The sequence below is a fragment of the Thiobaca trueperi genome (assembly GCF_004342175.1).
Classification (GTDB): domain Bacteria; phylum Pseudomonadota; class Gammaproteobacteria; order Chromatiales; family Chromatiaceae; genus Thiobaca; species Thiobaca trueperi.
Window position 1 is genome coordinate 573,834 of the sequence record NZ_SMAO01000002.1, and the last position, 41,471, is coordinate 615,304.

At 62.5% G+C, this 41,471-nt stretch carries 34 protein-coding genes (1 of these 34 only partly in view); 28 read left to right on the top strand and 6 right to left on the bottom strand.

Annotated elements, in window-relative coordinates:
* From EDC35_RS05705 to EDC35_RS05730, 6 genes are all read left to right on the top strand, one after another.
* On the top strand, positions 1–723 hold the 3' end of the coding sequence (locus EDC35_RS05705; protein WP_207896122.1) for a CTP synthase. The gene continues 921 nt to the left of window position 1, outside the view; the window shows 723 of its 1,644 coding nt (coding positions 922–1,644); its start codon lies beyond the left edge, outside the window; it ends in the stop codon at positions 721–723.
* Positions 723–1,550, top strand: coding sequence for a 3-deoxy-8-phosphooctulonate synthase (gene kdsA / locus EDC35_RS05710; RefSeq protein ID WP_132976322.1), 828 nt, complete (start codon positions 723–725; stop codon positions 1,548–1,550). Before EDC35_RS05705 ends, kdsA begins: the two co-directional genes overlap by 1 nt.
* Positions 1,551–1,803: 253 nt before the next feature.
* Positions 1,804–3,909, top strand: coding sequence for a methyl-accepting chemotaxis protein (locus EDC35_RS05715; RefSeq protein WP_132976252.1), 2,106 nt, complete (start codon positions 1,804–1,806; stop codon positions 3,907–3,909).
* A gap of 4 nt (positions 3,910–3,913) precedes the next feature.
* Complete coding sequence (locus tag EDC35_RS05720; protein ID WP_132976253.1) at positions 3,914–4,597, top strand: TorF family putative porin; 684 nt, start codon at positions 3,914–3,916, stop codon at positions 4,595–4,597.
* Between the two features lie 75 nt (positions 4,598–4,672).
* Positions 4,673–7,462 (top strand): transporter substrate-binding domain-containing protein, encoded by a 2,790-nt coding sequence (locus tag EDC35_RS05725; RefSeq protein ID WP_243651458.1) that lies wholly within the window; start codon positions 4,673–4,675, stop codon positions 7,460–7,462.
* 3 nt (positions 7,463–7,465) lie between these two features.
* Positions 7,466–9,682, top strand: coding sequence for a GGDEF/EAL domain-containing response regulator (locus tag EDC35_RS05730; protein WP_132976254.1), 2,217 nt, complete (start codon positions 7,466–7,468; stop codon positions 9,680–9,682).
* A gap of 80 nt (positions 9,683–9,762) precedes the next feature.
* Here EDC35_RS05730 and mfd read toward each other — a convergent pair whose 3' ends face one another.
* Both mfd and EDC35_RS05740 read right to left on the bottom strand, forming a co-directional pair.
* On the bottom strand, positions 9,763–13,239 hold the full coding sequence (gene mfd / locus EDC35_RS05735) for a transcription-repair coupling factor (protein WP_132976255.1): 3,477 nt from the start codon (positions 13,237–13,239) through the stop codon (positions 9,763–9,765).
* A gap of 17 nt (positions 13,240–13,256) precedes the next feature.
* Positions 13,257–14,201, bottom strand: a complete 945-nt coding sequence (locus EDC35_RS05740) for a diguanylate cyclase (RefSeq protein WP_132976256.1) — start codon at positions 14,199–14,201, stop codon at positions 13,257–13,259.
* A 648-nt stretch (positions 14,202–14,849) separates the two neighbouring features.
* Here EDC35_RS05740 and EDC35_RS05745 point away from each other — a divergent pair.
* From EDC35_RS05745 to EDC35_RS05795, 11 genes are all read left to right on the top strand, one after another.
* The gene (locus EDC35_RS05745; RefSeq protein WP_132976257.1) at positions 14,850–15,215 is read left to right on the top strand and encodes a response regulator; all 366 of its coding nucleotides are present in this window, start codon (positions 14,850–14,852) and stop codon (positions 15,213–15,215) included.
* A gap of 34 nt (positions 15,216–15,249) precedes the next feature.
* A complete protein-coding gene (locus EDC35_RS05750) occupies positions 15,250–17,502 on the top strand; it encodes a chemotaxis protein CheW (RefSeq protein ID WP_132976258.1) in 2,253 nt (750 codons plus the stop codon).
* A gap of 134 nt (positions 17,503–17,636) precedes the next feature.
* Positions 17,637–18,140, top strand: coding sequence for a chemotaxis protein CheW (locus EDC35_RS05755; RefSeq protein WP_132976259.1), 504 nt, complete (start codon positions 17,637–17,639; stop codon positions 18,138–18,140).
* Between the two features lie 70 nt (positions 18,141–18,210).
* The gene (locus EDC35_RS05760; protein ID WP_132976260.1) at positions 18,211–20,466 is read left to right on the top strand and encodes a methyl-accepting chemotaxis protein; all 2,256 of its coding nucleotides are present in this window, start codon (positions 18,211–18,213) and stop codon (positions 20,464–20,466) included.
* Positions 20,467–20,785: 319 nt separating this feature from the next.
* Entirely contained in the window at positions 20,786–23,131 is a 2,346-nt protein-coding gene (locus tag EDC35_RS18990) for a methyl-accepting chemotaxis protein (RefSeq protein WP_341539425.1), read from the top strand.
* Between the two features lie 7 nt (positions 23,132–23,138).
* Positions 23,139–24,005, top strand: coding sequence for a CheR family methyltransferase (locus tag EDC35_RS05770; RefSeq protein WP_207896130.1), 867 nt, complete (start codon positions 23,139–23,141; stop codon positions 24,003–24,005).
* A 12-nt stretch (positions 24,006–24,017) separates the two neighbouring features.
* On the top strand, positions 24,018–24,629 hold the full coding sequence (gene cheD / locus EDC35_RS05775) for a chemoreceptor glutamine deamidase CheD (protein WP_132976262.1): 612 nt from the start codon (positions 24,018–24,020) through the stop codon (positions 24,627–24,629).
* Positions 24,630–24,660: 31 nt separating this feature from the next.
* Positions 24,661–25,887, top strand: a complete 1,227-nt coding sequence (locus EDC35_RS19090; RefSeq protein WP_132976263.1) for a methyl-accepting chemotaxis protein — start codon at positions 24,661–24,663, stop codon at positions 25,885–25,887.
* 7 nt (positions 25,888–25,894) lie between these two features.
* Positions 25,895–26,962, top strand: coding sequence for a protein-glutamate methylesterase/protein-glutamine glutaminase (locus EDC35_RS05785; protein ID WP_132976264.1), 1,068 nt, complete (start codon positions 25,895–25,897; stop codon positions 26,960–26,962).
* Between the two features lie 235 nt (positions 26,963–27,197).
* Positions 27,198–27,503, top strand: coding sequence for an STAS domain-containing protein (locus EDC35_RS05790; RefSeq protein WP_132976265.1), 306 nt, complete (start codon positions 27,198–27,200; stop codon positions 27,501–27,503).
* A gap of 11 nt (positions 27,504–27,514) precedes the next feature.
* Positions 27,515–28,750, top strand: coding sequence for a fused response regulator/phosphatase (locus EDC35_RS05795; protein ID WP_132976266.1), 1,236 nt, complete (start codon positions 27,515–27,517; stop codon positions 28,748–28,750).
* A gap of 35 nt (positions 28,751–28,785) precedes the next feature.
* On the opposite strand, the gene EDC35_RS05800 is transcribed toward EDC35_RS05795, so the two are convergent.
* Positions 28,786–29,211: a flagellar basal body-associated FliL family protein gene (locus EDC35_RS05800; RefSeq protein ID WP_132976267.1), complete on the bottom strand. Its 426-nt coding sequence runs from the start codon at positions 29,209–29,211 to the stop codon at positions 28,786–28,788.
* Between the two features lie 85 nt (positions 29,212–29,296).
* Positions 29,297–29,656, bottom strand: coding sequence for an Hpt domain-containing protein (locus EDC35_RS05805; protein WP_132976268.1), 360 nt, complete (start codon positions 29,654–29,656; stop codon positions 29,297–29,299).
* A 199-nt stretch (positions 29,657–29,855) separates the two neighbouring features.
* Between EDC35_RS05805 and EDC35_RS05810 the strand changes: the two genes are divergently transcribed.
* The 11 genes from EDC35_RS05810 to kdpC all read left to right on the top strand — a co-directional run bounded on the left by EDC35_RS05810 (position 29,856) and on the right by kdpC (position 40,728).
* Positions 29,856–31,052 carry a GGDEF domain-containing protein gene (locus EDC35_RS05810; RefSeq protein WP_165903359.1) on the top strand — a complete coding sequence of 399 codons (1,197 nt, stop codon included), beginning with the start codon at positions 29,856–29,858 and terminating at the stop codon, positions 31,050–31,052.
* A gap of 131 nt (positions 31,053–31,183) precedes the next feature.
* The gene (gene eno, locus EDC35_RS05815) at positions 31,184–32,461 is read left to right on the top strand and encodes a phosphopyruvate hydratase (RefSeq protein ID WP_132976270.1); all 1,278 of its coding nucleotides are present in this window, start codon (positions 31,184–31,186) and stop codon (positions 32,459–32,461) included.
* A 61-nt stretch (positions 32,462–32,522) separates the two neighbouring features.
* A complete protein-coding gene (gene ftsB / locus EDC35_RS05820; RefSeq protein ID WP_132976324.1) occupies positions 32,523–32,816 on the top strand; it encodes a cell division protein FtsB in 294 nt (97 codons plus the stop codon).
* The gene (gene ispD, locus EDC35_RS05825) at positions 32,813–33,526 is read left to right on the top strand and encodes a 2-C-methyl-D-erythritol 4-phosphate cytidylyltransferase (protein ID WP_132976271.1); all 714 of its coding nucleotides are present in this window, start codon (positions 32,813–32,815) and stop codon (positions 33,524–33,526) included. Before ftsB ends, ispD begins: the two co-directional genes overlap by 4 nt.
* A gap of 23 nt (positions 33,527–33,549) precedes the next feature.
* On the top strand, positions 33,550–34,029 hold the full coding sequence (gene ispF / locus EDC35_RS05830) for a 2-C-methyl-D-erythritol 2,4-cyclodiphosphate synthase (protein WP_132976272.1): 480 nt from the start codon (positions 33,550–33,552) through the stop codon (positions 34,027–34,029).
* A gap of 20 nt (positions 34,030–34,049) precedes the next feature.
* Positions 34,050–35,093 (top strand): tRNA pseudouridine(13) synthase TruD, encoded by a 1,044-nt coding sequence (gene truD / locus EDC35_RS05835; protein ID WP_132976273.1) that lies wholly within the window; start codon positions 34,050–34,052, stop codon positions 35,091–35,093.
* A 36-nt stretch (positions 35,094–35,129) separates the two neighbouring features.
* Entirely contained in the window at positions 35,130–36,032 is a 903-nt protein-coding gene (locus tag EDC35_RS05840; protein ID WP_132976274.1) for a response regulator, read from the top strand.
* A 191-nt stretch (positions 36,033–36,223) separates the two neighbouring features.
* Positions 36,224–36,316, top strand: coding sequence for a K(+)-transporting ATPase subunit F (gene kdpF, locus EDC35_RS05845; RefSeq protein ID WP_132976275.1), 93 nt, complete (start codon positions 36,224–36,226; stop codon positions 36,314–36,316).
* Positions 36,313–38,037, top strand: coding sequence for a potassium-transporting ATPase subunit KdpA (kdpA, locus tag EDC35_RS05850; protein ID WP_132976276.1), 1,725 nt, complete (start codon positions 36,313–36,315; stop codon positions 38,035–38,037). Before kdpF ends, kdpA begins: the two co-directional genes overlap by 4 nt.
* Before the next feature lie 15 nt (positions 38,038–38,052).
* Positions 38,053–40,119 (top strand): potassium-transporting ATPase subunit KdpB, encoded by a 2,067-nt coding sequence (kdpB, locus tag EDC35_RS05855; protein WP_132976277.1) that lies wholly within the window; start codon positions 38,053–38,055, stop codon positions 40,117–40,119.
* 12 nt (positions 40,120–40,131) lie between these two features.
* Positions 40,132–40,728 carry a potassium-transporting ATPase subunit KdpC gene (gene kdpC / locus EDC35_RS05860; protein WP_132976278.1) on the top strand — a complete coding sequence of 199 codons (597 nt, stop codon included), beginning with the start codon at positions 40,132–40,134 and terminating at the stop codon, positions 40,726–40,728.
* 47 nt (positions 40,729–40,775) lie between these two features.
* Here the strand turns inward: kdpC and EDC35_RS05865 are convergent, their stop codons facing one another.
* Entirely contained in the window at positions 40,776–41,054 is a 279-nt protein-coding gene (locus EDC35_RS05865; protein WP_132976279.1) for a type II toxin-antitoxin system RelE family toxin, read from the bottom strand.
* Entirely contained in the window at positions 41,054–41,266 is a 213-nt protein-coding gene (locus EDC35_RS05870; RefSeq protein WP_132976280.1) for a hypothetical protein, read from the bottom strand. The genes EDC35_RS05865 and EDC35_RS05870 overlap by 1 nt, the downstream gene beginning before the upstream one ends.
* Positions 41,267–41,471: the final 205 nt, after the last annotated feature.

Here is a 41,471-nt window from a genome sequence, read left to right on the forward strand (position 1 = left end):
TCCGAGGCGTTGGCCCACGCGGGGGTTCACACCAAGACGCAGGTCGATATTCTCTATGTGGATTCGGAGGAGATCGAGCAGTCGGGTACGGCCTGTCTCGACGGTCTGGATGCCATTCTGGTGCCAGGTGGCTTCGGTGAGCGGGGAATCGAGGGCAAGATCGCGACTGTCCAGTATGCGCGCGAGAAGCGGGTACCCTATCTCGGAATCTGTCTCGGCATGCAGGTGGCCGTGATCGAATATGCCCGTCACATGGCCGGCCTAGAGGGGGCGCACAGCACCGAATTCGACAGTCAGACCCCGCATCCGGTCATTGCACTCATCACCGAATGGCGCGACGAGCAGGGCCGGGTCGAGACCCGCTCCGAGGGCGACGACCTCGGCGGCTCGATGCGGCTCGGCGGACAGAACTGCCGGCTGGAGCCCGGCAGTCTGGCGCGCGCGGTCTACGGTCAGCCACAGGTGCGCGAACGTCATCGGCATCGTTACGAGTTCAACAATGCGTATCTCGACGCCATGAAGGATGCCGGCATGCGTTTCTCCGGCTGGTCGCTCGACAACCGGCTGGTCGAGATCATCGAGATCCCGGATCACCCCTGGTTCATCGCCTGCCAGTTCCATCCCGAATTCACCTCCACCCCGCGCGACGGTCATCCGCTGTTTGAAGGCTTCGTGCGCGCCGCGCTGGCACAGCATGAACTGACTGGAGACGACCCGGCATGATGCCCCTGGCCGGTTTCGATGTCGGTCTCGACCGGTCACTCTTCCTCATCGCCGGACCCTGTGTCATCGAGAGCGAGACTCTGGCGCAGGAGACGGCCGGCGCCTTGAAGGAGATGACCGAGGCGCTCGGCATCCACTTCATCTACAAGTCTTCGTTCGACAAGGCCAATCGTTCGTCCGGCGCGAGCTTTCGCGGGCCAGGTTTGGAGGAAGGGCTGCGCATCCTGGGGTCGGTGCGCGCAACCATCGGCGTGCCGGTCCTGACCGACGTGCACGAGGACACCCCGCTCGGCGAGGTCGCCGATGTGGTCGATGTGCTCCAGACGCCGGCCTTTCTCTGCCGTCAGACCAATTTCATCCAGTCGGTCGCCAGTCAGGGCAAACCGGTCAACATCAAAAAGGGCCAGTTCCTTGCCCCCTGGGACATGAAGCATGTGGTCGCGAAGGCGCGCGCGACCGGCAATGATCGCATCATGGTCTGTGAGCGCGGCGCCTCATTCGGTTACAACAATCTGGTCTCCGACATGCGCTCGCTCGCGGTCATGCGCGAGACCGGCTGTCCGGTGGTCTTCGATGCCACCCATTCGGTGCAGTTGCCGGGCGGTCAGGGGACATGCTCGGGCGGTCAGCGCGAATTCGTCCCCGTACTGGCGCGTGCAGCCGTTGCGGCTGGCATCGCCGGGCTCTTCATGGAGACCCACCCCGACCCCGACCGCGCCCTGAGCGACGGACCCAATGCCTGGCCCCTGGACCGGATGCGCGATTTGCTCGCGACCCTGATTGAGATCGATCGGGTGGTCAAGGCGGCGGGGTTTGCTGAAGGGTAAGCATGGTGAGGATGCGTCCGCTCGCAGGATCCGCCTCGGTCTTGCGTGCAGACCGGCGTACTGAGCCATTGGCGGTTCGTAAGGCTTCTGTGGGGACAGCATCGTGCGGTGCCGTGTCTTAACGTCCCCTTCATGATCGGCGGGTATGCTTCCGCATCCCGATTAGGAAGGGCCGCTTGATCGGATATGACTGACTGATTTTCCAGCACGCCGCTGTGTCGTGATGGAGATTCTTGAACGAGATCAATCCGACATGCAAACCCTCAGCCTGCGTCTCAAACTGTTGCTGGTCACCGGGATGATCCTGGTGCTCACGGCGGTCGTGATCATCGTGCTCGCGACCCTGATCTTTCGCACCTCGGTCCAGACCGCGACCGACTCCATGACGCTCAACCTCTCGCAGCAGGCCGAAGAGATCATGAGCGAGACGGCGCTGGGCACCAGCCAGGAAATCCAGCGGCTGCTGGCTTCGACCATCGCAAGCGTCTCGGTCCTGCAACAGCAGATCGCGCGCTCGGCGCTCGGTGCGGACGGTACGACACCCTATGATCGGGATCAGTTGAAACGGATGGTGCTCAATACCCTGGAGAGCAACCCCTTTGTCAGTTCGGTCTACGCGCAGTTCGAGCCGAATGGCTATGACGGCAGGGACAGCGAATACGCGGGGAATCTGTCCCACAGCTCGAATACCGGCACCATCGAGATCTATTTCACGCGCGAGGGCGATTCGCTCGTCTTTCATGAAACCGAAGATCCGGGCGTGAAATATATCGAAACGCTCAATGAATACGGTCAGCGCGAGGCCGAGTGGTATCTCTGCCCGAAGGAGCGTCAGCAGACCTGTATCACCAACCCCTACCTCTATGAAATCAAACCCGGCTACGAAGAGTTGATGACCAGCCTGACCCTGCCGCTTGTCCTCGGTCAGCGATTCATCGGCGTGGTCGGCATGGACATCAATCTCTCGGCCCTTCAGACCGCCGCCGAGGCGATTGCCAAACGGCTGTTTCGTGATAAGGGCGATCTGATCCTGGTCAGTCATCAGGGGCTGATCGCCGCCTCGACACGTTTTCCGGGTCAGCTCGGCAAGCGTCTGAGCGATGTCGCGCCGGAACTGGCGACCGCCATCATGACCCCCGGTCAGAGCAAAAGTGGCGACCGCTGGCTCCACAGTCTGACGATTCCCATCGCGAACGCCTCCTGGACGCTGTCCATCTCGGTGGCGGAGGCCGACATTCTTGCTGCCGCGCATGCACTGGAGCAGGAGCTGCGCGCCGACACCCGCACGGCGATCCTTGAACTGGCGGCCGGGGCCGCCGTCATGACTGTCCTGGGGCTGATCGTCATCGTGATCCTGATGCGCACCATCACGCAGCCGCTGGCGCAGCTTGCCCAGGGCATGCGGGCGCTGGCCTCAGCGGAAGGCGATCTGACGGTCAAAGTCATGGTGGACCATCATGTCGAGTTGATCGATCTGAGCAAGAACATCAATCGCTTCATCGACAAGCTGCGCCAGATGATTCTGGTCATGAAGGAGCAGAGTCAGACCCTGTCCGGGCACTCCGCCGACCTGAGCGACTATGCCCGTCAGGTCGGACAGGCCACCGCGACCCAGAATACCCAGATCGACAGCGTTGCGACCGCCATGACCCAGATGTCGAGCACCGCCAGCGAGGTGGCGAATCTCGCCAACCAGTCGGCGGCGGCGTCCTGTGAGGCGGCGGAACATATCGATCAGACCCAGCAGGCGCTCAACGGCACCCAGGATCGGGTGGGCCTGCTGTCGCGCTCGGTCGAGGATGCCACCGCTCAGATGCGTCAGGTCGCCGAGCGCAGCCAGGCAATCGATGGCATTCTGGAGACGATCCGCGAAATCGCCGGACGCACCAATCTGCTCGCGCTCAACGCGGCGATCGAGGCCGCGCGGGCGGGCGAGCAGGGGCGGGGCTTCGCCGTGGTCGCCGAGGAGGTTCGGCATCTGGCCACCCGCACCCAGGAATCGACCAAGGATGTGGACGCACTGATCAAGGGGCTTCAGGGCGATGTCAGACAGGCGGAGCAACTGCTTCACAGCAGCCGCAGCGAGATGGAGCAGACCCTGACCTTCACGCAGCGCAGCGCGGAACTGCTTGATCGCGCCGTGCTGGGCGTCAAGCGGATCGACAGCCATGTCCTGCAGGTGGCCACGGCCGCCGAGGAACAGAGTCAGGTCAGCGAAGAGATCAATCGCAGCCTCACCGCCATCGGTGATGCCGCGCGCGATCTGGCACATCTGGCGCAGGTCTCCGAAACGGCGGCCCAGGCGACCCATGGCGCCATCCAGACGCTCGACGATCAACTCAATCTGCTCAGGGTCTGACCCCATGAAGACACGAATCCTTGTGGCGCTGATCATCGCCGGGTGCTCCAGCGCGACGCAGGCGGACTGGTCCGCGACCGTCACCGGCGCCAGCGATTATCTTTTCAACGGCGTGACCCAAACCGATCATCAGCCGGCGGCCCAGGCCAGTCTGGACTGGTCTGGGGCATCGGGTGCCTATGCAGGCATCTGGGCATCGAACGTCGATTTTGGCAACGATACCAAGGCGGAAGTGGACGGCTATCTGGGGTATCGCTTCGAGTTCCGCCCCGGCTATTCGGTCGATGCCGGTCTTGCCTACTATAGCTATCATGGCGGCAGCGACAGCGCGGACAGCAATTATCCGGAAGCCTATCTCAAACTGGGGATCCTGGGTTTCAACCTGAATACCTGGTACAGCCACGATTATTCCGGTCTGGATGTCGGGCATATCGTTGTCATGCTGCAAAGGGATTTCAAGATCAACGACCGCTGGACGATCAGGACACAGCTTGACCGGTCAACCAGCCTGGATGCCAATCGCTTTGCCTGGGATGGCGACCGGGATCACTATCTGCACTGGCAGGTCATGAATCAAACCAGCTACGCCGGTTTTGATTTCGCGCTTGGCGTGAGCGGGACGACGTTGAGCGATGCGTCTGGCGATACCGTGCTATTGTTCACCGTCAGTCGAACGATTCTTTTTTGACGATTCCACCATCAAGTCTGTCCTGACGCCTCGGCTCTGCGAATAGCGAACCGATCAGAGCCCCCTGTGATCCGCATGCTGTTGCCTCTGCTGCTTTCCATTCTGCTGGCTGTTTCTCCGTCGCTTGCGGCTCATGAGCCGCTGCGGACGGTCTCCCCGCAAACCGATGCCGGGCTGGAATTCAATGCCTGGGAGACCGTCAGGTTCATGCGGTTGAATGTGTATCCGCTGGGCAGCATGGATGCGGACCGGCTGCGACGGATCGGGGAGACGCTGTTCAGGGCCGGGGCGGCGCCCGCTGCCGAATCAGTACCCGCCTCGACGCTCGCGTTGACTGAGGCCGAGCGCGCCTTTCTCCAGGCCCATCCGGTGGTGCGTGTCAGTAACGAACTCGACTGGCCGCCCTACGATTTTTTCGCGCACGGGATGCCGCAGGGCTATTCAGTCGATCTCATGAATCTGCTGGCGGAGCGGATCGGTGTGACCTTCGAGTTCGTGCAGGGCGAAACCTGGGACGAACTGGTCGATCTGTTGTGCGCCCGCCGGATCGATCTGCTGCATCCCGCCGATAAACCCCTGAAACTGCTGGACTGTGCGACCTTCTCGTCACCCATTGTGCAGGGCGCCAACCAGTTCCTGACCCGTCGGGATCACCCGGCGGTCCAGTCCATCGCCGATCTCTTCGGTTCCGTGGCGGCCTCTCCCAAAGGATGGGAACAGACCGAACTGCTGAAAAAACGCTTCGGCAACAGATTCAGGATCATTGAGACCGCTGGCATCGGCGAGTCCATCGCGGCCGTAAGCCGTGGACAGGCCGATTTTACGACCGATTTTGCCAACGTCCTGAACCATCACATCGCCCACTCGGGCTATGTCAACCTGAAGGTCCAGGGGATATGGAGCCAGGAAGACAAGGGGGGTGAGTTCTCCGCGCTCTATATCGCGACCCGCAAGGACTGGCCGCTGTTCCAGTCGATCCTCGACAAGGCGCTGGCGTCGCTGACGCCGGACCAGATCCGGCGCCTGCAGGAGAAGTGGTTTGGCGAGTCAGACCGACAGGTCGGGCGTGTCGCACTCTCGCCCCAGCAGATCGACTACCTCCGCCGCAAAGGCCCGCTCAGGATGTGCGTCGATCCCGACTGGATGCCCGTGGAGCGCATCAGCCCGGATGGCGTCCACGAAGGCATGGTCGCCGATGTGTTCGCCCGTCTCGCGGAGATGCTTGAAACGAAGATCGTGCTGACGCCAACCACGACCTGGGATGAGTCACTCGCCTTGGTCAGGGAGCGACGCTGCGATCTGCTGCCCGCCGCGATGGCAACTCCCGCCCGGCGCGCCTTCCTGGATTTCACGACGCCCTATCTCTCGTTACGCTCGGTGATCGCGACCCAGACCCATCAGGTATTCATCAACGATTTCGAATCCGTGCTGGGAGAGACCTTCGGCATTTCCCGGGGCTACGCGCTGATCGACGCCCTGAAGGCGCGCTATCCCGGCATCCGTCTGCGGGAGGTCGCCAATATCGAGCAGGGGCTCAGAGAGGTCCAGGAGGGCCGGCTGTTCGGTTTTATCGATGCACTGCCGGCAATCGCCTATCGTATCCAGACTCAGGAAGTCCAGGACATGAAGGTCGCCGGACAACTCGAAGACACCCAGAACCTTTCCTGGAACCTGTCGATTGCCACCCGCAGCGACGAGCCGTTGCTGGGGGAAATCTTTCAGTCCGCGATCGATGCCTTTCCTCAAGCGCAGCGTCAGGCTATCGTCAATCGCTGGCTTTCGATCCGTTACGAGAAGGTGTTCGATTATGTCCTGATGTGGAAAATCGTCGCTGGGGTCGTCGGCATTGCCGGGACCATGCTGTGGGCGGTGCTGGTCTGGAACCGGCGGCTGGCGAAGCTCAACCGGGAACTCGGGCAGGCGCGCGCACATATCGCCGAGCAGAATACCGGGCTGGAACAGCGCGTGGCCGAACGCACGCGCGATCTGCGCGAGACCCTGGCGCAACTGGAACGGGCTCAGGCCGAGCTGGTGCAGTCCGAAAAACTGGCGGCGCTGGGTGATCTGGTGGCCGGCATTGCCCATGAATTGAATACGCCGATCGGCAACGCCGTGATGCTGGCCAGCACCCTGGCCGATCAGGAGCGCAGCTTCAGCGCGCAGATGACGGCGGGGCTGACCCGTTCCGCCCTACAACGCTTTGTCGATACGGTGCGCGAGAACACGAACATCATGCAGCGCAGTCTGGAGCGCGCGGCGGAACTGATCGGCAGTTTCAAACAGGTGGCCGTGGATCAGGCGAGCTATCAGCGTCGCACCTTTGCCCTGGATGAGGTGACGCGGGAGATCGCCCTGGCCCTTCAGCCACGCCTGCGGCGTTCGCCGGCGACCCTGGAGGTGAGTGTTGCGCCAGACCTGCGGCTGGACAGTTTCCCCGGGCCGCTCGGCCAGATCCTCATGAATCTGATCCAGAACGCGCTGATTCACGCCTTCGAGGGGCGCACGGAGGGCCGTATCCGTATCGAGGCCCACTCCGTCGTTCCCGGCCATGTCCGCATCCGGGTCAGCGACGACGGCAGCGGGATCGATCCGGCCAATCTCGGCCGGATTTTCGATCCTTTTTTCACCACGCGCCTCGGTCAGGGCGGCAGCGGTCTGGGACTGCACATCGTCTACAATCTCGTGACAGGGCTGCTCGGCGGCATGATCGAGGTTCGGAGCGTTCCCGGCCAGGGCACGGCATTCGACATTGACTTACCCTTGATCGCCCCTCCTGCGGTAGCAGGGCTGCCAATGCCAGCGGAGCGAGGCGCGAACCCCGGCACGCGACCGGATCCTCCTCTAACGATCAGTCGAACGGGATAACCGATGAGCGATGCACTTTCCCTGGGTGACGATGCCGTCCAGTTTATCGACGACCCCCTGGACCGCATGCCTTCCGCATCCGTCGATCCCTGGCGCATCCTGATCGTTGATGACGATGCCGATGTCCATGAGGCGACCATGCTGATCCTGCGCGATCTGGTGATCGAAGGTCGCCCCCTGTGTTTTTTCCATGCCTATTCGGCCCAGGAGGCCTACGTCATTCTGGAGCGCACCCCGGATCTGGCGGTCATCCTGCTTGATGTGATCATGGAATCAGACGACGCCGGACTGCAACTCGTCCGGCGGATTCGTGACGAGCTCGGCGACCATTCCGTCCGCATCGTGCTGCGAACCGGCCAACCCGGCTATGCGCCGGAGATCGAGACCATTCGCGCCTATGACATCAACGATTACCGGACCAAATCCGAGCTGACGCGGATACGTCTCTTCACCAGCCTGACCGCTGCCATCCGCTCCTACTGGCAGATTCGCCAGATCGAGCTGAACCGGCGCGGTCTGGAACTGATCGTTGAGGCCAGCACCGGTCTGAACCGGCTGCGCGCCCTGCAACAGTTTGCCGAGGGGGTGGTGATTCAGGTCTGCGCCCTGCTGAATATCGCCCCGGAAGGTCTGATCTGCGCATCCTCTTCCAGCCCCTTCGCCGACGAGTCGCCGCTGGTCATTGCCGCCGCAGGGCGTTATCGGGAGACGATCCACCGTCCCCTGCAGGGGTTGCCCGAGGCGCCGGTGCGTGACGCCCTGCGGCGATGTCTGCTGAGCAGGCGGCACACCTTCGACCATGGCATCTGTCTGTATTTCAATGTCAGCGAGACGCGCGGCATGGCCGCCTATCTCGATATTGCGCGCGAACCCGATCCGCTGGATCGCAAGCTGCTGGAGGTGTTCTGCGCCAATGTCTCGGTCGGCTTTGAGAACGTCCTGCTGCACAGCCAGCTCTTCGATCTGGCCTATCACGATCAGTTGCTGCGTCTGCCCAACCGCAACCGCTTCATCCAGCTCATTGAGGAAAGAGGCGCCGAGCCGGACATGACCCTGGCGCTGCTGGATCTCGACGACTTTGCCGCCATCGCCCTCGCGCTTGATCATCGCTTTGGCGATCTGGTGCTCCAGGCGGTCGCCGCCCGACTGGCGCAGACCCTTGGACCGCGCGTCATTCTGGCCCGGGTCGCTGGCGACGCCTTCGGTCTGCTCGGACCACAGGACGATCTCAATCCGGATCGTCTTGAGCAGGTGTTTGCCGCCCCTCTGATGGTGCAGGGCGAAACGCTCCGTATTGCGGCTACCAGCAGCCTGATCCGCCTGAACGGCAGCCCGGTGCGGGGTGGGGAACTGCTCAAGGACGCCAGTATCGCGCTCAAGCAGGGCAAGCGGTTCGGTCGCGGCAAGGCGAGCTATTTTTCGGACGCCCTCAGCAAGGCGGCACACGCGCGCATGCGGATGCTGACCGATCTGCGCGCCGCCTTCTCCGCCGAGCGGCTCTCGCTCGTTTTTCAGCCTCAGATCGATCTGGTCAGCGGCAGGCCGGTCGGCGCCGAGGCGCTGCTGCGCTGGCAGAGCGACGATGGACACTGGATTCCCCCGGACCAGTTCATCCCGCTCGCCGAACAGTCGGGTCTGATCGTCCCGCTTGGCGAATGGGTGCTCCGAACCGCCTGCCAGCAGCTCCATCGTCTGACCGAACTGGGGTACGCCGGGTTTCGGATGGCGATCAATGTCTCGCACGCGCAGTTTCGCGAACCCGGCTTTGTCCCCATGCTGGAGCGCGTGCTCGCTGACTGTCAGGTTGCCGCCGCGCAGGTCGAGCTGGAATTGACCGAGTCGATTGCCATGGAGCAAATCGATGCGATCACTGCCAAACTGGCTGACATCCGGCGTCTTGGCGTTGCCATCGCCATTGACGACTTCGGCACCGGCTATTCGTCGCTGAATGTGCTCAGGCAGCTCAGGATTGACCGTCTGAAGATTGATCGCTCCTTCATTGAGGAGCTGGAACGCTCGAATCCCACCGGCAGCATCGCGCAGATCATCCTTGCCCTGGGGCATCAGTGCAGCCTGGGCATGATCGCTGAAGGGGTGGAGAACGAGGCGCAGCACCGCAGTCTGCGGGAGATGGGCTGTCAGGAGGCCCAGGGATTTCTGTTCGCCCGCCCCATGCCGATTGAGCAACTGGAGGTGTGGATGGCGGCGGCCATCGCTTAGGTTTCAGATCATATCCAGACCGGCGATGACCACAGGCGAGGATTGGGCTGATGGTCGCGATGCAGGCGGCCAGACCCTGCCTATCCGGTCAGTTGCTCTATGACCTGCCGCACCTCCAGGATGCGTCGTGCGGGCTCGGCCATGTCCCGAAAGAATTTGAGTTTGTCCCCGCCCTCCAGCTTGAATTCCTTCGGCCTGGTCTGAATCAGCCGGATGAGATTCGCAGGGTCGATGCGGGTCGATTCATCGAAAAGGATGCGTCCGCTGGCCGGGCCGGCTTCGATCTTGCGGATGCCGAGCGGCTGGACGGTCAGCTTGAGTTCGGTGATCTCCAGCAGGTTTCTGGCCGGTTCGGGCAGCAGACCGAAACGGTCGATCATCTCCACTTGCAGTTCACGCAGTTCATCGCGGTCGCGGGCGCTGGCGATGCGTTTGTACATCACCAGACGGGCGTGGACATCGGGCAGATAGTCGCTGGGGAGAAGGGCGGGGAGGCCGAGATCGATCTCGGTGCCATGATCGAGCGGGCGGTCCAGTTCGGGGGTGCGTCCGGCCTTGAGCGCCTGCACGGCACGTTCCAGCAGATCCATGTAGAGGGTAAAGCCAACCTCGGTGATCTGACCCGATTGTTCGTCGCCCAGGAGTTCGCCCGCGCCCCGGATCTCCAGATCGTGGGTGGCGAGGGTGAAACCCGCGCCCAGGTCTTCCATGGATTCGATGGCCTCCAGGCGCTTTTTGGCGTCGGCGGTCATGGTCTTGGCCGGCGGGGTGATGAGATAGGCGTAGGCGCGGTGATGCGAGCGTCCGACCCGTCCGCGTAGCTGGTGGAGTTGCGCCAGTCCCAGTTTGTCGGCGCGGTTGATGACGATGGTGTTGGCGCTCGGCACGTCGATGCCGCTTTCGATGATGGTGGTGCAGACCAGCACATTGAAACGCTGGTGGTAGAAGTCGCGCATCACCCGCTCTAGGTCGCGTTCGCGCATCTGACCATGTGCGACCTGGACCCGCGCCTCGGGGATCAGCGTCTCCAGCTTCTGCGCCTGATTCTCGATGGTCTCGACCTCGTTGTGCAGGAAATAGACCTGCCCGCCGCGTTTCAGCTCGCGCAGCACGGCCTCCTGGATGAGTGCGTCGTTCCAGGCGCTGACGAAGGTCTTGATGGGGTGACGCTCGACCGGCGGGGTGGCGATGATCGAGAGATCGCGCATTCCGGACATGGCCATATTGAGCGTGCGCGGAATGGGTGTGGCGGTGAGGGTGAGAATGTCCACCTCGCTGCGCAGATTCTTGAGCTGTTCTTTGTGGCGCACACCGAAGCGGTGTTCCTCGTCGATGATGGCGAGTCCCAGATTCTTGAATTTGATGCTCGGTTGTAACAGTTTGTGGGTGCCGACGACGATGTCGAGCGTGCCATCGGCCAGACCGTCCAGAATGACCTTCTGCTCCTTGGCGGTGCGAAAGCGCGACAGACTCTCGACCTTCACCGGCCAGTCGGCGAAGCGGTCGGAGAAGTTCTCGAAGTGCTGCTGGGCGAGCAGGGTGGTCGGCACCAGCACCACCACCTGACGGCCCCCATTGACCGCCATGAAGGCGGCGCGCATGGCGACCTCGGTCTTGCCGAAACCGACATCGCCGCAGACCACGCGATCCATCGGTTTGGGGTCGGCCATGTCGGCAATGACCGCCTCGATGGCGCGCTGCTGGTCGGGCGTCTCCTCAAAGGCGAAGGCGGCGGCGAAGGCCGCATAGTCATCGCCGCCGTCCGGAAAGGCCACGCCCTCGCGAGCAGCACGGCGGGCGTAGATGTCGAGCAGTTCGGCGGCAACATCGTGGGCCTTCTGCGCCGCTTTGCGCTTAATCCGATCCCATTGATCGCCGCCGAGCCGATGCAGCGGGGCGTTCTCAGGTGAGGCGCCGGTATAGCGTGAAATCAGATGCAGCGACGACACCGGGACATAGAGCTTGTCCCCATTAGCGTATTCGAGCGTCAGGAATTCGGTGGTCGTCCCGCCGACATCCAGCGTTTGCAGTCCCAGATAGCGCCCGACGCCGTGCTCTTCGTGGACGACTGGCGCCCCTTCGGTCAGTTCGGTGAGATTGCGGACGATGGCGTCGCTGTCGCGCTCGCGGGCGCGGCGGCGGCGCTCCTGACGCACCCGTTCGCCGTAAAGCTGGGTCTCGGTGATCAGGGCGATGCCGGCCTGTTCCAGCAGCAGACCCTGTTCCAGCGGCGCGACTGTCAGCCCGACTGCCTGATCGCCGTCGAGAAAGGACTGCCAGCCCGCGACCGGTCTGGCGCGGATCGCGAAACCGGCCAGATGTTCGGCCAGCAGCTCGCGCCGTCCGGTGCTTTCGGCGACGAACAGCACCCGTTGATCCGGTGTGGCGAGGAAGTCTTTGAGCGCCTGCGCCGGTTGCGCGGCGCGGGCCTGGATGGCGAGCGGGGGCAGGGTGGCAGTGGCGAAGTTGCAGACATCGGCATAGCCCCTGCGCCGCTCGCCGATCTCCGGCCCCTGATAGCGCACGCCGGAGAGCCGGTTGAATGCGCCCGCGAGTTCATCAGGCGAGAGATAGAGCCGGTTGGGCGGCAGCAGCGGGCGCTCGATGTCATGCCGCCGCTGCTCGTAACGCTGACCGACATCGGCGAAAAAGCGTGTCGCCGTGTCGCGGCAGGCGTCCGACTCCAGCGCCAGCACACCCTCGGGCAGATAGTCGAAAAGGGTCGCGGTCTGCTCGAAAAAGAGCGGCAGCCAGGATTCCAGCCCGCCGGGGGTGCGTCCCTCCGAGACCTCGCGATAAATGAGGCTGTTCTGCGGATCGCCTTCGATGCTGGCGCGATAGCGTTGGCGGAAGCCGGCGATGGCCTCCTCGTTGAGCGGAAACTCGCGCGCTGGCAGCAGCCGGATGCGTTCGATCTTCTCCTGCGATCGCTGGGTCTCGGGGTCGAAGGTGCGGATGCTCTCGACCTCGCGGTCGAAGAGATCGATGCGCAGCGGTGTCTCGCTCCCCATCGGAAAGACATCCAGCAGCGAGCCGCGCACCGCGTATTCGCCGTGACCGATGACCTGGGAGACGCAGGAATAGCCGGCGCGCTCCAGCCGGCGGCGGGTGGCGTCCAGATCCAGCCGGTCGCCGACCGCCAGGACCAGCGATTGACCGTCCACATAATCGCGCGGTGGCAGGCGCTGCATCAGGGTGCCGACCGGCGCCACCAGCACCCCCTGGGTCAGGCCGGGCAGACGATGCAGGGTCAGCAGGCGCTCCGAGACCAGCTCCGGCAGGGGCGAGAAGACATCGTAGGGCAGGGTCTCCCAATCCGGGAAGACGAGCAGCGGCAGGTTGCTGCCGGCCAGAAAGAATCCGAGTTCGGCGCGCAGACGGGCGGCGGACTGCACATCCTCGACGATGGCGAGGATGAGTCCGGTATGACGCCGTGCGGCGCTGGCGATGGCGAGCGCCGCCCCGGCGCCCGCGAGCCGGCCCCACAGCAGACGTTCACCGGGACGGGTCGGCAGCGGTGGCGCAAGCGGGGATGAGGGTGGGGTTTCATGATTCATGCAGTGATTGGTCAGCATCAGATTGGCCAGCTCATGTCGATTGCGTCGTCCAGTCGTGCGACACCGATGCGGTCGCGTCCCTCGCTCTTGGCCTGATTGAGGACGCGGTCAGCCAGTTGCAGCAGATGCTGCGCCTCGCAGGCGGCGGTCGGCGTCATCGAGGCCACGCCGAGACTGATGGTGACGTGACTGGCGGTCGGGGAGTATTCGTGCCGCAGACGCAGCGCCTTGATCGCCTGCCGCATGGTCTCGGCCATGACACAGGCGCCGACGAGGTCGGTGTCCGGCAGGAGCGCGACAAATTCCTCACCGCCATAGCGCGCCAGGAGATCGGTCGGTCGTCTCAGCGACGCGGCCAGTGCGGTGGCGCCCTGTTGCAGACAGGCATCGCCGGTGCCGTGCCCATAATGATCGTTGAGCGCCTTGAAATGATCGAAATCGATCATGACGATGGCGAGCGGTCGTGACAGCCGGCGCCCGCGCTGCCATTCTGCCAGGAGCGCGGCGTCGAAGCGGCGGCGATTGTAAACATGGGTCAGACCATCGATGTAGGACAGCGCCTCCAGCATATCCGCCTGTTTGCGCAGATTCATGTGATTGCGCACCCGGGCGCGCAGGATCGGCATCCGCACCGGCTTGGTGAGATAATCGACCGCGCCCAGATTGAGGCCGATCTCCTCGGCGGCGCTTTCGCTCAGGGTGGTCACGAAGATGACGGTGATGTCCTTGGTCTCGTTCTCGGCCTTGAGCTGTCGGCAAACCTCGAAGCCGTCAATGTCAGGCATCATCACATCAAGCAGAATCAGTGCCGGTTTGTCGTCACTGCGGGCGATCTGCAGCGCCTCGGCGCCACTGTAAGCCTCGCGCACGGCATAGTGGTCGCGCAACATGCAGGTCAGCAACCGCGCATTGGTGGGTTCGTCATCGACGACGAGGATGCCGTAGTCTTTTTCCTTGATCATGCGCGAGACACCGCCAGAAACCCTTCAAACATAATGTGTGCGAGCGGCGCGGCGCGTCTGGAAACCCGGCAGGGCCATGGGAGATCGTTGAAACATCGGAGATGAGAAGGGCGCGTGCGCCGCTGCGGCTTCGGGATTGAGGCAGTTCCTGCTCGCCGCGTCCGCCTCAGCATCGATTCAAAGGCTACCGGAAAAACAAAAGAGACCGCAAGTGCATCGTCATGCTCATGCTGTGTCGCATGCAGAATGTCAACGAAGCGTAGTGACGGGTTGCAGATGCTGGAATGTGATCGGGCATGTATGACCAGGGCAGATGTTCCGAGACCGTCTCCGATCGTTGTCGTTGTCGTAATCATCGTCGTCGGCTTGCGAATATTCGATTACGACAACGACCGGCCTCGGGGTTTCTCAGGGTGCTGCACTAGCTGTTCCCCCGTCACTCGGGTTAGAGTGAGCATCGGCTGCGATGCAGTGACCCAAACCGCGACTGCTCTGAGGTCCGTTGCTCGAAAGAGACCGGGCCAATGCAAACACATGGAATACCTGCTGGACGTGGTTTTATAAAGTGATCATCAGGCGCGAGATTGAACCTGTGCGGGCAATCTCAACATCAGAATCAACGCGATTTTCGATTTTCAGGGCGCAGCAATGTCCAAGACAATTCTAACCGTGGACGATTCCGCGTCCATCCGCCAGATGGTGTCCTTCACCCTGAAGGAGGCCGGCTACAGCGTGACCGAGGCGAACGACGGCCAGGACGGCCTCGACAAGGCCCGTGCCGGTCGTTTCAGCCTCATCTTCACCGATCAGAACATGCCGCGCATGGACGGCCTGACCCTCATCAAGCAACTGCGTGCCCTGCCGCAATACGCCGCCGTGCCAATTCTCATGCTGACCACTGAGTCGAGCGATGCGATGAAGGCCCAGGGTCGGGCCGCTGGCGCAACCGGCTGGCTGGTCAAGCCCTTCGACCCGCAGAAACTGCTCGAAGTCGTGCGCAAAGTCATTGGTTGAACCGGGGATCTGACCGCCAGCAAGAGGAACGGGCATGAACATCGACATGAGTCGGTTCTATCAGGTGTTCTTCGACGAGGCCAGCGAACATCTGGCGGCGATGGAGGGGCTGTTGCTGGATCTGGATGTCGAGTCACCCGACCTGGAAATGCTCAATGCCATTTTCCGGGCTGCGCATTCCATCAAGGGTGGGGCCGGAACCTTCGGTTTTACCGACATGGCGCAGATGACGCATGTCCTGGAGACCCTGCTCGACCGTCTGCGCAAGCAGGAGATGTCGCCCACCACTGAGATGATCGATGCCTTCCTGCAGGCCGGCGATGTGCTGCGGGCGCAGTTGGCTGCGCATCAGGATGGAATCGAATACGACGATCCGCGCATCGCCGCAATCGCAGCCCGACTGGAACGGCTCGCGCAGCTTGATGCCGATGCCTCGGCGCCAGCGTCGCTGCCGTCTCATTTCAATGCGGAAGCGGCGGTCTGGCGGATCGAATTCTGCCCGGATGTCATCGAACTCCAGTCTGATTCAGATCTCCAGACCCTGGCCGACGCGCTGGCCGAACTGGGCGCCTTCGCGCGGCTTGCTCCCGATCAGCCGGACGGCTGCCGCTGGCGACTGACAACCCGGTTCGATCAGGCCGCGATCATCGAGACCTTTGCCTTCGTCTGCGATCCGCAGCAGATCCGCATCCTGCCCGACGAGCAGACGCCAGCGGTCGCGTTGTCTGACAGTCAGCAGGTTGAGGATGACGCAGGGTTCGGCTTCTTTGACGGTGCACCGGGGAGCGAGCGGGCGCTGGCTGCCGGCTCGCAGCAGCAGGAAGACGATGACGGATTCGGCTTCTTTGACGGTGCACCGGGGAGCGAGCAGGCGCTGGATCAGGAACACGAGGGCTTCGGTCTCTTCGGCGGCAGTCCCGGCATGGAACAGGTGGCGGCGGTCGCCACTCAGGATCGCGCTGACAGCCATCAGGGCTATGGGTTTTTCTCTCCCGCTCCGAGCTTATCCGAGCAGGCGGACGACAGGGCGCCGCCAGCCGCGTCGGGCACGGGCGACAGCGGCGCGCCACCCCCGACAGCGGGCGTCCAGCGCACGAGCGAATCGGTGAAGCGTCCAGCCGTGACCGACTCATCAATCCGGGTCAGTGTCGAAAAGGTCGATCAGCTCATCAATCTGGTCGGCGAACTGGTCATTACGCACGCCATGCTGGCCGAATCCGCGTCCGGGCTGGATCCGGTCGTCAACGAGCGTATCCTCAGCGGTCTGTCCAATCTGGAGCGCAATTCGCGCGATCTCCAGCAGGCGGTGATGTCGATCCGCATGCTGCCCATCAGCTTTGTCTTCAACCGTTTCCCGCGCGTGGTGCGCGATACCGCCGCCACTCTGGGCAAAAAGGTGAATCTGAGGCTCGTGGGCGAGGACACCGAACTCGACAAGGGGCTGATCGAGCGTCTGGCCGATCCGCTCAATCATCTGGTGCGCAACAGCATCGATCACGGCATCGAACTGCCGGAGCGCCGCCGTGCGGCTGGCAAGTCCGAGACCGGCGAAATCACCCTGCGCGCCAGTCATCGCGGCGGCAGCGTGGTGGTCGAGGTCAGCGACGACGGCGCCGGGCTCAATCGCGACAAACTCCTCGCCAAGGCCGCCCAGCAGGGCATCCCCATGCCTGAGCACCCCTCGGACAAAGAGGTCTGGCAGCTCATCTTTGCCGCCGGTTTCTCGACCGCCGAAAAAGTGACCGACATCTCGGGGCGCGGCGTGGGCATGGACGTGGTGCGGCGCAATATCGATGAGATGAACGGGCGGGTCGAGATCGATTCCAGCCCCGGACGCGGCACCCAGATCACCATCCGTCTGCCGCTGACGCTGGCGATCCTTGACGGGCTCTCGGTACGCATGGGCGAGGAGATTTTCATCCTGCCGCTGACCGCCATCCAGGAGTCGATCCAGCCCCGTGCCGAGCAATTCAAGACGGTGTCCGGCAAGGGTCAGTTGGCGGAGGTCAACGGCGACTATCTGCCGCTGGTCGTGCTGCACGATATCTTCCAGCTTGGCGGCGAGCGCATCCGTCAGGAGGAGGGCATCCTGGTGATCGTCGATACCAACGAGGGCCGGGTCGCCCTGCTGGTGGACGAACTGGTGGCCCAGCATCAGGTCGTCATCAAGAGTCTGGAGACCAATTACCGCCGGGTGGAAGGCATTTCGGGCGCCACCATCATGGGCGACGGACGGGTCGCCATGATTCTGGACGTGGACGCCCTGGCGCGACTGAGCCGGAAATAAGCCGGTCTGCGCTGGTTGATTCATTAGACGGGATTAACAGGATTTCATAAGACTGACAGGATATTTCATTGCTTTTTTGTCCTGCCGTGAATCCTGTTAATCCTGTCCATTTGTTTATCCTCGCGGAGGAAGCGATGAGCGAAGAACGCAAAGACGGGGCCGCCATGATCGCCAGTGGCTCGCGAGAGTATCTGACCTTCACCCTCGGCGCGGAGGAATACGGACTCGACATTCTCAAGGTGCAGGAGATCCGCGGCTATGACGCTGTCACCAAAATCGCCAACTCGCCCGACTTCATCAAGGGCGTGATCAACATGCGTGGTGTGATCGTGCCGATCATCGACCTGCGTCTGAAATTCAATCTGGGACAGGTGGAATACAACCAGTTCACCGTCGTCATCATCCTCAACATCGCCGGGCGCGTGGTGGGGGTCGTGGTCGATGGGGTCTCCGATGTCATCGCGCTCGGGCGCGACCAGATCCGTCCGGCCCCCGAGTTCGGCGCCCTGCTCGATACCGCCTACATCGATGGTCTGACCACGCTCGACGAGCGCATGGTGATCATGGTCGATATCGAAAAACTCATGTCCAGCAGCGAAATGGGTCTGATCGAACAGACTCAGGCTGGCCTGGCATAGTGGCGTGATCGCGACGGTCGTTGCACCGCAGCCGTCTGGCTTATCCATCATCCGACTGGAGAACAGAAACATGGGCAGCATGAAGGTTTCCACGCGCTTGGGGCTGGGGTTCGGCGTCATTCTGACATTGCTTGGGCTCATTGCCCTGATTGGGATCAGCAAGATCCATGGCCTCAACGAAAATATTGCTTCGGTCGTCAATGATTATTTTCCCAAGACAGTCAAGGCCAACCTGATCGTCGATAGCGTCAATGTCGTTGCGCGGGCGGTGCGCAACACCCTGCTATTGGACGATCCGGGCGCCATTCAATCCGAAATCGAGCGTATTGATCAGGCGCGCGCCGCGATTAGCACCAATCTGGATCAATTGAAGCAAACCATTACCTCGGAGGAGGGCGTCAGACTGTTGTCCGCTGTCATCGATGCGCGGGGTGACTATGTCGGTCTGCAAACCAGCTTTCTGAATCTGGTGCGCGAGGGGCGGCGCGACGAGGCCAAGACATTCTTGTTGACGACGATTCGCGACAAGCAGAGCGCTTATCTCAAGGTGATCGGTGAGCTTATTGACTATCAAACGAACTTGATGAACCAAAAGGGTCAGGATGCCCAGCAAAATGCGGCATCGGCGACCTTTCAACTGTTACTGCTTTCCGCTTTGGCGCTCATCCTCGGCATCGGGATCGGCTATTGGATCGTGCGCGGTCTGATGCGCCAGCTCGGTGGCGAACCGGATTATGCCGCCACCATGGTGCAGGCCGTCGCCGCTGGCGATCTCTCACATACCATTGCCACTCGTCCGGGTGACACCTCAAGCCTGCTGGTCTCGCTCAAGCAGATGCAGGAATCGCTCAAGCGACTGGTGGGCGAGATCACGGGTATCGTCAATGGGGCGACCCAGGGCGATTTCAGCCGGCGTCTGGAGCTCGCCGACAAGAGCGGTTTCGGCAGGGAGATCGCCGAGGGGCTCAACCGTCTGGCCGAAACCACGGATGTCGGTCTCAGGGATGTGACCCGCGTCGCGAATGCACTGGCGGCGGGCGATCTGAGCCAGACCATCACCAAAGACTATCCGGGACTGTTCGGTCAGACTAAAACGGGCGTCAATGGCACCGTCACCGCCCTGACCGGTGTGGTCAACGAGATTCGCAGGATCGTCGATGCCGCGAATCAGGGCGACTTCAGCATCAAGCTCGATCTTGCCGGGAAACAGGGCTTCGCCAAAGACATCGCCCAGTTGCTCAACCAGTTGTCGGACACCACCGAAGTCGGTCTCAAAGACGTGATGCGGGTCGCCCAGGCCCTGGCTGAAGGCGATCTGACGCAGACCATCACCAAGGATTATCCCGGTCTCTTCGGCGAGACCAAGGCCGGGGTCAACACCACGGTTGCCAACCTCAAGGATCTGGTGTCTCGGATCCGCGAAGCGGTCGATACCATCGGCACCGCCTCCAACGAAATCGCCACCGGCAACCAGGATCTGAGCCAGCGCACCGAAGAACAGGCCAGTTCGCTGGAAGAGACCGCCAGTTCGATGGAAGAACTGACCAGCACCGTCAAACAGAACGCCGACAACGCGCGTCAGGCCAGCCAGCTCGCCATCTCCGCCTCCGATGTGGCGCTCAAGGGCGGGACCGTCGTCAGCGCCTCGGTCGAGACCATGGCGGCGATCTCCGAATCCAGCAACAAGATTGCCGACATCATCGGCGTGATTGACGGGATCGCCTTCCAGACCAACATCCTCGCCCTCAACGCAGCGGTCGAGGCCGCGCGGGCCGGGGAGCAGGGCAGAGGCTTCGCCGTGGTCGCCGCCGAAGTCAGAAACCTCGCCCAGCGTTCGGCGAACGCCGCCAAAGAGATCAAGACCCTGATTGGCGACAGCGTCGCCAAGGTCGATGCCGGCACGGTGCAGGTCAACGAAGCCGGACAGCGGATGACCGAGATCGTGCAATCGATCAAGCGTGTCACCGACCTCGTGGCCGAGATTTCGGCGGCCTCGAATGAGCAGTCGTCGGGGATCGAACAGGTCAATCAGGCCATCATCCAGATGGATGACGTCACCCAGCAGAACGCCGCGCTGGTGGAAGAAGCGGCGGCGGCGGCGGAATCGCTGGAGGAGCAGGCGCAGAAACTGGCCTCGGTGGTGGCGGTGTTCAAGCTCGATCAGGGCGGCATGCGGTCCATGAGCGAATCCCATTCCGCAGCCCTGGCGCCACGCCAGCGGGCATCAGCCAAGACAACTGCGAAATCCAGGACAGCTCCCGCACCGCGTGCGAATCGTCCGCCGCCGGTCGCCAAGTCCGACGACAATGATTGGTCTGAGTTCTGATTAAACCGCGCCCAGTGCGTTATGCGATATGTTTGGTGTGGATCAACCTTGGCAGTCTCGACGACCGTCTGATCTGGCGCGGTTTAAGATATTGAAAAATATAAAATCTTAAATCCTGTCCCAGCCAAGGGCCGTGGATGCGCCAAAGATCGAATGGACTCGAAACTCAGCCTCTCACTCTGGACGCGGTTTAGGCGTTTTGATTCGGTGTTGCGATTGCGACACCGGTGTTTTTTAGCCTGGACGGTAAACACCTATGCGCTGGTTCAATCATCTTTCGGCAAGCATCAAAATCGGCCTTTTGAGCGGTCTCCTGATCTTGGCACTGGCCTTCGTCAGCTATCTGGCCTATGACGGCTTTCAGAGGTGGTCGGTCTACGCGCAGCAGGTTCGCGACAATCGGTTGCCGACCATCAAGGCGCTGACGCAACTGGATACCGAGCGTGTGGTGATTCGGGCGCAAACCTTCGAGTCGCAGATGCAGACCGATGCCTATCTGAACAAGGAGCAATTGTTAAAGATTGCGGAGCAGCGTGCCGCCTCATGGCAAAAAATCGAGCAAAACATCGACGCGCTCTCGAAACTGCCACGTCTGACGGAACAGGGACAGCAGCAATTCGCCCGGCTGTCGGAGGATTATCGTGCCTGGCGGGATGCCTATGTGGCGCTGGACGCCTTTTTGCAGGCATTGATCGAGACCCGGGATCCGGCCGCATACGATGAGGTGATGGACGCCTATCGACGCGAAGCGGCGCGCGTCTTTGATCTGTCGGTCAGGATGGGCGAGAGCACCGAGGAGATGGTGGCCGGAAATCAGGCCCGCGCTGCAACGCAGGCCAATACAGCGGTCGAGCTCGCCAATCGGGGCACGCAGCAGGTGATCTGGTTATCTGCATTCGCGATCCTCATCGCTATCCTGCTCAGTGTCCTCACCTTTATCAGCCTGATTCCCCCCTTGCGCACCCTGGTGGAGAAATTCGTCGCCATCGGCAGCGGTGATTACGATCAGGACATCGACACGACCCGGCGCGACGAGGTGGGTCTGGCGCTCAAGGGGCTGGCGGCCATGCAGGCCAAGCTCAAGGCCGATATCGGCGAGACCAAGCGGGTCGCCGCCGAAAATCTGCGGATTCGCTACGCGCTCGACAGTGTGTCATCCAATGTCATGCTGTCCGAGCCGGGGGGCGAGATCATCTATGCCAATCCAGCCGTGCTGGGTATGTTCCGTCATGGCGCGCAGGACATTCGCCGGGATCTGCCCAATTTCGATCCTGAGCGTCTGATTGGCTCCACCATTGATGTCTTCCATAAAAATCCCTCGCATCAGACGCGTATGATGGAGGCCATGCAGACCACGCACCGGACGCAGATCCGGGTCGGGGGGCGCACCTTCGCCCTGGTTGCCAATCCCATCTCGGATCAGGACAGAAACCGGCTTGGTACCGTCATCGAGTGGAATGACCGCACCGATGAGGTGAAGATTGAGCAGGAAGTCAGCAGACTGGTGGAGGGTGCCGTTGCCGGCGATTTCTCCAGCCGGATCGCAACCAGTGAACTGGATGGCTTCTTCAAGCGTCTTGCCGAAGGACTCAATCTGCTGGTCGAGACGACCGAGGTGGGTCTGAAAGACGTGATGCGGGTTGCCCAGGCCCTGGCTGAAGGCGATCTGACGCAGACCATCACCAAGGATTATCCCGGTCTCTTCGGCGAGACCAAGGCCGGGGTCAACACCACGGTTGCCAACCTCAAGGATCTGGTGTCTCGGATCCGCGAAGCGGTCGATACCATCGGCACCGCCTCCAACGAAATCGCCACCGGCAACCAGGATCTGAGCCAGCGCACCGAAGAACAGGCCAGTTCGCTGGAAGAGACCGCCAGTTCGATGGAAGAACTGACCAGCACCGTCAAACAGAACGCCGACAACGCGCGTCAGGCCAGCCAGCTCGCCATCTCCGCCTCCGATGTGGCGCTCAAGGGCGGGACCGTCGTCAGCGCCTCGGTCGAGACCATGGCGGCGATCTCCGAATCCAGCAACAAGATTGCCGACATCATCGGCGTGATTGACGGGATCGCCTTCCAGACCAACATCCTCGCCCTCAACGCAGCGGTCGAGGCCGCGCGGGCCGGGGAGCAGGGCAGAGGCTTCGCCGTGGTCGCCGCCGAAGTCAGAAACCTCGCCCAGCGTTCGGCGAACGCCGCCAAAGAGATCAAGACCCTGATTGGCGACAGCGTCGCCAAGGTCGATGCCGGCACGGTGCAGGTCAACGAAGCCGGACAGCGGATGACCGAGATCGTGCAATCGATCAAGCGTGTCACCGACCTCGTGGCCGAGATTTCGGCGGCCTCGAATGAGCAGTCGTCGGGGATCGAACAGGTCAATCAGGCCATCATCCAGATGGATGACGTCACCCAGCAGAACGCCGCGCTGGTGGAAGAAGCGGCGGCGGCGGCGGAATCGCTGGAAGAACAGGCGCAGAAACTGGCCTCGGTGGTGGCGGTGTTCAAGCTCGATCAGGGCGGCATGCGCGCCGTGGCGGAGCCGTCACGCGCGCGGCCATCCGCGAAACCGGCGTCGAGTCATCGGGCGCCGCAGGCGGTCAAGGTTAGAAACAAGCCCGCGCCCAACAAATCAGCGCGTGCGGAAGATGACTGGGATGAGTTCTAGACAGCGAATGGCGGCTCCGGTGCTCAACGACACGCCGGTCCACGCCCAGCGCGAGCGTGAATTTGACTTTACCGATCAGGATTTCCAGCAGATCCGGGGTCTGATCTATGAGCACGCCGGAATCTCGCTGAACACCAGCAAAGTCGATATGGTGTACAGCCGGATCGCGCGTCGGCTGCGGGCGACAGGACTGACCTCGTTCGAGGATTATCTTGCCTTTCTGAATGAAAATGAGGGGGAATGGCAGCATTTCATCAATTCGCTGACGACCAATCTGACCTCCTTCTTTCGCGAGTCGCACCATTTTCCGGTGCTGGCCGAGCTGGCGGTCAAGGCCATGAATCAGGGGCGCCGCCCCATCCGGTTCTGGTCTTCGGCCTGCTCGACCGGCGAGGAGCCCTATTCGATGGCGATGACGCTCATTGATGCCCTGGGTTCCTGGACGCCGCCGGTCAGGATTCTGGCCACCGATCTGGACACCAATGTGGTGCGGCATGCGGCTCAGGGAATTTATCCCGTTGAGCGGGTGCGGAAATTGCCGGAGCAGGATCTGAAACGCTTTTTCCAGCGCGGCAGGGGCGCTCAGGAAGGTATGGTGCGGGTACGTCCGGAGGTGCGGGCGCTGGTCAGCTTCAATTCGCTCAATCTCTTGAGTGAAGACTGGCCCATCAAAGGGCCATTCGATGCGATCTTTTGCCGCAATGTGTTGATCTATTTCGACAAGCCGACCCAGTCTAAACTCCTGGCGCGGTTTCATCCCTTGCTGCGCGCGGACGGTCTGCTGTTTGTGGGTCACTCCGAAAGCCTGACCCATGTCGCGGATCGCTTCCGCTTGCAGGGCAAGACCGTTTATGCCCCCGTGGCGCGCACCTGAGACAGACGTGAGATGGATCATCGATTCGAGGAGGTTCTGGCGCCCAATCTCTATTTTGACCGTCATTTCGATATCGATGCGGTCAAGATCCTGCCGGGGGAATATTATGTCTCGACGCGCGAGCTGCTGATGGTGACCGTGCTGGGCTCCTGTGTCGCCGCCTGCGTGCGTGACCGGGTCAGCGGGATTGGCGGGATCAATCATTTCATGCTGCCGGATGACCGGCGCGACGAGGACAGCCGTTTCGGTCGGTCGATGCGGTATGGCGACTATGCGATGGAGATCCTCATCAATCAGTTGCTCAAACTGGGCGCCCGGCGCGCCAATCTGGAGGCCAAGGTCTTTGGCGGAGGCAACGTCCTGCCCGGTTTCAAGGCCCATGTGGTGGGGGATCGCAATGCGCGTTTCGTGCTTGATTACCTGACCACTGAGGGAATCCCGGTGGTGGCCAGAGATCTGCTCGGCAGTTATCCGCGCAAGGTGTATTTTTTTCCATCGACCGGGCGGGTGCTGGTGAAAAAGCTGCGCAGTCTGCACAACGACACCATCATCGAACGCGAGCTGACTTACAGCGAAAGGCTGCGTCAGTCGAAGGTCGAGGGTGATGTTGAATTGTTTTCCTGATTCCGGGTGCGGTTTGAATATGGAGCTGAGGATGCTGGATAAACTGATACCCCACTGGCCGCCGCTGCTGGTCAGTCTGGTGCTGCTGCTGCAATCGCTTCTGGTGCCGGGCTGGCTGCCGGGATGGGGCGGGGTGCTCGTGCTGGGCCTCGTCTGGCCGCTGTCCGTCGCGCTGCGTGGCACATTGCGGACATCCGCCGCCACCGATGCCGCCCCGAACGGGCATGCCCGTCAGGTAAGCCTCATCGGCCCGAACGCCACCCGGCAGGCTGAACGCGATCTGTGGGAGCTGGTCATCGAAACTGACCAGTTGATCGGGCCGCAGATGAATGAATTGCGCGAGCTGATCGGTCAGGCGACCGATCTGGTCGGACATGCCGTCGGTGACTTGCAGGGCAGCTTCACGGGTCTGTTATCTGAATCCAGGTCGCAACAGCAACTGGTGATGCGGCTGGTCGCCAGAAAGGGCGAGACTGACCCCGACGACCATCATGACGTCATTGATGTGAATGCCTTTCTGGAGTCGAACAGTCGGCTGCTGTCGGAAAATGTTGAGCGTTTGGTCGACATGAGCAAGCACAGCATCCATATTGCGCATCAGGTTGATGACCTCTCGGCGCAGATGGGCGATATTTTTAATCGCCTGGAAGGCGCCAAGCGGATCGCGCGCCAGACCAACCTGCTGGCGCTCAATGCCGCGATCGAGGCGGCGCGGGCCGGCGAGGTGGGTCGCGGTTTTGCTGTGGTGGCGCAGGAGGTGCGCAAGCTGTCCCAGGATGCTGCTGAGTTCAACGATCAGATTCGCGGCCAGGTCGAGCAGGCGATGATGGTGTTTGGTGAGACCCGCGAAATCGTGGGGCGGATGGCCTCGCAGGACATGAACGCCTCGATCACGGCCAAGGGCGGCATGGACGAGATGATTACTCAGGTGCAGGCGGTCAATCGCATGATGTCGGACGGACTCAATGAATTGAATGTGGTGGCCTCACGGCTACAGGGCAATGTCGATGCCGCGATCCGGCTGCTCCAGTTCGAGGACATCACCCGTCAGGTGCTGGAACAGGCCAAGCGACGTATCGATTTCATGGATCGTTTCGTTGCCGATCTGCGCCAGATTCCATTGGGTCTGGTGCATACCCCGGAACAGGTGGATGCGGCCCATGCGCGGCTGTCGCAGCTGCGCGACGAGCTGATCGCGGCGGCCCATCGTCCGGTCACGCAGACATCCATGAGTGAAGGCGAGATCGAGCTCTTCTGAGGTCAGTGTGGCAAAACCCATTCGCGTGCTGGTGGTTGATGATTCGGCGCTGGTGCGCCAGATCCTCACCGAGATCCTGGATGCGGCGTCCGGCATTGAGGTGGTAGGAGCGGCGCAGGATCCCTATATTGCCCGCGAGAAAATCAAGGCGCTGAACCCGGACGTGCTGACCCTGGATGTCGAGATGCCGCGCATGGACGGACTCACCTTTCTGCGCAATCTCATGCGGCTGCGACCCATGCCGGTGGTGATGGTTTCCTCGCTCACCGCGCGTGGCGCCGAGGTGACGCTCCAGGCGCTTGAACTGGGCGCGGTGGATGTGGTCCGCAAGCCCGATCTGGATCTGACGCGCGGTCTCCAGGAGTATGCTGGCGAATTGATCGACAAGATCCGCATGGCTGCCGGTGCGCGGGTGCGCACCTTGACCACCCCGCCCGATCCGCCGCCGAGGTTATCCGTGGATGCCGTCATTCCGCAGCGATCCGTGCAGTCGTTTCGCACCACGGATCGCATCATCGCCATCGGCGCCTCGACCGGTGGCACCGAGGCCATCAAGGAAGTCCTGCTGCGCCTGCCGCCTGATACCCCAGGGGTTGTCATCGCCCAGCATATTCCACCGGGTTTCAGCGCCGCCTTCGCCGAGCGGATGAATCGTCAGACCGGGTTAGTCGTCAAGGAAGCGGCGGATGGCGACCGCGTCATGGCCGGTCATGCCTATATCGCCCCCGGCGACCGCCATCTGCTGCTGGCCCGTGACGGTGCCCGCTATGTCTGCCGACTCAGCAGCGGCGAGCCGGTCAACCGTCACCGTCCCAGCGTGGATGTGCTTTTTCGTTCGGTGGCGCAGTCGGCGGGCGCCAATGCCAGCGCGGCAATCCTCACCGGCATGGGCGCGGATGGCGCGCAGGGTCTGAAGGAATTGCGCGACCTTGGCGTGCACACCGTCGCCCAGGACGAGGCGACCAGCGTGGTCTGGGGCATGCCGGGCGAGGCGGTCAAGCGCGGTGGCGCGGTGGAGATTCTGCCGGTGCAGGAGATCGCCGCCGCTTTGCTCAGGGGCGTGACGGGAAGGTAGGGGCGAATTCATTCGCCCCGGCAGCTCGTTGTCGTCGTTGTTGATTCGGATCCTTGTCGATGCTGACAACGCTCGGACAATAAAACCATGCGGTGCGGGAGAATCCTGACCGCCATGATGATCACATCGATTACGACAACGACGCAAAAGGTATCCCAGGCGGGACGGGGCATTCACTCCGTCCGGCTGACGACTGACGAATTCAAAACTGCCAACTCCTAAAGAGAAATTCTGCATGAGCATCACACGTCGTATCGACGAACAGAAATCCCAGGTGACCATTGCAATCGAAGGTCGCTTCGATTTTGCACAGCACAAGGCATTCCGCGATGCCTATCGGGATATCGATCCCAAGGCCATGACCTTTGTTATCGACCTGTTCGATTCATCCTACCTGGACAGCTCGGCACTGGGTATGCTGCTGCTGCTGCGCGAATATGCAGGCAGTGAGAAGGCGCAGGTCAGGATCATCGGTTCTGGCGAAGACGTGCGGCGCGTGCTCAAGATCGCCAATTTTGAAAAACTCTTTATTCTGGATTGAAGGCAATTCTGATGGAGCCTCTGACATCTTCCACCCATGGCGTATCCGCGCCGGGAAAGGAACAGGAGGCGCGCGGCATCGCATTGGTCGTCGATGACGAGCCAGCCAACTGCCGGCTGCTGAGTCTGATGCTGAACAAGGAGGGGTTTCGCACCCTGGAGGCGCACAGCGGAGAAGAGGCGCTGACCTGCTTTGCCGCCGAGCGGCCAGATATCGTGTTCATGGATGTCATGCTGCCCGGCATCGATGGCCTGGAGGCCACGCGCCGCATCAAGGACATGGCGGGAATGGACTTTGTGCCGGTGATCTTTCTGACCGCCCTGAGCGACGATCAGTCGCTCCTGCACTGCATCGAGGCCGGCGGCGACGACTTTCTCTCCAAACCCTTCAATTTCACGATCCTGAAGGCGCGCGTCCTGGCGATGGAGCGGGTGCGCAATCTTCAGCGCACCATCGCCGCCAAGCAGCAGATGCTCTCGGCGCTGCTGGAGCAGGATCGCGAGGAACAGTTGCTGGCGGAGCGGGTTTTGAGCCGTGCCGTGACGAGTCGCAACGTGGCGTTCGACAAGATCGGCGTCATCCAGCTTTCGGCGGCCATTTTCAACGGCGATCTGGTGCTGACTCAGCGTCTCCCGGATGGCGGTCTGCGTCTGCTGGTCGGTGATTTCACCGGTCATGGACTGGCCGCCGCCATGGCGGCCCTGCCGGTCGCCGATACCTTTCACGCCATGACCCTCAAAGGCATCAGGGATGAACAGGTGCTGTGCGAAATCAACCGCAAGCTTTACCAAATGCTGCCGGCCGACCGCTTCATGGGCGTCTGTCTGATGACCATTTCGGGGCAGGGCGACACCCTGTGCTGGTGGAACGGCGGCATGCCCAGCGCCTGGCTGCGCACCGCCGGGGGACTGCGCGAGCTCCCGTCCCATGCCCTGCCGCTCGGCATTCTGCCCGAGCTGTCTCCGCAGGAGTATCCGCAATGCGTGGCGTTGCATTGGGGTGACGGTCTGCTGGTGATGAGCGATGGCTTCCTGGAGGCCCGCAATGAGTCAGGGCAGATGTTCAGCCATGCCGGATTCGATCTGATTCTGAACGAGTGGAGGCATGGCAGCCCCGTGTTGCCGGCGTTCGGCGCGGCGCTCGACCGGCATTGTGCCGCGACCGAGCAGGCGGACGATATCGCGGTGGCAGAAATCTTGCTGGATTCCGCTTTGTTTGCCAGTGCGCCGGACGATGGGGAGCGCTGACATCCTGTCGGCCTGCTGGACCGGACGACAGCCTGCTATTGAATGAGGAAGCCGGTGAAATAGATCGCGCTGATCGCAGGCGCTCCCGCTTGCTGGGTCATGGTCTCGCGCAGCTTTGCGAGTAACTCGGTTCGCAATTGTTCGCGCGCCTCTTTTGACGCCAATTGATCGGCGGCGCGACCGCCGATCAGGGTGATCATGCGATCACGGATGAGCGGCATGTGGAGCGCGACCAGTTCCGCGTCGTGAGCGGTTTCAATGAAAAACTGGATATCGGCCTTCAGGTATTGCGCCCGGCGCTGGCTGGCCAGATTGACCACCAGCGGCGGTTCCAGTTTCACGTAACCGGGATAAGTCCCTGCCGCCTTTTCGCCACCGCCGCTACTCGCCAGACCCAGTGTTGGGGTCAGGCAAAGCAGCAGGGCCGCGAGATAAATGGATCGATAGTCGGTGCATCGCATATCAGTGATCTGTCCGTCGGTTGATGAAGGAAAGGCGCATCACAGCGTGTCGGGCGCAATCATGACACAGGCCGCTGGCGCCGTATCAGTCGCACGTCTCGCGCAGGCGTTGGGCCTGTGCCGCGACGTCGTCGAAGCCCGCCGCACAGCGGAGGGGATCGCCGAGACGCGCGGCGCGTTCCAGCGCATCCATGGCGGCGTCCAGGGCCGGGACGCCGCAATAGCGGGTGGCGCCACGGATCTGGTGGGCGTATTCGGCCAGACCGGGCCAGTCGGACTCCGCCAGACAGGCCCGCAGGTCCTCGATCTCAGCGGGAAGTCCCGCCAGCAGCGTTTGCAGCAGTTCCGCCGCCAGCGCGGCATCGCCCCCGGCACTGGCGAGCGCGGCGGCGTGATCGCGTGTCTGGAGCGCGTCGAATCCCGGGAGCCTGGCTGTTGTGTTCATCAGTTGCTTTTCCCTGTGGGCAGGATGGAAACTTTACCTGCATCCAGGCGCGCAAGTCCATCCATCAAGCCGGCGTCATCCATCCTCATCAGGAACCCTTATGCAGAGGTCATCGCCGCCCGGTCACGCACGGAAAGTTGAGAGGCGGGCTGGCGCCCCGGCGCCGGATGAGCGACTTGCCGATAGCCTGGAAGGCGATTTGCCGTCCCTTATCCGTGCCGAGCGGATCGGTTTGGTGTTCCGCAATACGAGATCCGCTCTGCTCGGCAATCTGCTCGTCGCTTTCCTCGGTCTGGTGATCCTTTGGCCCCATGTGGCACCGGCCATTTCGCTCGTCTGGATCCTGGGGTTGCTGACGATTCTGACGATTCGCTGGCGGATCAAGCGCGCCTATGTCCGACAGACGGGCGACCATCGGGTGTCGATGGATGTCTGGGGACGGCGTCTGTTCGTCGTTTTGATCCTCAACGGTTTCTGGTGGGGCGGCTTCAGCCTCCTGTTGCTGGTCCACGCCGATGCGTCCCAGATCGGATTCGTGTCTTTCATCGTTGGCGGGATGATGTCGGCGGCGGTCGCGACGCTCGGCCCTTTGCGTTCCGTCTATCTGGGCTTCACCTTGCCCATGATCGCCTGTCTGTTCGGCGGGCTGATCTGGCGAGGCGGGCATGAGTCCTGGTTCATGGTCAGTTTCGCAGCCGCCTTCGAGATCACCATGATCGCCACGGTCTGGCAGATCAGCGGGATCGTGAGCCGCAATATCGAGCTGCGACTTCAGAACGAGGGGCTGGTTCGCTCACTGACCCGGATCAACGCCGAACTTGCGCACGAGATTGAGGAGCGCAGGGATGCCGAAGCGCGCAGCGCCTTTCTGGCCACGCATGACGCCCTGACGGGGCTTCCCAATCGGCGCATGCAGGAGGATCGCTTTGTCCAGGCACTGGGCCATGTCGCGCGCGGCGGCGGTCTGGTTGCCATCCTCTTCATCGATCTCGACCGCTTCAAGCAGGTCAACGATACCCTGGGCCATGCGGCGGGTGACAGTCTGCTGCGCGTGCTCGCCGGACGACTGCGCGACGCTTTGCGGTCAGGCGACTCGGTCTGTCGGCAGGGAGGGGATGAATTCCTCGTGCTGCTGGTCGATATCGCCGACCGGCACGAGATCGCGGCGGTGGCGCAGCGCATCATTCAGTCGTTGCGCGACCCCGTCGAACTCGCAGGCGAACAGATCCAGGTCGGGTGCAGTATCGGCATCAGCCTCTATCCAGACGACGGCGACGATTTCGAGCTGCTGGTCAGCCGCGCTGATCAGGCGCTGTATCGGGTCAAACACCAGGGAAGAGACAGTTATCGGTTCTTCGTGGCTGATCGGCGTCAGCGTGACGGCGAGCGGTCTTGAGGCGATGGATGCCCGCACAACGGGTATACTGTCGCGCGCGGTTTGCAACACCCCATGTCTCATTCTTTGGTGAATGGGAGGGGTGAGGCGAACACTGACACTCCCCATTACATTCTCAGGAGTCATCAAGCATGTCCGAAATCGTCGATGTTCGCGCCCGTGAGGTGCTGGATTCCCGTGGTAATCCCACGGTCGAGGCCGATGTCATCACCGCCGATGGCGCCATCGGGCGGGCCATTGTGCCGTCCGGCGCGTCCACCGGCTCGCGCGAGGCGCTGGAGCTGCGCGATGGTGACAAATCGCGCTACGGCGGCAAGGGCGTGCGTACCGCCGTCGCCAATATCGAAGGCGAGCTGCGCGATGCCATCCTGGAGATGGAGGTTGCGGATCAGAAGGGAATTGACCGCTGCATGATCGAACTCGATGGCACCGACAACAAGCGTCGGCTCGGTGCCAATGCCCTGCTTGGCGTCTCGCTGGCAGCCGCTCATGCAGCGGCGCAGGAAAAGGCGCTGCCGCTGTACCAGTCGCTCGCCAGCGGTCCCTACCGTCTGCCGGTGCCCATGATGAACATCATCAACGGTGGCGAGCATGCCGATAACAGCGTCGATTTTCAGGAATTCATGATCCTGCCGGTCGGTGCGGGCAGCCTCCGTGAGGCGGTGCGTTATGGCGCTGAGGTCTTCCATGCGCTCAAGTCCGTGCTGCACGGGCGCGGTCTGGCGACAGCCGTCGGCGACGAGGGCGGTTTTGCCCCCGATCTGGCGTCCAACGAGGCGGCGATTGAAGCGATCCTGGAGGCCATCCACAAGACCGGCTTCAAGGTCGGCGCCGACATCTATCTGGGTCTGGACGTGGCCGCCTCCGAGTTCTATCAGGACGGTCAGTATGTGCTCAAGGGCGAGGGTCGCACCCTGAGTTCGGATGGCATGATCGATCTGCTCGACGCCTGGGTGTCCAAGTACCCCATCCTCTCGATCGAGGACGCGCTGGCCGAGGGCGACTGGGACGGCTGGAAGCGTCTGACCGAACGTCTGGGTTCCAAAGTTCAGATCGTCGGCGATGACCTCTTCGTCACCAACACCCGGATCCTGCAGGAAGGCATCGACAAGGGCATCGCCAACTCGATCCTGATCAAGGTCAACCAGATCGGCACCCTGACCGAGACGCTTGAAGCTATCGCCATGGCCCACAAGGCGGGCTACACGGCAGTCATTTCGCACCGTTCGGGCGAAACCGAGGACACGACCATCGCCGATCTGGTGGTCGCCACCAGCGCGGGCCAGATCAAGACCGGCTCGCTGTCGCGCTCCGATCGCGTCGCCAAGTACAACCAACTGATGCGCATCGAGGATCAGCTTGGCGAGGATGCCGTTTATGCGGGCCGCGATGCCTTCAAGTGGCTCTGATGGCATGCTGCTCCGGGTCTGGTCGTTCTGGCCCGGACTGCCACGGCTGACAGGTCTCGACATGCGCTGGCTGATTCCCGTGCTGATCCTCTTTCTGGCGGCGCTCCAGTACCGGCTGTGGGTCGGCGAGGGGAGCCTCGCCGATCTCCACGGCCTGAAAATGGAGATCGCCCATCAGGAGGCGGAGGTCGCGCGTCTGCGTGCACGTAATCAGGAGCTTCAGGCGGAAGTGCTGGATCTGGGGTCAGGTGTGGAGGCCATCGAGGAACGGGCGCGGAGCGAGCTTGGCATGCTCAAGCCCGGCGAGATCTTCATTCAGGTCATCGAACGTCGCCCGCCGGAGGCCGCGCCATGAACACCCCGTCAGCCTTCTGGGCGGTGCTGCCCGCCGCCGGGGTCGGGCGGCGCATGGGCGGTGTCATTCCCAAGCAGTATCTGGATCTGGCCGGTCAGACCGTCATCGATCATACCCTGGGTCTGTTCATCGCCGATGAGCGCATCCAGGGCGTGGCGGTGGCGCTCGGGCCGGAGGATGCCTACTGGGGCGAGACCCGTTACGCCGCGCATCCCAAGGTCATCCGCGCCCCCGGCGGTGCGGAACGCTGTCATTCGGTGCTGAATGCGCTGGCGGCGCTCGACGGGCTAGCCAGGGACGATGACTGGGTGCTGGTGCACGATGCCGCGCGGCCCTGTCTGCGGCGCGCCGATCTCGACCGGCTGATCGAGTCGCTGGCCGGGGATGCGGTTGGCGGTCTGCTCGGGATTCCGGTGCGCGACACCATGAAGCGCGAGGACGGCGCCGGGTGCATCGCCAGGACCGTTGATCGCGCCTCGCTCTGGCACGCCTACACACCGCAGATGTTCCGGCTCGGACTGCTGCGCCGGGCGCTGCGCGAGGCGCTGGAGGTGAATGATCTGGTCACTGACGACGCCTCGGCCATCGAGCGTCTGGGTCTGGCTCCGCGTCTGATCGAAGGGCATGCGGACAACATCAAAATCACCCGGGCCGAGGATCTCCCTCTGGCCCATTTTTATTTGCAACAGCAGGGGCGGGTTCATGTCTAATTCGCCTTTCTGGAGATGGATTCATGCTGATCGGTCAGGGCTTCGATGCCCATCGTTTTGCGCCGGATCGCCGGCTGGTGCTGGGTGGGGTGGAGATCCCCCATGAGCAGGGCATGCTCGCCCATTCGGATGGCGACGTGCTCATCCATGCACTCTGCGACGCGCTGCTGGGCGCGGCGGGTCTGGGCGACATCGGACGTCATTTCCCCGATACGGATGCCGCTTATGAAGGCATCGACAGCCGCATTCTGCTGCGCCGGGTGATGGAAAGCCTGAGCGAGCGCGGGCTGTCGGTGCATAACGCCGACATGACGCTGATTGCGCAGCGTCCCAGGCTCGCGCCCTACATCCCGGCGATGCGCGAGGTGCTGGCAGCCGATCTCGGCTGCGACCCGGCGCGGGTCAACGTCAAGGCCACCACCATGGAACAGATGGGCTTCACCGGTCGCGGTGAGGGGATCGCCGCCTCCGCCGTGGTTCTGCTGACCGGGGCGGGCGCTTGACTCAGGCGATAAACCCGCTCATGCCAGACTGGACGAGCTGTCAGGATCTGCCACGCGCCCACGGCGGCCCCCTGGGGCGCGGTCGTCTGCGCTCAGAGCCCGCCGATTTCCAGGTCGAGGAACAGTTGGGCTTTGCCCCGGATGACGAGGGCGATCATCTGCTGCTGTGGGTGCGCAAGACCGACGCCAACACCGAATGGACCGCCCGCCGGCTGGCATCACTGGCCGGCGCGCCGGTTTCCACTGTCGGTTATGCCGGTCTCAAGGATCGGCATGCCGTCACGACACAGTGGTTTTCGGTGCCGCGACCGCGCAGCGATCTGCCTGACTGGTCATCACTGGCGGCGGACGGCATTGAGGTGCTGGAGGTTCACCCGCATCGTCGCAAGCTCCGCCGGGGCGCATTGACCGGAAACCGCTTTCGGATTTGGGTGCGCGAGGTCGATCTGTCCCCCACCGAGCTTGTCGCACGACTTGAATCGATCCGCGCGCGGGGCGTGCCCAATTATTTTGGCGAACAGCGTTTCGGTCATGCCGACGGCAATCTGGTGCGCGCTCAGGCGCTCTTTGCCGGCACCGCCGGGCGCGTGCCGCGTCATCAGCGCGGTCTCTGGCTGTCCGCCGCGCGCTCCCAGATCTTCAACGAGGTGCTGGCCGAACGGGTGCGGCGTGACGACTGGGACCAGCCCCAGCCCGGCGACTGTCTGCAACTCGATGGCTGCCAGTCTCATTTCAGCGTCGAGCAGATCGATGAGTCCTTGCGCGAGCGTGGCGTGCGCTTCGATCTGCATCCCACCGGCCCCTTGTGGGGTGCTGGCGCGCCGCCGACGCGCGGGGCGATCCAGACGCTCGAAGACCAGGTTGCGGCCCGTTTTCCGGGCTGGCCTGAAGGGTTTGCCGCCTTTGGTCTGGAGCAGGAGCGCCGTGCACTGCGCCTGCCGGTCAGGGATCTGACGGCACAGACGAACGGCGACTGGCTTGAGCTGGGTTTTGAGCTGCCGGCAGGATCCTATGCGACAGTCGTGTTGCGCGAGTTGATCGACTGGGAGAGTACCCAAAATTGATCCTGCCTGATCGTAAAGCGCAATAAGGAGCATGCAATGGCAAAACTCTTGGTCGTGGACGATGAACCCATCAATCTGGACATCATCGCCGACTGCCTCGGCGATCAGCATCGTCTGGTCTTTGCCCGGGATGGCCAGGAGGCATGGGAAACCATCAATGCGCGGCCGGACTATTTCGATGGCGTGATCCTCGACCGCATCATGCCGCGCCTGGATGGGATCGAAGTGCTGCGTCGGCTCAAGGCGGATCCCCGTTTCCGGGATGTGCCCGTCATCATGCAGAGCGGGGCGGACAGTTCGGAACAGGTTGCCGAGGGGCTGGCTGCCGGCGCCTGGTATTACCTGGCCAAGCCTTATTCCAGCAAGGCGCTCAAAAGCATTGTCGTGGCGGCGCTGGATGACCGGCGCAGCCGGCGCGAACTGGCGCGTCTGGGCTCCGAGATGCGTGGTGTCTTTGCCCTGACGCAGCAGGCCAGCTATGCCTTTCGGCGGCTCGACGAGGTCGCCCTGCTTTCCGCCGTGCTGGCGCAGATGTGTCCCAACGCGACAGCGGTGTCCATGGGGTTGTCGGAGCTGATGCTCAATGCGGTGGAGCATGGCAACCTGGGGCTCGATTATCACGACAAGAGTCGGTTGATCGAGACCGGCACCTGGCAGGAAGAGATCGAGCGCCGACTGGCCGACCCGGCTCAGGCTGAACGCTATGCGACCGTCGATTTCCAGCGCGAGCCGGGGAGACTGCGTTTCACCATTCGGGATCAGGGCAAGGGTTTCGCCTGGCAGGATTATCTGGACATGGGGCCGGCGCGCGCCTTCGACAGCCATGGTCGCGGCATTGCCATGGCCCGCCAACTGGCCTTTTCCTCGCTCGAATACCAGGGGTGCGGAAATCAGGTGACGGTGACGGTCGAACTGGTCGATGAGATGTCGCCCCCTTAGGCGCTTTCCGGTCTTATTACTGCACTGGTCGGTTTTTTTGCAAAATTTTGATACCGGCTTGCCTAGCATAAGGGCTGTCCAAGTCCCTGATGGAGTCAAGCCGTGGATCTCTTATTCCTTTCCGGCCTCGTCGCGCTGTTCGCGCTGGTGATCGGAGCCGCCTTCGGCTGCGCCCGTCTCGGGGGTGTCCGATGAGCTGGCTGCATAGTCTGAGCGCTGTCGTCGCCGCGCTGCTGTTGCTCTATCTGCTGGTCGCCCTGCTCCGGCCGGAGGATGTCGCATGATGCCGCATGCCTGGACGATCCTCGGGTTTTATCTGCTGGTCCTGCTGCTCGCCGCCAAACCGCTGGGCAGCTACATCGCCAATGTCATGGAAGGGCGACCCATCCTGGCGCTGCGGCTCGGCGGCGGTCTCGAAGCGGGGCTCTATCGCCTGTGCGGCGTGAAGCGGGACGAGGAAATGGGCTGGCTGCGCTATGCACTGGCCATCCTCCTGTTCAACCTGCTCGGCGCGCTGGCCGTCTATGCCCTGCAACGGCTGCAAGTCTGGCTGCCGCTCAATCCCCAGCAGCTCGCCAACGTCAGCCCGGATTCGGCCTTCAACACCGCCATCAGCTTCGCCACCAATACCAACTGGCAGGGCTATGCGGGCGAATCGACCATGGGCCATCTCACCCAGATGCTGGGTCTTGCGGTGCAGAATTTTCTCTCGGCCGCCACCGGCATCGCGGTCGCCGTGGCCCTGATGCGTGGCTTCGCCCGGCATTCGGCCAGCACTATCGGTAATGCCTGGGTCGATCTGACGCGCGTCACACTCTATCTGCTGCTGCCGATCGCGCTGGTCTACGCCGTCTTTCTGGTCAGTCAGGGGACGATCCAGACGCTCGACGGCTACCAGGAGGTGACGACGCTGGAGTCCGGTCCCGCCTCTGTGGCCCCACAAACGCAGACCCTGCCGACGGGTCCGGTCGCCTCGCAGGAGGCGATCAAGATGCTCGGCACCAACGGCGGCGGCTTCTTCAACGCCAACTCGGCGCACCCTTACGAGAATCCGACCCCGCTCACCAATATCATCCAGATGCTCTCGATCTTCCTGATCCCGGCGGCGCTCTGTCTCACTTTCGGGCGCATCGTCGGCGATGTCCGTCAGGGCTGGGCGGTGCTGGCGGCCATGACGGTGCTCTTCGTCGTCATGGCGGTGGTGGCGATGAGCGTCGAGCAGCAGTCCAACCCACTGTTGACCAGCCTGGGCATCGACGGCTCGGCGGGCAATCTGGAAGGTAAGGAAACGCGCTTCGGCAGCGCCGAATCCGCCCTCTTCGCGACCATCACCACATTGGCCTCCTGCGGGGCGGTCAACGCCATGCACGACTCCTTCATGCCCCTGGGCGGATTCGTGACCCTCTGGAACATGATGCTCGGCGAGGTGGTCTTCGGCGGCGTCGGCTCCGGGCTCTATGGCATGCTGGTGTTCGCCGTCATGGCCGTGTTCCTCGCCGGACTCATGATCGGGCGCACCCCGGAATATCTGGGCAAGAAGATCGAGGCCCATGACATCAAGATGGTCTCGCTCACCATCCTGGTGACGCCGCTGCTGGTCCTGACCGGCACCGCGCTGGCCGTGACGCTGCCCGCCGGTGTGGCCGGGGTCGCCAATCCCGGCGCGCATGGTTTCTCGGAGATCCTCTACGCCTTCACCTCGGCCGCCAACAACAACGGCAGCGCCTTCGCCGGACTCTCGGCCAACACGCCCTTCTACAACATCCTGCTGGGCATTGCCATGTGGTTCGGGCGTTTCATTGTGATCGTGTCGGTTCTGGCGCTGGCCGGGAACCTCGCGGCCAAGAAGCGCATCGCCGCCAATGCCGGCACCATGCCGACCCATGGTCCGCTGTTCGTGATGCTGCTGATCGGTACCGTCGTGCTGGTCGGCGCACTCAACTATGTCCCGGCGCTTGCACTCGGGCCGGTGGTCGAGCAACTCATGCTCCAGTCGGCGCATTGATTCCAGGAGAAACGCATGGCCCGCCAGACACTATCCATGTTCGATCCGGCCCTGCTGTGGCCGGCTGTTCTCGATGCCTTCCGCAAGCTCAACCCGGCGGCGCAGTGGCGCAATCCGGTGATGTTCGTCGTCTATGCCGGCTGCCTCCTGACCACCGCGCTCTGGGTGCAGGCAGTCATCGGGACCGGCGAGGCGCCTGCGGGATACATCCTCGCTGTCACCCTCTGGCTGTGGTTCACGGTGCTCTTCGCCAACTTCGCCGAGGCGCTCGCCGAAGGCCGCAGCAAGGCGCAGGCCGCCTCGCTGCGCGGTTTGAAGCGCGAGACGATGGCCAAAAAGGTCAAGTCAGCCGACGCGAGCGCCGACTGGTCGTCGGTCCCCGCCACCGAGCTGTGCAAGGGCGATCTGGTGCTGGTGCAGGCGAACGACACCATCCCCGCCGACGGCGAGGTCATCGAAGGCGTGGCCTCGGTCGACGAGTCCGCGATCACGGGCGAGTCGGCGCCGGTGATTCGCGAGGCCGGGGGCGATTTCTCGGCGGTGACGGGCGGCACGCGCGTGCTGTCCGACTGGCTGCTGGTGCGGGTGACGGTCAATCCCGGCGAGACCTTCGTCGATCGCATGATCGCGATGGTCGAGAACGCCAAACGCAGGAAGACCCCGAACGAGATCGCGCTGACCATCCTGCTGGTCGCGCTCACCATCATCTTCCTGGTGGTCACGGTGACGCTATTGCCCTTTTCGATCTTCGGCGTCCAGGCCGCCGGGGCGGGTACGCCGGTGGCCCTGACGACACTCATCGCACTCCTGGTCTGCCTGATCCCGACGACGATTGCCGGCCTGCTCTCGGCCATCGGCGTGGCCGGCATGAGCCGGATGATGCAGGCCAATGTCATCGCTACCTCCGGGCGGGCGGTCGAGGCCGCTGGCGATGTCGATGTGCTGCTGCTGGACAAGACCGGGACCATCACACTGGGCAATCGTCAGGCTGCCGCCTTCCTGCCCGCCGAGGGGGTGCCCGAGCAGGATCTGGCGAGCGCCGCTCAACTGGCCTCGCTTGCCGACGAGACGCCGGAAGGCCGCAGCATCATGGTGCTGGCCAAGCAGAAATTCGGTCTGCGCGAGCGCGACATCCAGGCGCTGAACGCCCGGTTCATCCACTTCTCCGCCCACACCCGCATGAGCGGGGTCGATCTGCCGGACAGTCAGATCCGCAAGGGCGCCGTCGATGCCATCCGCGCGCACATCGAGACGCTCGGCGGACGTTTTCCGCCGGGGGTGCTCCGCGCCGTCGAGGAGGTCGCCCGCCGTGGCAGCACGCCGCTGGTGGTCGCGGACGGCAGCCGCGTGCTGGGTGTCGTCGAGCTGAAGGACATCGTCAAGGGCGGGATCAAGGAGCGCTTCGCCGAACTGCGCCGCATGGGCATCCGCACCATCATGATCACCGGCGACAACCCGCTCACCGCCGCTGCCATCGCCGCCGAGGCAGGGGTCGATGACTTCCTCGCCGAGGCCACGCCGGAGGCCAAGCTTGCCCTGATCCGCCAGCACCAGGCCGAGGGCCGGCTGGTCGCCATGACCGGCGACGGCACCAACGACGCCCCGGCGCTCGCCCAGGCCGATGTCGCGGTCGCCATGAACACGGGGACTCAGGCCGCGAAGGAGGCCGGCAACATGGTCGATCTCGATTCCAATCCGACCAAGCTGATCGAGGTGGTCGAGACCGGCAAACAGATGCTGATGACGCGCGGCGCGCTGACCACCTTCAGCGTCTCGAACGACATCGCCAAATATTTTGCCATCATCCCGGCGGCCTTCGTGACCACTTACCCGCAACTGGGCGCGCTCAACGTCATGGGGCTCGCCAGCCCGACCTCGGCGATCCTCTCGGCGGTCATCTTCAACGCGCTCATCATCATCGTCCTGATCCCGCTGGCGCTGAAGGGCGTGACCTACCAGCCGATGGGCGCCGCCGTGCTGCTGCGCCGCAACCTCGCGGTCTATGGTCTGGGCGGTCTGATCGCGCCCTTCATCGGCATCAAGCTGATCGACCTGACCATCGCCGCCACCGGACTTGCCTGAGAGGACACCATCATGACCGCACTCATCCGCCCCGCCGTCAGCCTCTTCCTGCTGCTGAGCGTCCTGACCGGCATCCTCTATCCGCTCGCCGTCACGGGCATTGCCCAGACGCTGTTCCCCGTGACCGCATCCGGCAGCCTGATCGTGCGCGACGGCAGGCCGGTCGGCTCGGCCCTGATCGGCCAGTCATTCACCGATCCCAAGTATTTCTGGGGCCGGCCTTCCGCCACGGCAGGGCAACCCTACAACGGCGCGGCCTCGGGCGGCTCCAATCTGGGGCCGCTGAATCCGGCGCTGGTGGAGGCCGTCAAGGAACGCATCGCCGCGCTCAAGGCGGCGGACCCGGACAACCAGCGGCCGATTCCGGGCGATCTGGTGACGGCCTCCGGCAGCGGACTCGATCCGCACATCAGCCCGGCCGCCGCAGCCTATCAGGTGGGGCGTATCGCCCGCGCGCGGCGGATGGAGGTCGAACGGGTTGCCATACTTGTCGCCAGGAACACGGAAGGCCGGCAGTTTGGACTCTTTGGGGAGCCGAGGGTCAATGTCCTTGCGCTCAATCTGGCGCTTGATGCCGAGGACGGTCTCGCCGATTCGATGCGTCCTTGATGGATACTGGCACCGATCAATAAAAGAGACTTTGCGGACGAGCAGAATCATCCGCGCTTTTTATAGACATCGCCGCGATTTCCAGCGGTGACCACATAAATGACCAAATAATGCTCTTGAACCTCGTAAATCAGCCGAATCGATCCGACGCGCAGTCGCCACAGTCCATTTTCTCCAACCATCGGTTTTACATCCAAACGCTGCATGTCATGCGGGTTATCCATCAGCATATCGAGCTTATCGCGAACCCGATCCCGCATCCTGGCCGGCAAACTTCGCAAGAATTTTGCCGCATCTTTGTGAAGTTTCAGTTGGTAGTGTGCCATTAGAAATCGTTGCGCACATCCGTCCAGTCTTCGAATTCGCTATCGTCGCCCGCGTCAATGCGCGCTCGAATGCGCTTGATGTTCTCGCGCTCCGCTTCGGATAAGGGTTCTTCATCCTCAAACAGTACATAGCGATCAGAAGATAAATGTTGGAGAAAGGCAATCAGACCAGGATAAGCGCGCTCGTCGATTTCAAGAGTTACAGTCTTCATGTCGTCTCCGAATGGTTATCTTAAGCCTTGATTCGCGCTGAGTGTGGCGTGTTTTTACCCGATTATTAGGCGGATCTGATGTTGCAATGTTGGGGTTCACTCTCGTTCACCCCAACCTTGTATGTTCTGTTCCCAAGGATTGACACGGAGTTTTGATCAACGGAGTTTATAGAAGCGTGAGCCGGGGAAGCCGTCCCAACCTGAA

Coding starts and splice junctions, on each gene's coding strand:
- kdpA (WP_132976276.1), top strand. CDS start 36,313: ATGATGCCGCATGCCTGGACGATCCTCGGGTTTTATCTGCTGGTCCTG.
- ispD (WP_132976271.1), top strand. CDS start 32,813: ATGAACACCCCGTCAGCCTTCTGGGCGGTGCTGCCCGCCGCCGGGGTC.
- cheD (WP_132976262.1), top strand. CDS start 24,018: ATGGATCATCGATTCGAGGAGGTTCTGGCGCCCAATCTCTATTTTGAC.
- EDC35_RS19090 (WP_132976263.1), top strand. CDS start 24,661: ATGCTGGATAAACTGATACCCCACTGGCCGCCGCTGCTGGTCAGTCTG.
- EDC35_RS05865 (WP_132976279.1), bottom strand. CDS start 41,054: ATGGCACACTACCAACTGAAACTTCACAAAGATGCGGCAAAATTCTTG.
- EDC35_RS05750 (WP_132976258.1), top strand. CDS start 15,250: ATGAACATCGACATGAGTCGGTTCTATCAGGTGTTCTTCGACGAGGCC.
- kdpC (WP_132976278.1), top strand. CDS start 40,132: ATGACCGCACTCATCCGCCCCGCCGTCAGCCTCTTCCTGCTGCTGAGC.
- EDC35_RS05720 (WP_132976253.1), top strand. CDS start 3,914: ATGAAGACACGAATCCTTGTGGCGCTGATCATCGCCGGGTGCTCCAGC.
- EDC35_RS05800 (WP_132976267.1), bottom strand. CDS start 29,211: ATGCGATGCACCGACTATCGATCCATTTATCTCGCGGCCCTGCTGCTT.
- truD (WP_132976273.1), top strand. CDS start 34,050: ATGCCAGACTGGACGAGCTGTCAGGATCTGCCACGCGCCCACGGCGGC.
- EDC35_RS05730 (WP_132976254.1), top strand. CDS start 7,466: ATGAGCGATGCACTTTCCCTGGGTGACGATGCCGTCCAGTTTATCGAC.
- EDC35_RS05790 (WP_132976265.1), top strand. CDS start 27,198: ATGAGCATCACACGTCGTATCGACGAACAGAAATCCCAGGTGACCATT.
- EDC35_RS05770 (WP_207896130.1), top strand. CDS start 23,139: ATGGCGGCTCCGGTGCTCAACGACACGCCGGTCCACGCCCAGCGCGAG.
- EDC35_RS05740 (WP_132976256.1), bottom strand. CDS start 14,201: ATGATCAAGGAAAAAGACTACGGCATCCTCGTCGTCGATGACGAACCC.
- EDC35_RS05745 (WP_132976257.1), top strand. CDS start 14,850: ATGTCCAAGACAATTCTAACCGTGGACGATTCCGCGTCCATCCGCCAG.
- EDC35_RS05715 (WP_132976252.1), top strand. CDS start 1,804: ATGCAAACCCTCAGCCTGCGTCTCAAACTGTTGCTGGTCACCGGGATG.
- ftsB (WP_132976324.1), top strand. CDS start 32,523: ATGCGCTGGCTGATTCCCGTGCTGATCCTCTTTCTGGCGGCGCTCCAG.
- EDC35_RS05755 (WP_132976259.1), top strand. CDS start 17,637: ATGAGCGAAGAACGCAAAGACGGGGCCGCCATGATCGCCAGTGGCTCG.
- mfd (WP_132976255.1), bottom strand. CDS start 13,239: ATGAATCATGAAACCCCACCCTCATCCCCGCTTGCGCCACCGCTGCCG.
- EDC35_RS05870 (WP_132976280.1), bottom strand. CDS start 41,266: ATGAAGACTGTAACTCTTGAAATCGACGAGCGCGCTTATCCTGGTCTG.
- EDC35_RS05805 (WP_132976268.1), bottom strand. CDS start 29,656: ATGAACACAACAGCCAGGCTCCCGGGATTCGACGCGCTCCAGACACGC.
- EDC35_RS05725 (WP_243651458.1), top strand. CDS start 4,673: ATGCTGTTGCCTCTGCTGCTTTCCATTCTGCTGGCTGTTTCTCCGTCG.
- eno (WP_132976270.1), top strand. CDS start 31,184: ATGTCCGAAATCGTCGATGTTCGCGCCCGTGAGGTGCTGGATTCCCGT.
- kdsA (WP_132976322.1), top strand. CDS start 723: ATGCCCCTGGCCGGTTTCGATGTCGGTCTCGACCGGTCACTCTTCCTC.
- EDC35_RS05760 (WP_132976260.1), top strand. CDS start 18,211: ATGGGCAGCATGAAGGTTTCCACGCGCTTGGGGCTGGGGTTCGGCGTC.
- kdpF (WP_132976275.1), top strand. CDS start 36,224: ATGAGCTGGCTGCATAGTCTGAGCGCTGTCGTCGCCGCGCTGCTGTTG.
- ispF (WP_132976272.1), top strand. CDS start 33,550: ATGCTGATCGGTCAGGGCTTCGATGCCCATCGTTTTGCGCCGGATCGC.
- EDC35_RS05840 (WP_132976274.1), top strand. CDS start 35,130: ATGGCAAAACTCTTGGTCGTGGACGATGAACCCATCAATCTGGACATC.
- kdpB (WP_132976277.1), top strand. CDS start 38,053: ATGGCCCGCCAGACACTATCCATGTTCGATCCGGCCCTGCTGTGGCCG.
- EDC35_RS05795 (WP_132976266.1), top strand. CDS start 27,515: ATGGAGCCTCTGACATCTTCCACCCATGGCGTATCCGCGCCGGGAAAG.